The organism is Streptomyces sp. NPDC049040, from assembly GCF_043197715.1.
In the GTDB taxonomy this organism is placed as follows: Bacteria; Actinomycetota; Actinomycetes; order Streptomycetales; family Streptomycetaceae; genus Actinacidiphila.
Genome location: NZ_JBICTO010000009.1, coordinates 229460 through 287130 on the forward strand (window position 1 = coordinate 229460; position 57671 = coordinate 287130).

The window sequence follows — 57671 nt, forward strand, 5'->3', positions numbered from 1 at the left end:
CTCCATGAGCAGGCCGGCCGCCACGAGGAGGCCGCCGCCCTCTACGCCAGGGCCGACGACCCCGCGGCGGCGGCCCGCTGCCTGATCACCTGGAAGGGCGAGGACGCGGTCGAGGACCCCAGGCTGCACGGGTTCCTGCGTCAGGCGGGTGACATCTCGCAACTCGTCCGGCTGTGCCTCGGCGCGATCGAGCGCAGGGGACACGGCACCGCAGGGGTCGAGGCGCTGCGCACCCTGGTGGCCGGGGACGACGCGGCGATACCCGGGCCGCTGCGCGAGCGGGTGCGCGACGCGCTCGACGCCGTCGGCGCGGTCGGCCGCGGCGCGTTCGAGGAGCGGGTCGCGGCCTGGGTGGAGCGGGCGAAGGCCGACGTCGACCGCCGTTTCGCGCCTGCCTGGGGCCTGGACCTTGGCACCTCCACCTGCGTCGCCGCCGTCTACGACAGCGGCACCGGCCGCCCGGTGATCTGCCCGGACGGCGGGAAGCCGCAGTTCGCCTCGACGCTGACGGTGACCGACAAGGGGGAGGAGATCGTCGGGCTGACCGGGGACCAGATCCTCGCGCCCTGGGTGGTCGGCCACATCGGCGCGGCCAAGCGCCGGATGGGCGACGGCGTCGTCTTCAAGATCCGCGACCGCGGATACCGGCCCGAGGAGGTCGCCGCCCGGCTGATCCGGCACGCCAGGACCCTGGTGGAGAAGCTGCTGGCCGACCACGTGCGGGAACGCTTGGCGGAACTCGCCCGAGCCGAACTCGGCGACATCAGGGACGAGTGGCTGGAATGGGCAGCCGAGCGCCACGACCTCGCGGTGCCGCGGCCGGACGCCGTCCTCACCATCCCGGCGTACTTCCTCAACAACGCCAAGCACGCCACCCGCAGCGCCTGCGAGATCGCCGGGGTCACCCCGCTGCGCCTGATCCACGAGCCGACCGCCGCCTGCATGGCCGCGGCGCAGCAGCGGCACCTCGACGGGCAGATCGTCGTGGTGGACCTGGGCGCGGGCACCCTCGACGTCAGCGCTCTCGATGTCGACAACAACGTCTACGACGTCGAGCAGGTCCTCGGCGACAACCAGTACGGCGGCCAGGACTTCGACGCCCTCGTCGCCGACGAGCTCGCCCAGCGGCTGCGGGCCCGCGGCATCGACGTCCCCACCACGGGCCGGGCCAGGAAGCGGCTGGCGCTCGCGGCGGAGCACCTCAAGATCGCCCTGTCCTCCCAGGACGAGGCCGAGTACACCCTCAACGCCTTCCTCGACCGGCCCGAGGTCCGCCTCGAACTGACCAGGGACGACCTGGCAGGGCTGCTGGCCGGCTCGCTGCGCACCCTGCGGGAGGTCTGCAACCGGTTGAGGGCGGACATGTCCGTGCCGGCCCGTCACCTGGTCCTGGTCGGCGGCCCGATGCTGTCGCCGCTGGTCAGCGAGACCGTCGAGCGCGTCTTCGACCTGAGGCGCACCGTGCTTGCCGACCCGCGGGCAGCCGTGGCCTGCGGGGCGGCCCTCCAGGGGGCGGTGCTCACCGGGCGCCTCAAGGACAGCCTGCTGCTGGACGTCACGCCCTTCCCGCTGGGCATCGCGGTGCGCGAGGAGGGCGGCGGCAAGGGCTTCTCCGTACTCGTCGAGCGCAACACCAAGATCCCGACCAAGCGCTCCGACATGTTCACCACGGTCAGGGACAACCAGGCCGAGGTGGTCATCGAGGTCTACAACGGGCAGATCGACCCCCGGTCGAGAATCGGCGTCGTCCCGCTGACCGGCATCCCGCCGCTGGCCAAGGGGGAGCCGCAGATCGAGGTGACCTTCGAGTTCGACGCCAGCTGCCTGCTGACGGTCACCGCGCGGGACAAGGGGACGGGGAACAGCAAGTCGGTGGACTTCACCGACACCACGCTGCTCTCGCCGGGGGAGATCAGGTCCATGTCGAGGCGGCACACGGACCAGCGGGAGCTGGAGCGCATCCAGCGGGAACTGCGGGAGCTCGCCGAGGGGGCGGACGACGACTGCGAGCGGGTGTGCCGGGAGTTCAGGGAGCGGCTGGGCGCCCACCGCCCCTCGCGCGAACCGCCGGACGCGGCCACCCAGCGGCTGCTCGCGCAGATGTACGGCCCGGAGCCGGCCGAGCTGGAGAGCGAACTGCTGTCCCTGCGCGGCCCGCTGCGCGACCTGCTCACCACCGTGCGGGACTACCTCGCGCTGCCCGCCGCCGCCGACCGGATACCGGCGGGGCGGCACCTCGTGGAGCAGCTCGGCGAGCGGCTGGGGCGGATGCGGCGGGGCGTGGCCGCCATGGCCCGCTGGAACGATGTGCTGGCCTCGCTGGCGGCGGCGGACCGCGACCCGCTGTCGCGCTTCAGGTCGCTGCACGACGCGGGCGACCACGGCCGCGCGCTGAGCGCGCTCGAGGAGTTCGGCCGGCCGCTGTCCGACCCCGAGGACCTGCGGCGGCGGCTGCGCTGCCTGGCCGGAGTCGGTGACGTCGAGGGCTACCGGCGCTGCCTGCTGGAAGGCGCCGCCGCGCTGCGGGCCGTCGTCCGCGACCCGGGGCGGCCCGAGGCGTTCGCCGCGGCGGCGCGCTCCGCGCTCGTCCGGGTCGGCGACGGCGGGGGCGGCGGGTTCCTGATCTCCGAGCGGCATGTGCTGACCAGCAGGAGGTGGCTGGCGGCGGACCCCGCGGCGACGGCCGTGCGGACGGTGTACGGGGCGGCGACCGTGCGGCGGGCCTTCCTCCCTGACACCACCGCCGTCGACACCGCGGTGCTGCTGCTGGCGGAACCCGCGCGGGACCGGCCGCTGCGGCTGGGATTCCCCCGGCTCACGCACATCGGCGACCTCGTCGGGGCGGCCGCGCCCGACGGCGAGCTGCTTCCCGGCGTCATCGAGAAGTTCGAGGCCTTCCCCGAGCACGGCCTCCAGCTCTACCGCACCGACCTGCGGCTGCCCGCGTCGGCGGCCGGCGGCCCGCTGCTCAACGAACTCGGCGAGGTGATCGGCACCCTGGTGCCCGGCGGCGAGACGCAGGCCGCCTTCGCCGTCACCGCGGACTCGCTCGCCCCCCTCCTGGCGAGCGCCGGGTACGGGCTCACCGGCGCGGACGGCGCGGACGGCGCGGACGGCGCGGACGGCGCGGACGGCGGGGACGGCGCGGACGGCGCGGATGGCGCGGGCGACGAGGACGCGGCGGGCGGCGACGGCGGCTGAACCGGCGGCGGGGGCGCGGGCGGCGGGCCGGTGCGTTAGCGTCGGGGGATGTTCGCCGTATACGCCGCACGTATTGACGCACAGCAGCCGCTCAGCGGGTTGGAGCTGGGGGAGCGCCCCGAGCCGGACAAGCGCGAGGGGTGGAGCACCGTCACGGTCAAGGCCGCCTCGCTCAACCACCACGACCTGTGGTCGCTGCGCGGGGTCGGGCTCGGGCAGGAGAGCCTGCCGATGATCCTGGGCTGCGACGCCGCCGGGATCGACGAGGACGGCAACGAGGTGGTGCTGCACTCGGTGATCGGGCAGACCGGCCACGGTGTCGGCCCGAACGAGCGGCGGTCGCTGCTCACCGAGCGGTATCAGGGCACCCTGGCGGAGCGGGTCACCGTGCCGACCTGGAACATCCTGCCCAAGCCGGCCGAGCTGAGCTTCGAGGAGGCGGCCTGCCTGCCGACGGCGTGGCTGACCGCGTACCGGATGCTCTTCACCAACGCGGGCGTACGCCCCGGTGACGCGGTCCTGGTGCAGGGCGCGGGCGGCGGGGTCGCCACCGCCGCGATCGTGCTGGCCAAGGCCGCTGGCCTGCGGGTCTATGCCACCAGCCGGGACGCGGGCAAGCGGCAGCGGGCGCTGGAGCTGGGCGCGCACGGGGTGGTGGAGCCGGGCGGGCGGCTGCCCGAGCGGGTCGACGCCGTCATCGAGACGGTGGGCGCCGCCACCTGGTCGCACTCGGTCAAGTCGCTGCGCCCCGGCGGCACCCTGGTCATCTCCGGCGCCACGAGCGGGCCCAACCCGCCGGCCACCGAGCTCAACCGGATCTTCTTCCTCGAACTGCGGGTCGTCGGCTCGACGATGGGCACCAAGGACGAGCTGGAGGACCTGCTCGCCTTCTGCGCGGCCACCGGCGTGCGCCCGGTGATCGACACGGTCCTGCCGCTCGACCGGGCGCGCGAGGGCTTCGAACAGCTGGAGCGCGGCGAGGTGTTCGGCAAGATCGTGCTCACCGGCAACTGACGCCGCTCAGGGCCGCCCGCCGGTGTGCAGCGCGGCCGTGATGTGCGCGGCCGCGGCCGACAGATGGCGGCGCACCTCGCGCAACTGGCCGTCGTCCACGCCCAGATCGCGGGCGGCGTCACGGATGTCGTCGCGGAAGCGGTCGAGCAGCCGCTCCAGGTCGCGCATCGGGTCCGCGGAGGGCGGGGTGTCGTCCGCGGCCTCACCCGCGGCCGTCCCGTCCTCGGCCGATCCGGGCGGCGTGGCGCCCGCCTGCGGCGTCCAGGGCCCGCCCGCCGCCTTCGCGGAGCCCGCCCCTGAACCGGGCCGCTGCCCGCCGCCGCGGCCCATGCCGCCGCCGAACTGGCCCAGCTGCCGGGTCAGTTCCGCCAGGCCCTCGCGTACCGCGGCCTGCCAGTCGCCGCCGTGCGCGTGCGACTGGACCTGCTCCTGGACCTCCCGGACGATCTGCTGGACCTCGTCCCTGGCGCTGTCCATCGCGTCCCGGGCGGCCTTCGCCTGCCGGCGTGCGGTCCTGGCCTCCTCCTTGGCCCTGCGGCTCTCCTCCTTCGCGCGCTGGACCCGCTCCTTCCACTCCTGCCTGGGGTCGCCGAACGGCCTTCCGCCGTCGGCCGACTGCGACCGCGCCTGCTCGGCGGCGGCCCGCACCTCCCGGCGCAGGTCGCCGGCCGCGCCGCGGACGTCCTCGCGGATCTCGGCGGCCAGGGTGGACACCGACTCGCGGATCTCCGCTTCCAGCCCGGCGATCTCGTCGGCGCGGGAGGCGAGTTCTGCCCGGCCCTCGTCGGTCAGGGCGTAGATCTTGCGGCCGCCCTCGGTGGAGTGGGTGACCAGGCCCTCCTTCTCCAGCTTCGCCAGCCGCGGGTAGACGGTGCCGGCCGAGGGCGCGTAGAGCCCCTGGAAGCGCTCTTCGAGCAGCCGGATCACCTCGTAGCCGTGCCGCGGCGACTCGTCGAGGAGCTTGAGCAGATACAGCCGCAGCCTGCCGTGCGCGAAGACGGGTGCCATGTCAGATGTCCTTCCTGATGGAGGGCGCGTCCTCCATCGGCGGTCTGCGCAGCAGCGCGATCGCGCCGGAGACGGTGGTGGCCCTGAGCTTGGCGCCGCCGGAGCCGACCCGGCCGGTGATCCGCTTGGCGCCCCACTGGCCGGTCACCTGGAGCTCGTCGAAGGCGCAGGACACCCGGCCGCTGGTGGTGTTGGCGTCGACCTCGGCGTCGCCCGGCTCCGGGATGCGGATGGCGATCTCGCCGGACACGGTGGTCAGCCGGACCTGGGCGCTGCCCGAGGGGTCGAGGTCGAGCACCATGCTGCCGCTGACCGAGTCGGCCCTGACCTCGGAGCCGCTGCCCTCCACGACGGTCAGGTCACCGGAGACGGTGTTGACGCGCAGGTCGCCCGACACGGACTGGGCCTCGACGTTGCCCGCGACGGTGTTGGCCTTCACCGGGCCGGTCAGGCCGACGAGGGTGGTGTCGCCGTTCACGCCCTGGACGACGGTGGGGCCGCTGATCCCGGAGATCACCGCGCCGGCGCCGACCACCCCGACCTCGACGGAGGTGTGCTGGGGCACCGCGAGGGAGATCACCGCGCGCCGCCGCCAGCCCTGGCGGTCGTGCCACTTGAGCAGGCCCTTCCAGGTCAGGTCGTCGTAGGCCACGGTCAGCGTGGTGCCCTCCCGCTGCACCCGCAGCGGCGGGCCGTCGATCTCGGTGACCTCCATACGGGCCGGCCCCTCGTCGATCCCGACCACGTTGACCGCGCCCCCGACGATCCGGACGTGGAGGGTGTCTATGGCGTCCCCGAACTCGAACTTCCCGGGTTCCGCGACGGTCTGTTCCACGGTGGTCCTCCCTGAGCGCCGACTGAACGCGGTATATCGCGTCCTCCCTCCACACACGATATATCGCGTCAGCGGGAAGTCAAGTGAGTGACCGGGCGGACCGGCCGGGCGGGCGCTACTCCTCGTCGTCCAGACGGGCGAGCCAGGTCGCCAGGCGCTCGACCGGAATCTCGAACTCCGGGTTGAGATCGACGAATTCGCGGAGCCGGTCGGCGACCCATTCGAGCGTGACCTCCTCCTCGCCGCGCCGGTCGGCGAGCTCCTCGATGCCGCGGTCGGTGAAGTACAAGATCTGCTCCTCAAACAGGGGTGGGAGGGTCCCCGTACGGGGAAGAACAGCGAAGGACGGGGACAGACTGGACAAGGATAGGAGTTGCCAGAAGGGCCTCGCGCAGGCACCGGCAGGCACTAGCCTTTCGGGACGACCGGCCAGGGGGGGGTGTATGGGCGCGCCGACCGCTGCGACGGGTGTGGCACGCGGGATCGACGGCATGGGGGGAGCGGGGTGACACCGCGCAGTGATGAGCCCGAACCCTTCGACCCGGCAGAAACCCTCGTCCCGCTGGTCAGCGAGGCGACCGTCCGCATCCACGGCGCGAAGCCCGGTCACCCGCTCTTCGGCAGCGGCTTCTTCGTCGCGCCGAACTGGGTGCTGACCTGCGCCCACGTGGCGTGCACAAGCACGGAGGACGCGGAGCAGGCGGAGGAGGCGGCGGGTGTGGCGCAGCCGGCGGCGCGCGAGGTCACGGTCGGCTGGGGCGACCGCATGCTCGGCGCCGTCGTCGAGTGGGCCGAGCCGGCCGGCGGTGGCGGCGGCAGCTGGCCCGCCCCCGACCTCGCGCTGATCCGGCTGCTCGACCCGGTCGACCACCCCTGCGTGTGGCTGACCGAGCGCACCGCCAAGGCGTACACGACCAACCAGGTCGCCTTCTTCGGGTACACCCGCAGCGGCAGCACCGCGGAGTCGTACAACGGCAGGTGCACCATCAGCGGCCAGGTCGGCAGCACCGGCGTGCTCAAGCTCAGCAGCGAGGACGAGATGCCGCACGGCGTGTCCGGCGGCCCGGTCGTGGACCTGGTGCGCGGCGAGGTGATCGGCGTCGTCAAGGCCCGCAGGCAGGGCCAGGACGGCGGCCTCGCGGTCGGCATCCAGCAGCTGCGGCGACTGCCGGGCGCCGACCCGGCCGACCCCTCCTACGACCTCTACCACCGGGTGATGGCCGCGCACGACCTGCACCACGACGACCGGCACTCCTTCCTCAGCACCGACGTCTTCACCTGGATCGACGCGCACGGCGAGATCGACGCCTGCGCGGGCCGCGCCCTCACCCCCGGCCAGCGCACCCGGCTGCTCGGGCTGCTGGCCCAGCTGCCGCCGCCCGCCAGCACCCGCAGCCTCCTGGACATCGTCAGCGAGGTGCGCGGCGGCCCCGCGCAGGGCCTGCCGGTCGCCCCGCGCGCCTGGCGCGACGGCCTCGGCCTGCTCTACGACCTGCGGCGCGGCACCACGGAGCTGGAGGCGGTGCTGCGGTACGCCGTGCACGCCGCCACCGCCGAGCGGGTGAGCGGCACCGACGAGTCCGCGGAACGCGCGCTGTGGGGCTGGGCCCAGCAGACCGCGGGCGCCGCCGACACGCTCAGCAGGCTCTTCCGCCGCACCCTGGTCGACGAGCGCAAGGGCCGGCTGCGGGGCAGGGGCATCCCGGTCCTCGACCCGGCGCCCGCCGAACAGCGCGGTGCCGAGGCCCTGGTGGAGATCTTCCCGCGCGGCTGGGAGCTGGACCGCTACGACTGGCGGGTCAGCGCGGTGCCGGAGAGCGGCGAAGTGGAGTGCATCGAGGAGGAGTTCGGCGGGACCAGGCTGGAGGACATGGCAGCCAGGCTGCGTGATCCGCTGCGTGAGGCCTTCCGCCGCTGTGATGCCACCGGCCTGTCCGCCGTCGTCCAACTGGCCGTGCCCGGCGCCCTGGTGGGGATCTTCGCCGACGTCAGGCTGCTCGGCATCGACGCCGACCGGCCGGTGGTGATACGGCGTACGGACATGCCCGCGGAGGACCGGCCGGACGCCGACGAGCGCGCCGCCCGCTGGCGCGCCCTGCACGAGCAGTCGCCCCGCCCCGACATCCTGGACTGCGACGAGGGGGTGCCGAGCCCGCTGCCCGCGGAGAGCGAGCTGCGCGCCCGGCCGCGCGACACCCTCCCGGTGCTGTGCCGCAGCGCGGGCAACGCGCCCGAGGCCCTGCACCGCATCGTCCGCAGCGGCTACAGCATCGCCCTGTGGCGCCGCCAGCCGGTCCCCCAGGAGTCGGTGTGCGCCGACCTGCACCGCGGCATGGACCGCGCGGTGCGGAGCGCCAGGTCCGCGGGCCGGCTGCCGCGGATGCTCGCGGAGCTGCGCGCCGAGGTCGACGACGGGATGCCGGAGAAGTTCTGGTCCACAGGACTCATGCTCTTCTACCACGATCCGACCCGGCCGCTGCCCGGGACCGATGAGCCGCTGGAGGCACCGTGACGAGGGATGCGAGGTATCGAGGTGAGTGAGACCGAGATCGGCCAGTCGGGCGAATGGCTCATCTACCGCGGCACGGGGGAGCCCCACACCCGCATCGACGGCCTGCCGGAGCCCCCGCCCTGGCGGGACTTCGACGGCGGGCCGCTGGTCGCGCGCGGTCCTGGCCCCGACAGCTCGTCGGCCCGCAGGCTCGGCGCGTACCGGCACATGGCCGAGATGCACCGGCCGAGCCCCGAGGAGCTGGAGATGGTCAACGCCGCGCTCTACCTGCGCCGCCCGCTGCTGGTCACCGGCAGCCCCGGCACCGGCAAGAGCACCCTGGCACACGCCGTCGCGTACGAACTGGGACTCGGCCGGGTGCTGCACTGGCCCATCGTCAGCCGCAGCGTCCTGCAGGACGGGCTCTACCGCTACGACGCCATCGGCCGGCTCCAGGACACCCAGATCGCTGCGAACTCGCGTACCGCCGCGCCCGGCGGCATCGGCAGCTACATCAGGCTCGGCCCGCTCGGCACCGCGCTGCTGCCCACCGCCCAGCCCCGGGTGCTGCTGATCGACGAGCTGGACAAGAGCGACATCGACCTGCCCAACGACCTGCTGAACGTGATGGAGGAGGGCGAGTACTCCATCCCCGAGCTCGAACGCCTCGCGGAACGCGAGCCGGAGGTCGACGTCCTCACCGACGACGGCTCCCGAGTGGGCATCAGGGAGGGCAGGGTCCGCTGCCGCGCCTTCCCCTTCGTGATCCTCACCAGCAACGGCGAGCGGGACTTCCCCGCCCCGCTGCTGCGCCGCTGCATCCACCTGGAGCTGGACCGCCCCGACCACCAGCGGCTGTCCAACGTGGTGCGCGCCCACCTCGGCGACGAGGCGGCCACCGTCGGCGAGGACCTGGTGGCCCGCTTCCTCGACCGCTCGCGCAGCGAACTGCTCGCCACCGACCAGCTGCTGAACGCCATCTACCTCACCCACCACGCGGCGCCGCCCACCCGTTCCCGGCTCGCGGACATGCTCATCCAGCGGCTCGACCGGCCCAGGTGACGCGGCCGTGGACGCCGAGCCGAACCAGGCGGCCCCACCGCCTGTCCCACCGCCCGCCCCGCCGCCGACCGGGGGCAGCAGCGACTGGCCGGCGCCCGACCCGATGGCCGAGTTCGTCCGCAGGCTGAGCCGCGCAGGCCTCGAACCCGGCACCACCGAGGTGGCCGACGCGCTGTGGCTCGCGCGCTGGTCGGTACCGACCGCGCCGGAAGCCGTGCAGGCGGGCACGCCGCAGGGACCGGCCCCCGAGTCGGTCAAGGGCCCGGCCGGCGCACCGGGCGACCTGCCGCAGGTCCCCGGCGACGGCACCGACGGGGCCGGCAGCCGGCTGGTCCCGCCGGAGCAGGACGACGAGGGAAGGGTCGCCCTCTACCCCGGCACGGCGGAACCGGGCCAGGGCCACCCGGGCCGCACCGGTTTCATCGTGGCCATCCCCGAGGCCACCGCGCTGCCCGGCCTGCTCGAACTCCAGGCGGCGCTGCGGCCGCTCCAGCGCTACCGCAGCCCGGCCCGGCCGCGGCGCAGCATCCTCGACGAGGCCGCCACCGCCGAGCGGACCGCCAGGGCCGGCGGCCTGCTGCTGCCGGTCTTCCGCGCCGTCAACCGCGGCGACGCCACCATGCAGCTGCTGATGGACGCGTCGTCGTCGATGTACGTCTGGGAGCGGATGCTGCGCGAACTCGGCGGCGTCTTCGAATGCCTCGGCGCCTTCCGCGAGGTGCAGGTCCGCCATCTGCACGCCACCGCCGACGGTGTCCCCGCCGTCAGCAGCCACTTCGACCCCGACCCCTCCGCGCTGCGCTCCGCCGACCAGCTCGGCGATCCGACGGGACGCCGGATCACCCTGCTGGTCAGCGACTGCGCGGGACCGCTGTGGTCGTCGGGGCAGGCGCACCGGCTGCTGCACCGGCTCGCGGGCCACGGTCCCGTGGCCGTGCTCCAGCCGCTGCCCGCCCGGCTGTGGTCGCGCACCCGGCTGCCGGTCTCCTACGGGGTGCTGCACCGCGCCGACGGCCCGCAGCCCGCCGCGCCGCTGCGCTTCTCGGCAGGCGCCGGCGGATTCACCACACCGCCCGCGGGCGACGCGCTGCCGGTGCCCGTACTGCCGCCCACCACGCTGGCGCTGGGTGCCTGGGCGCGGCTGCTGGCGGGGACCGGGCCCGGAGAGGTGCCGGCCGCCGTCGGCTGGGTGCGCTCCGACCAGCCGGCGAGCGTGAGCCGCCCGCGCCGCGAGACCATGTCGCCCGCCGCACTCGTCGCCAGATTCCGCTCCGCCGCGTCGCCCGCCGCGGCCTCGCCCGCGGCCGCCCAGCTCGCGGTCTACCTCTCGGCCGCGCCGCTCTTCCTGCCCGTCATGCAACTCGTCCAGCGCACCATGCTGCCCGGCTCCGGCCCCGCGGAACTCGCCGAGGTGCTGCTCAGCGGACTGGTGGTGCGGGCCGAGGGCGACGACCACAGGTGGTACGAATTCGCCCCCGGCGTACGGGACATCCTGCTGCAGCCGCTGGGCCTGGACGAGGCCCTGCTGGTGCTCAAGCACTGCTCGGAATACGTCGAACACCGCTTCGGCAGGGGCGGCCCCAACTTCCCCGCCCTGGCCATCACCCAGCTCGCCGGCGGGCCGAGCGACCCCGCGGCCGACGCCGCGGTCGCCTCCGCCGTCCGGCACGCCGCCTGGGAGGAACGCACCGCGGGCGTCGGCGTCCACTCCCAGCAGCCCTTCGCCGAGGTCGCCGCCCGCGTCCTGGAGCGCTTCGTGCCGTTCGCCGGGAGCGCGGGCGCGGCCCGCGCCGGCGGCAGGACCGCGTCCGGCAGTGGCGGCGGCACCTCATCGGTCGTCCTGCGCGCCAGGGAACTCGTCGCCAGGTTCCGCGACGAGGGCATGGTGCAGAACCTGCTGGAAGCCGTGCAGATGCTGCGCCGCGCCGCCGCGGAGGAGTTCAGGCACAGCACCGACCCCGAGCTGTGGAGCGAACTCGCCGAGCAGCTCGTCCGGTTGTGGCGGCTGCGCGGCGGCCCCGGGCTGCTGCGCGAGGCGCAGGACGCCGCGGAGACCGCGGCCGCCCACCTCGGCTCGGTCAAGGCCCGCTCGGCCAGGGCCGCGGTGCTGCGTGCCTCCGCCGACGACAGGGCCGCCGCGGGCGACAACCGCGCCGCGCTGGAACTCCTGCGCCGCGCCGACCGCGAACTGACCGCGGTCTGCGCGGCACCTGAACTCGGCGCGGGCGAGGTGCTCGACGCCACCCTGGAACGCGTGCAGGTGCTGGAGGACCAGTGGGCCCTCAGCGGTGAGACCGCGCTGCTCGAGGAGACCGTCGGCATGCTGGAGGCGTTCGCCGACGCGTGGCCGCCGAACGCCGACCGCCCCAGCCAGCTCGCCCTCGCACACGGCCGCGCCCTGCTCCGGCTGGCCGGCGCCGCCGTGGACCGGGAGCGCAAGCAGGTCTACGCGCAGCAGGCCGCCGAGTCCTTCCGGGCCGGACTCGACGCGCTCCAGCGCGCGGACGCGCCCGCCGAGCAGCTCGTCGCCGCGATCCTCTCCCTGGTCGACGCCCTGCTGGCGGCAGGCGGCCGGCTGCCGGCCGCGCAGCAGTTCGTCGACCGCGCGCTCGGCGAGACCCGCGACCGGCTGCTGCGCGCCGCCATCCTCGCCAGGGCCGGCCGGATCAGGGTCGCCCGGCACGCCGAGGGCGGGCCCGCGGGCGAACTCGAAGCGGCCGCAGGGCGGTTCGCCGAGGCCTGCCGGCTCACCCCGCGCGACCGGCCCGAATACAGCAATCTCGTCGCGGAGTGGGGCGCCGCCCTGCTCGACAGGGCCGCACTCCCCGGCGGCGAGCTCTTCGTCAACCGGGCCGTCCTCGTCCTGCGCGACTGCCGGATGGAGACCCCCGCGGACGACCCCCGGCTGCCCGCCCGGCTGATGATGCTCGGCCGGGCACTCGTGCTGCGCTACGCCGCAGAAGGGGACCTGGTCGACCTGCGCGAGGCCGAGCACGTGCTGACCCGGGCCGTGCAGCCCGCGGAGCAGCCCGCCCAGGTCGCCAGGATCAACTTCGAACTGGGCGAGGTGCACCGGCTCGCCTACCGGCACACCCGCCGCTCGGAACGCCTCGACCACGCCGCCGAGGCCTTCCGGCGCGCCGCACAGGCGGCCGGCACCGCGGCCGCCGGCAGCCCTGACCGGGAACCCCTGGTGCGGCTCGCCGCACTCGCGCATCATCGGCGCGGCGAGGTCTACGAGCTCGCCCACCGCCCGCGCGCTGCCGCCAACGCCTACCGCGCCGCGCTCGCCGAGTGGCGCCAGCTCCCCGACGAGGGCGGCGACACCGGCCGCCGGACCGTCGAGAACCTTGCCGCGATCAACGAACACGGAGGTCCGTGATGACAGCAGAGCCGCCTGGCGGCGCGCAGGGCGCGGCGGCCGCGGAGGCCGCGGCAGCCGTGGCGGAGGAGGCCGCGCCCGACGTGCTGGGACTCGACCTCGAATCGCTGCGGACGATCGAGCACCCGGTGCTCGCGGCGCTGGTGACCGACCTGCGCCTGCGCCTGGCCGCGCCGGGCGGCGAGGCGCTGTGGGGCTTCGACAACTCGATGTAGCCCGGCGCTCGGCCCCGTCCCGTGGTCCCGGACGTGCGGCGGCAGCCGCGGTACTCCCCGCGGACTCCGTCCGGGGCGCCCCACCGCCTTGCGGTGTACCGCGCCTGCCGCCGCACCCTGGCCCACCAGGGGTCACGGGACAGCCCCGGGCGCCGGCGGCGCATGTGTGAGCGCCGGAGGGGATGGTTAAGGCCAAAACCCCGGGCCGGCGTTTGCGGTGGGCTGCCCGGCGGGAACAACCGCGGGAGCCGGCGGGCGGCCCTGAGCACGGGGGGAGGCGATGTGGCCCAGGAGCGGCGGCGATCCGCGCGGAGCGCAGAGCCGATACGGCAGTTCGTCCTCAAGGTGCACAGCCGGTGCAACCTCGCCTGCACCTACTGCTACCTCTACGCCGGCCAGGACGAGGGCTGGCGGGAGCGCCCGCGGGCGGTGGCCACCGAGGTGGCGGAGCGCACCGCGTACCGCATCGCCGAGCACGCCGCCGCACACCGGCTGCCCGAGGTCGCCGTCGTACTCCACGGCGGCGAACCGCTGCTGGTCGGCGCCGACCGGCTGGCCGCCGACGTCGAGCGGTTGCGGCGGACCGTGCCGTGCACCGTGCACGCCGCCGTGCAGACCAACGCCACCCTGCTCACCCGGGACCGCATCATCCGGCTGCGCGACGCGCGTATACGGGTCGGCGTCAGCCTCGACGGCGGCCGCCCCGGGCACAACGCGGCCCGGGTGGACCACGCGGGCCGCCCCTGCTGGCCCGCGGCCGCCGCAGGGCTGCGGCTGCTCGCGGAGACCGCGCCCGAGGCGTACGCCGGGGTGCTGTGCGTGGTGGACCTGCGGCACGACCCGGTCGACGTCTACGAGTCGCTGCTGGCCTTCGCACCGCCCGCCATCGACCTGCTGCTGCCGCACGGGAACTGGACGACGCCGCCGCCCGGGCTGCCCGCGCCGGCCGCGGACCCGGCGCCGTACGGCCGCTGGCTGACGGCCGTCTTCGACCGCTGGTGGCAGGCCGGCCGCCGGGAGACCCGGGTGCGGCTGTTCGAGGAGTGCGTCGCGCTGCTGCTCGGGGTGCCCGCCGCCACCGAACGGCTCGGGCTCCAGCCCTTCACCGCCGCCGTGGTCGAGACCGACGGCAGCATCGAGCAGGTCGACTCGCTGAAGTCCGCGTACGAAGGCGCCGCCGCGACCGGCCTCGACGTCTTCCGCAACACCTTCGACGAGGTGCTGGCCCACCCCGGCGTCGCCGCCCGCCAGGCGGGCCTCGCCGCGCTCGGCAGCGCCTGCCGGGCCTGCGCGCTGGTCGCCGTCTGCGGCGGCGGCCACTACGCCCACCGCTACCTGGCCGGCAGCGGCTTCCGCAACCGGTCCGTGTACTGCGCCGACCTGGCCCACCTGATCCGCCACATCGGCTCCCGGCTCGCCGCGGCGGCCGGCGCCGCGAGCGGCGGCCACGCACCCCGGGAGACAGCCAGGTGAACGTATCCGACGACATGCTCCGCGCCTTCGGCAGCACCGGCGGTGACGCCCGCGCCCTCGACCAGCTGGTGGCCCAGCAGCGCCGCCGGCGGCTGCTCACGCTGCGCGCGCTGCTTGACGCCGTCGCCGAGGCGCCGCCCGCCCTGCTGCCGCCCGCGGCCGCTGCCAGGGTGCTGGCGGACTGGCGGCTGCTGGCCGCGGCGGAGCGCGCCGACCCGGCCGCCGCGCACCGCGTCGTGCACTACCCGATGACCGGCGCGTGGGCGGAGCGCGCCCTGCGCGCCCTGACCGTGCAGGACCCGCCGCAGCCGCCCGCCGCCGCGCTGGCCCACCTCGGCGCCCTCGCGGCGGCCGCCGCGGCCCGCGCGGGGCTCCGCTTCACCGCCGATGTGCCGGTGCGCGGCGGTCTGCTGGTCCTGCCCACCCTCGGCTGCTGCGCGGTCGGCGCGGGCTGCTGCGCGGTCCGGGTCACGGGCGACGGCAGGCGGCTGTGGCTCCGGGTGCCGTCGGCCGGCGGCACCGCCGGGACACCGGTCGAGGTCAGGCCGGGACCGGACGGGATCTGGCGCTCCGCGGCGGCGGGCTGGCGGCCCGTCAGGGCGCTGTGGGCCGCCGATGGGCGGCCGGTGCTGCTCGACGACGTCGACCCGTACCGCGACGAGGAGCGCCGCTCCAACCCGTACGGGCTGACCGTGTCCGGCGCCCTCGATCCCGGCAGGCACGCCCGCTGGCGCACCGCCTGGCAGGACGCCGGGCCGTGGACGCAGCTCGGCGGTGCCGGGCGGGTCCAGGAGGCCGCCGCGCTGCTCGGCTGCCTGGTGCCGCTCGCCGGCTCGCCGACCGCGCACTGCAGCGCCACCAGGGGCGAGGCCTTCGGCGCCCTGCTGAGCAGCACACCGCGCAGCGGGCTCGAACTCGCCGCGACCCTGGTGCACGAGCTCCAGCACACCAAGCTGCTCGCGCTGTCCGCGCTGACCGTGCTGCACACCGCGGACGACAGCCCGCGCTACTGGGCGCCCTGGCGTCCCGACCCGCGGCCCTTCGACGGCCTCTTCCAGGGCGCCTACGCCCATCTGGCGCTGGCCGACTTCCATCTGCGGGTGGCGCTGAGCGGCGCGGTGCCCGCGGCCAGGGACGCCGCCTGGGCCGACCACTGCCGGTGCCGCCAGCAGGTCGAGGCCGCGCTGCCGCAGCTGCTGGGCTCCAGCCGCCTCACCGCGCAGGGCCGCACCCTGGTCACGGCGATGGCGGCGCATCACGCCCGGCTCAAGGACCACGCGCCGCCCGACGGCCATCTGGCACGGGCCACCGCCTACGTGGAGACCGCCCGTGTCATCTGGCGGCGCGGGCGTGCCTGATCAGGCGGGAAGTGCCCGCAGGCGGGCGTGACCGTACGTCAACGGGGGATCAATCAGTGTAGTTTCTGGCGCAGGCGACCTGTTGGTCCGTCAGGACACCGCACGCACATGAGGGAGACGGTCGTATGGCCGGAGGGCGCAGCACGGGGGCGGCAGTCGCACGCGGCCCCGTGACCATCAGCTTCGCGGGCTACAACAGGGCCTGGGCCTCCTGGATCGCCGACAGGCTGGAAAGACGCGGTGTGCAGGTCGCGCTCCAGCGCCTCGACATCACCCCGGAGAGCAGTATCGAGGACGCGCTCGGCGACCTGCTGCTCTTCGAGGGCCGGGTGCTGATCGTGCTGTCCGAATGGTATTTCCGGCTCGGCCCGCGCTCCCACGAGGAGTGGAACACCGCGCTGCGCCGGATCGTCCCGCCCAACAGCGAGCGCTTCGCCGCGGTCTCCGTCACCCCCGCCGCGCTGCCCAGCGCGGCCGCCGCCCTCGGCGCCGCCGACCTGTGGGGGCTCGGCGCCCCCGAGGCCGAGCGCAGGCTGCTCACCCGGCTCGGCATCGACGCCCGCGGTTCCGCGGGCGACCCGCGCGGCGGCGCCGACGGGCCCCGCTTCCCGCTGGAGCAGCCCGGCGTCTGGGGTTCGGTACCGCGGCGCAACACCCGCTTCACCGGCCGCGAGGAAGTGCTCGGGGAGATGCACCAGCACTTCCAGCAGGCGAACCCGGGGGCCGGGGTGGTCACCCTCTTCGGCCTGTCGGGCGTGGGCAAGACGCACATCGCCACCGAGTACGTCTACCGCTTCGGCCCCGAGTACGACGTGGTGTGGTGGGTCCGCGCCGCCGAGCGCGCCACCCTGCGCGAGAAGCTCGCGGGGCTCGCCCCGGCACTCGGCCTGGTCACCGGACGCGAGTACGGCGAGCGGCTGCGGGCGGTGCGTGACGCGCTGCGCCGCGGTGAGCCCTACGGGCGCTGGCTGGTCGTGCTGGACGGCGCCGACCAGCCCGACGACATCCACGACCTGGTGCCCAGCGGCCCCGGCCATGTACTGATCACCTCGCAGAACCGCGAGTGGGGCGAGCACAACAGCGCGCTGATCGAGGTCCCCGTCTACGACCGGGTGGAGTCCGTCGCCTTCGTCCGGCGCCGCGCCCCCCGCCTGGACGAGGCCGACGCCGACAAACTCGCCGAGGCACTGGGCGACCTGGCCCTGGCCCTCGACCAGAACGCCGGCGCGCTCAACGACTCCAACACCCCCGTCGACGAGTACATCGAACTGCTCAGGCACGGCGCCGACATCGAACCCGGCCTCAAGGTCGCCGCCGACTTCCAGATGACCTACTACACCGCCTTCTCGATACTGCTCAACCGGCTCCGCGAGGACAAACCGGAAGCCGTCGACCTGCTGCGGCTGTGCGTCTTCTTCGCCCCGGGGCCGATCCCGGTCCGGCTGCTGCGCGACCTGCCGATCCGCGAGGTGCCCGAGCAGCTCGGCGGCCTGATGGACGACCCGCTGCTGTGGAATTCGGCGATCAGCAAACTGGCCCAGTGGTCGGTCATCCAGTCCGACCCGCAGGAGACCACCGCGGAGGAGTCGGTCGGCTCCACCGAGGTCGTCCAGATGCACCGGCTGGTCTACCAGGCGGTCCGCGCCGACATGCGCGAGGAGGACCTGAACACCTACTCCCGGGTGGTCCGCAAGATCCTCGCCGCGGCCGACCCCGGCCGCCCGAGCGACACCCGGCTGTGGCCGCGCTACGCCGAGATCGTGCCGCATTTGGAGTCGTCAGGGGCGCTGGAGAGCACCAACCCGGAGATCCAGGGGATGGTGCTCAACTGCCTGCGCTACCTCTACCTGTCCGGCGAATACCAGACCGGCCTGCGGATCGCGGAGACCGCCACCGGGCAGTGGCCGCAACTGCTCGAAGCCGGGCACCCCCGGCTGTGGGACCTCGTCCACCACCAGGCCAACCTGATGCGCGCCACCGGCGACTACGCCGCCACCGAGGCCATCGACCGCGCCGCCTACGAGCAGCTGCTCGCCGACCGCGGCGACCGCGACCTGCTGGTCCTGCGCGCGGCCGGCAGCCTGGCCGCCGACCTGCGCAGCCTGGCCCGCTACGAGGAGGCTTTGAGCCTGTCGCAGCTGGTCCGCGAGGGCTACGCGGAACTCGTCGGCGCCCAGGACTCCCTCACGCTGAACGCGCAGAACAACATCGCCCTCACCTACCGGCTGCTCGGCCGCTACGAGGACGCGATGATGCTCGACCAGGACACCATGGAGGCCAGGCGCGAGGTGCTGCGCGACCGGCACAACTGGACCCTGTCGTCGGAGAACTCCTTCGCCCACGACCTGCGCCTGCTGGGCCGCTACGACCAGGCCACCTCGGTCCAGGAGCGCAACTGCGAGATCCACCGTACGGTCCTTGGCGCCGACAACCCGCAGACGCTGCGGGCCGAGCACAACCTCGCGCTGTGCTACTACCGCGGCGGCGACCGCCCGCGTGCGGCGAACCTGCTGGCCCGGCTGATGGAGCGCTGCGAGCGGGTGCTCGGCGACCTCGACCCGCTGACGGTGCGGGTCGCGGCGACCTTCTCCACCTTCGAACGCCAGCACGGCGACCTGGACAGGGCCCGCTTCCTCGGCGAGTTCGCTCTGCGTGAATACCGCGCGCAACTCGGCGATGACCACCCCTTCACCGCGGGCACGCTCGGCAACCACGGCCTGATCCTGCGGGCCGCGGGCGAGCGCCAGCAGTCGCAGATCGAGATCGAGAGCTCCCTGGTCGCCATGACCCGCGCGGTCGGCGCCGACCACCCCTGGACGCTCGGCTGCGCACTCAACGCCACCGGCGCCCGCAACTTCGCCGGCGACCCGGAGAGCGCGGCGGAGCTGAGCCGCAGCACCGCGGAGCGGGCCACCGGCACCCTCGGCAAGGACCACCCGCTGACCCTGTCCTGCCGGATCGCGCTGGCCACCGACCTGCGCAACCTGCGCAAGCGCCCGGAGGCCGACAAGATCGAGGAAGAGGCGCTGGCGGCACTGTCCGCCACCCTCGGCCCGCAGCACCCGCACACCGTCGCGGCCCGTTCCAGGACCCGCCCGTACTGGGACTTCGAGCCGTTCAGCTCCTGACCCGCCATCCGGCACCACACCTTTGGGGGAGACACCGACGTGGCGACAGTCCGACATCCCGCCGACCCGGCCGGCGGGACGAAGCTCCACACCCGGGCCCGCGCGGAACAGGCGCGGCCGCGGGTGACCTCCAGGCGGCATCCCGGTGGGGTGTCGTGACCGGCGGCGACACCACCAGGCCGCCCGGGACCGCGATCCTGCCCTACAGCCGGGTGGTCGGGCAGCACGCGCTCAAGATGGCGCTCGAACTCAACTTCGTCGCGCCCTCGGTCGGCGGCGTCCTGATAACCGGGGCGCCTGGCACCGCCAAGTCGACCGTGGTGCGCGCCTTCTCGCTGATGGCCCAGGGCCGGCTGCCGGTCACGCTGCCCATCAACACCACGGACGACCGGGTGCTCGGCGGCTGGGACGTGGGCGACCTGCTCGAAGGCCGCCCCACCCTCCGTCCCGGGCTGCTGGAGACCGCCGCCCAGGACGGGCTGCTCTACATCGACGAGGTCAACCTGCTCAACGACCACCTCGTCAACATCATCCTCGATGTCGCCTCGACCGGGGTCCTCTCGGTGCAGCGCGAGGGCATCGACACCGTGCGGCAGGTCAGCTTCGGCCTCGTCGGCACCATGAACCCTGAGGAGGGCGGGCTGCGGCCGCAACTCCTCGACCGCTTCGGCCTGATGGCGATCGCCGTGCCGCTCGACGCGGCGGAGCGGGAGGCGATGCTGCACGCCGTGCTGCGCTTCGACGAGGAGAGCTCCGGGCCGCGCGGCTCCGACTGGATGGCCGAAGGCCACCGGCAGGACCGGGAGTTGCGGCAGCGGCTGCTGGACGCCCGGGAGGCGCGCTACGAAGTCGAGGTGCCGGACCGGGTTTTGCAACTCGCCGTCGCCGTCGCCGGCGCGCTGCGGTCGGTCGGGCACCGCGGCGAGGTCGTGATGGTGCAGGCGGCCCGCGCGTGGGCCGCGCTCCAGGGCGACAGCTCGCTGACCGCCGCGCACCTGCGGGTCGTGGCGCCCTTCGCGCTGCGGCACCGCAAACCCGAGTCCGTGCAGGGCGGCCACGCCGAATGGTCGGCGGACGACGACGCGCTGCTCGACGACCTCCTGTCATGACGGCGGGCGAGGACCCCGGCGAACTGCGCCGGTTGTTACGGGCGTTCGGCTGCGCCAGGGCCGAGCCGCGGCTGAACGGCGTGCTGCTCTTCGATGTGCCGCAGGAGCAGACCGCCGCGGTCGTCGCGCTCTTCGCCGCGGCCTTCGGCACGCTCACCCCGACGGTCGTGCTCGGTGCGGCGACCCGGGAGGACGACCTGTGGTCCCACGTCCGGCTCACCCCCGCCCCCGGCGGCGGCATCGAGGTCACGACCCGGCACGGCGGCTTGGTCGAGGTCGATCCGCAGGCACCGCCCGCCACCGCCGTCGTCACCGACCTGGCCCGGCTGGGCCTGCCGGGGCTGCGGGCCGCCGTCTCGCTGATCGGGGCCGACGTGGCGGCTGTGCAGCGGCACGGGGTGGCCGCGCAGTGGCGGCCGAGGGCCCACTGGCTCGCCTTCTGCCGGACGCAGGACGCGGGCCGGGTCTCGCCGCACGTCCTCGACCGCTTCCCGCTCCGGCTGTCGCTGCCCGCCCTCGGGATCCCCGGCGAACCGGCCGCCGTCTGGGCGGCCTCGGCGGAACACGCCGCGCTCGCGCATCCCGCGGCGCCCGTGAGGGCCGGGGAGGACGCGGTACGGCGGGTGGTCGAGATCGGCGGCGACAGGGAGCGGCGGCTGATCGCGCTCGGGCGGATCGCCAGGGCGCTGGCGCGGCTGGACGGCACCGCGGTCGCCACGGCCGGCCATGTGGACGCCGCGGCCCGGCTGATCGGGCTGCCCGTGGAGCCCGCGCCGCCCGGCGCGCCCGCGGCCCCCGACGTGCCGGAGCTGCGGAGCGGACCGCCCGCGGCGGCGCAGCGGCCGGAACGCGGCGCCCCCGGCGGCACGGACGGCACCGCGGGCACGGGGCTCGCCGATCCCGGCGGCCTGGTCGAGCCCCTCGGGCCCCTCCCCGCTCCGGCCGCCGCCGGCCGTCCCGCCGATGCCCCGTACCCCGAGGACGAGGCGGAGCCGCTGCGTGAACCCGCACCCCTGCGCGGCGCCTGGCGGCGTACCGAGCACGCGGAGCGCGGCCCCGTGGTCGGGGTGCGGCGCGCCACCGACCTGCGGGACCTGGCCCTGGTGCCCACCCTCCTGGAGGCCGCCAAGAAGCGCCGGCTGCGCGGTGCGCTCACCGTCCGCCCCGAGGACATGCGCAGCCACGCACGGGCCGCGGAGCCCGACCGCATGCTGGTGCTGCTGCTCGACCACACCTGCCGCGGCGACGTGGATCTGCAACCCGTCCTCGCCCCCTACCTGCGCTGGGCCTACACCGGCCGGGCCGCGGCCGCGGTGATCGAGGTGGGCGGGGCGGGCGCGCCCGACGAGTTGCAGGCGCAGGCCTTCCTCGCCAGGAACGTCCTGGACCCCCGGCTGCCCGATGCACTCGACCGCCGTCCCGGCCGGGCCAGCCCGCTGGCCCACGGGCTGCTGCTGGCCTCCGACTTCATCAGGCGCGCCTTCCAGCAGCAGCCGACCGCCCTGGTCGAGGCGTGGTTCGTGGCGGTGACCGACGGCCGGGGCAACGTGCCGCTGCGCACCAGCCTCACCGGCCGCTTCGACGGCCCTGTCGGCCGCGCGGGCATCGACGACGCCCTCAGGACGGCCGCCGGGATCGGCGCCTTCGGCAGGGCGCGGCTGAACTCCGTGGTGGTCGACGCGGGCGCCGAGCCCTGCGCCGACCTGCCGTTCGCGCTCGCCGACGCCCTCGGCGGCGTCACGGTCGCCGGCCCCGTGGCGGCCGGGGACCGCCGGGAGGTGGCCCGTGCCCTTGGATGACGGCAAGCGGCGCTGGGGGGTCGGCTGGGTGGACGCCGGCGGCACCGTCGGCCAGCCCTTCGCGCGGCCGCGGTCCCCGCGGCCGATGGCGATGCCGCCGCCGCCCGAAGCCGTCGTGCCGGAGCCGGCGTCGCCGCCGGTGGAGCGGACCGCGCTGCGCAGCAGCCCCGCGGACCCGCACCGGCGGCTGCCGCACGGCATGGCGAAGCTGCTGGTGCAGCGTACGCGGGACAGTGAGGGCAACCTGGCGTACCTGCTGACCGGCTCGGCCGACGACGGTACGGCGGACGGGGACGCGGGGCTGCCCTACCACGCGGGTCCCGAGCTGCCGCCGACCAGGATCACCCTGGCCCGGGTCCGCAGCAACGGGGCCCTCCCCAGCGACTACTACCGGGCCGTGCTCGACTGGTCGCGGCGGCAGCGGCCGCTGGTGCGCTGGCTCAACGAGCTGCGCGCCCTGCACGGCGACGCCCTCCAGCTGGTGGTGTGGGACGACACCGACTTCGAGATCCCCTGGGAGCTGCTGAGCCTCGACGGCCTCGAAGGCGACAGCGAGGGGGAGCCGGACGGCGGCGCGGGCACCCCCGCCGCCCCCGCAGGGCCGCTGGGCGCGCTGGTCCCGGTCGCCCGCTGGACCACCATCAGGGAGCAGGCGGGCCCGCTGCTGGACGGCCCCGCCCAGTGCGCGGGCGATGTCGTCGGCTACTTCGACGCGCCCATGCGCTCCGACGCCGCGGCCTTCCAGCCCTTCGCCCACGAACCGCACGCCGACCCAGAGACCTTCCTGACCTCGCTCAACTCCTCCCCGCGCGGCGCCGACCGCAGCCTCGGCCTGGTCTACATGGGCTACTACGGCACCCACGGCAAGGGCCTGGAGGACCTGACCGCCGGAGTGCTGACCTGGTACGAGCTGAACGAGGTCGAGATGTCCGCGCTGGCCGGCGGCGGCACCGTGGTGTGCCTGAACGCCTGCCACTCAGGACGCCTGGTCCACAACCGCGACGGCGGCGAGGACGCACTGCGCGGCTTCTCCGAACTCTTCCTGCGCAACGGCGCCACCGCCTGCATCGCGACCCGCGGCGAGGTGCCCGACACCGTGGCGAGCGGCCTGCTCACCCACCTGGTGGCGCACGCGGGACGCACCCCGGAGCGGCCGCTCGCCCACATGCTGCGCGACTACCGGGCCAGGGCCGCCGCGGACCTCCCCGACCCGGTGCCGCGCCGGCTGGCGAGCGACGGGACCGTCGACCACGAGGGCCAGCGCCGTGTCCTGCGCTTCCTGCACCACTTCATGTACGTCTACTACGGCCATCCGCTGACCACCCTGCGGCTGTCCCCACGCGTCCCGGAGGGTGCCGCATGACCGCGGAGGGCGCCCGGCTGCGCATCGAACCGGTGGTGAGCCGGCCGCAGACCGCGCAGACCGGCCGGGTGTACCTGGTCACCGTCGACCTGCGGGGCGGCGGGGCGGGCAGCGAATGGCCGTACGAGGAGGAGGAGTTCACGTTCGGGATCGCCCTCGACGGGCACCCGTACCTCACCTGCGAGGCGCTCGGCCACCCGAGCGTGGTCCTGCACCGCTTCGGCGGCACCTACGGTCCGGCCCGCTTCGTGGTCACCGCAGGACCCGCCACCGGGTCCGCCGCCCTGCGGCTGACCGTCTCCAACGGGTGGGGCGTGCCGGTGCGCACCGCCCGGCTGCCGATCGAGGTGGTCGAAGGGGGGCCGCCCGACCCGCCGGACGGCGGACCCGGCACCGGGGTCACCGTCCCGATGCGGGCGCCCGGCCGGACGCGGGCCGCCGCGCCGCCGGAGCCGGCGCCCGCCGAGCAGGACCCGCGGTTCCACAGCCGTCTCACCATCAGCTTCGCGGGCCACAACAGGGCCTGGGCCTCCTGGATCGCCGGCAGGCTGGAGCCGCACGGCCTGCAGGTGGTGCTGCAGCGGTTCGACGTCAGCGCCGGGGGCAGTGCCGAGGACGCGCTCGGCGACCTGCTGCTGGCCGGGGGCCGGGTGCTGATCGTGCTGTCCGAGTGGTATTTCCGGCTCGGCCCGCGCTCCAACGAGGAGTGGAACACCGCGCTGCGCCGGGTCATCCCGACGGGCGGCGAGCGCTTCGCCGCGGTCTCGATCACCCCCGCCGCGCTGCCCAGCGCGGCCGCCGTCCTCCACGCCGCCGACCTGTGGGGCCTGGACGCGGCCGAGGCGGAGCGGCGGCTGCTCACCCGGCTCGGCATCGACCCCTCCCAGGCCCTGGCAGGCGCCGCCGACGGGCCGCGCTTCCCGCTGGACCAGCCGGACGTGTGGGGCGGCGTACCCGGCCGCAACACCCGCTTCACCGGCCGCGAGGGGCTGCTCGGGGAGGTGCACCAGCAGTTCCAGCAGGCGGAACCCGGGGCCGGGGTGGTCGCCCTGTGCGGCCTGTCGGGGGTGGGCAAGACGCACATCGCCACCGAGTACGTCCACCGCTTCGGATCCGAGTACGACGTGGTGTGGTGGGTGCGTGCCGCGGACCGCGGCACGCTGCGCGAGAAGCTGGCGGCGCTGGCCCCGGCGCTCGGCCTGGTCACCGGGCGCGAGTACGGCGAGCGGCTGCGGGCGGTGCGCGACGCGCTGCGCCGGGGCGTGCCCCACCGGCGCTGGCTGATCGTGCTGGACGGCGCGGACCAGCCGGACGACATCCACGACCTGGTGCCCAGCGGTCCTGGCCATGTACTGATCACCTCGCAGAACCGCGGCTGGGGGGAGTACAACAGCGCGCTGATCGAGGTCCCGCTCTACGACCGGGCGGAGTCCGTCGCCTTCGTCCGGCGCCGTGCCCCCCGCCTGGACGAGGCCGACGCCGACCGGCTGGCGGAGGCGCTGGGCGACCTGGCCCTGGCCCTCGACCAGAACGCCGGCGCGCTCCAGGACTCCGACACCCCCGTCGACGAGTACATCGAGCAGCTCAGGCACGGCGCCGACATCGAACCCGGCCTCAAGGTCGCCGCCGACTTCCAGATGACCTACTACACCGCCTTCTCGATACTGCTCAACCGGCTCCGCGAGGACAAACCGGAAGCCGTCGACCTGCTGCGGCTGTGCGCCTTCTTCGGCCCCGCGCCGGTGCCCGGCGCCTTCCTCCGCCAGGACCCCGCGGTCGCCGCGGGGATGTGGCCCGTCGCGATCGGCCGGCTGCTCCAGTGGTCGGTGGTGCAACTGGAGGAGGCCGGCGAGGGCGAGCGCCTGCACATCCACCCGCTGGTGCACCAGGCCACCCGCGCCTACGTCAGGCAGGAGGACCGCGCCGCCCTCGCGGCCCGGGTGCACAGGGCGCTGGTCGCGGTCGACCCGCGCGATCCCGACGACACCCTGCACTGGCCGGTCTACGCCGACATCGTGCCGCACCTGAACGCGCCAGGACTGCTGGAGAGCACGGACCCGCAGGTGCAGTCGCTGGCGCTCGACTGCCTGCGGTATCTGTATCTCGCCACCGAGTACACCGCGGGCCTCGAACTGTCGCGGCGCGTCCTGGCCGCCTGGCAGCGCGCCGACGACGACGGGAGCGGGCACCCCAGGATCTGGGACCTGGTGCACCACCACGGCAACCTGCTGCGTGCCACCGGCGACTACGTGGCCACCGAGGCGGCCGACCGGGCCGCCTGGTCACGGCTGCGGGACGACCGGGGGGCCGACCACCCCGACACGCTGCGCGCCGCCGCCGGGCTCGCCGCCGACCTGCGCGGGCTGGCCCGCTACGACGACGCCGAGGAGGTGTCCGCCGCCATAGCGGACGCCACACGGCAGGCCCACGGCCCCGACGACCCGCGCACCCTGATCGCCGACAACAACCACGCCGTGTCGCTGCGGCTGCTCGGCCGCTACGCGGAGGCCCTCGCCCTGGACGGCGCCACCCTCGGCGCCCGCAGGAAGCTGCACGGCCCCGTCCACCGCTGGACGCTGCTGTCCGAGGTCGCCTGCGTGGAGGACCTGCGGCTGCTGGGCCGGTACTCCGAGGCCCTGGCCCGGCAGCGGGACAGCTACGCCGTGCACCGCTCGGCGCTCGGCCCCGACCACCCGCGCACCCTCAGGGCCGGGCAGAACCTGGCGCTGTGCGAAGCGGCCACCGGCGATGCCGCCGCGGCAGGCGAGCTGCTCGCGGCCCTGCTGGAACGCGCCGAGCGGGTCCTGGACTCCACCCACCCCTTGACCGTCATCGGCTGCTCCCTCTACGCCTGCCACCAGCGCGAGCACGGCGACCTGGACACCGCCCGCGCGTTCGGCGAGCGCGTCCTGGCCCTCTACCGCGAACAGCTCGGCCCCGCCCACCCGTTCACAGCGGGCGCGCTCGGCAACCACGCGCTGGTGCTGCGCGCCGCGGGCGAGCACGCGGCCGGGGACGCGCACGCGGCGCAGGCGCTGGCCGTGATGACCGCGGCGGTCGGCCCCGACCACCCCTGGGCGCTGGCCTGCGCGCTGAACGCCGCGGACCCGGAGCGGCGCGGGGATTCCGGCGCGCTCACCGGCCGCGCCGCCGCGCTGCTGGGCCGCGACCACCCGCTGACCAGGGCCTGCGCGGAGGGCCGCAGCTGGGACTTCGAGCCGCCGACCATCTGAGGTCCTGTGCCGCCGAGGTCCGGGCGCCGTTCAGGTCCGGCGCCCGGCAGCGCGACGGCGGGTGGCCCGTACCGAACAGGTACGGGCCACCCGCCGTCGCGGAGTGCCTGGGCTTCAGACCCGGGTCAGATGTCGAAGACCTCGTTGATCAGTTCCTCCTGCTGGGCCTGGTGGCGCTTGGCCGAGCCGACCGCGGGGGAGGAGGAGGCCGGACGCGAGACCCGGCGGAGCCGGTCGGCGTTGTCGGGCGCCGCGCCGAGGAGCAGATCGAGGTGGTCGATCAGATTCAGCGCGATGAACGGCCAGGCGCCCTGGTTGGCGGGCTCGTCCTGCGCCCACACGAACTTCTGCGCCTTGGTGTACGGGGCGATGGCCGCCTGGATCTCCACACCGGGCAGCGGGTAGAGCCGCTCGATACGGATGAAGGCCACCTCGTTCGCCCCGCGCTTCTCCCGCTCGGCGACCAGGTCGTAGTAGACCTTGCCGGAGCAGAAGACGACCTTGCGGACCGCGTCCGCCTCCACCGACTCGTCGGCGATGACGGGCTGGAAGGCGCCCGAGGTGAAGTCCTCGGCCTTGGAGGCCGCGGCCTTGAGCCGGAGCATCGACTTCGGGGTGAAGACGATCAGCGGCTTGTGGTGCGGGTTGTGGACCTGCCAGCGCAGCAGGTGGAAGTAGTTCGCCGGGGTGGTCGGGACAGCCACCGTCATGTTGTTCTGCGCGCACAGCTGGAGGAAGCGCTCGATACGGGCCGAGGAGTGGTCCGGGCCCTGGCCCTCGTAGCCGTGCGGCAGCAGCAGCGTGACGCCGGAGGTCTGGCCCCACTTCTGCTCGGCCGAGGAGATGAACTCGTCGACGATGGTGGCCGCGCCGTTGACGAAGTCGCCGAACTGCGCCTCCCACATCACCAGCGCGTCCGGGCGGGCCAGCGAGTAGCCGTACTCGAAGCCCATGGCCGCGTACTCGCTGAGCAGCGAGTCGTAGACGTTGTAGCGGGCCTGGTCCTCCGACAGGTACAGCAGCGGGGTGTAGTCCTCGCCGGTCTCCCGGTCGATGAGCACCGCGTGCCGCTGGCCGAAGGTGCCGCGCCGGGAGTCCTGGCCTGCCAGCCGGACGGTGGTGCCCTCCAGCAGCAGCGAGCCGATGGCCAGCGTCTCGCCCATGCCCCAGTCGATCGTGCCGTCCTCGACCATCGCCGCGCGGCGCTGGAGCTGCGGCAGCAGCCGCGGGTGGACGGTGACGTTCTCGGGGATGTTGACCTGGGACGCGGCGATCCGCTTGACGACCTCGGCGGACACCGCGGTCGCCACCGCGACGGGGAATTCGGACTGCGAGCCGGTCTGCTCGTGCTCGGCCGGCGCGGCGGTCGCCTCGCGGACCTCGGTGAAGACCTTCTCCAGCTGGCCCTGGTAGTCCTGAAGGGCCTGCTCGGCCTCTTCCAGGGTGATGTCACCGCGGCCGATCAGCGACTCGGTGTAGAGCTTGCGCACCGAGCGCTTCTTGTCGATCAGGTCGTACATCAGCGGCTGGGTGAAGGCCGGGTTGTCCGACTCGTTGTGCCCGCGGCGGCGGTAGCAGATGAGGTCGATCACGACGTCCTTGTTGAACGCCTGCCGGTACTCGAAGGCCAGCCGGGCCACCCGGACCACGGCCTCCGGGTCGTCGCCGTTCACGTGGAAGATCGGCGCCTCGATCATCCGGGCCACGTCGGTCGCGTACATCGACGAGCGCGCGGACTCGGGGGCGGCGGTGAAGCCGACCTGGTTGTTGATCACCACGTGCACGGTGCCGCCGGTGCGGTAGCCGCGCAGCTGCGACATGTTCAGCGTCTCGGCGACGACGCCCTGGCCCGCGAAGGCCGCGTCGCCGTGCAGGGCGATCGGCAGGACGGTGAAGTCCGTGCCGGCCTTGTTGATGATGTCCTGCTTGGCCCGCGCGATGCCTTCGAGCACCGGGTCGACCGCCTCGAGGTGCGAGGGGTTCGCGGCAAGCGAGACGGTGATCTGCTCGCCGTCGAGGCCCGTGAAGGTGCCCTGCGCGCCCAGGTGGTACTTGACGTCGCCGGAGCCGTGCATCGACTTCGGGTCGAGGTTGCCCTCGAACTCGCGGAAGATCTGGGCGTACGACTTCCCGACGATGTTCGCCAGCACGTTGAGCCGGCCGCGGTGGGCCATGCCGATGACGGTCTCGTCCAGCCGCGACTCGGCGGCCGCGTCGATGACCGCGTCGAGCAGCGGGATGACGGACTCGCCGCCCTCGAGCGAGAAGCGCTTCTGGCCGACGTACTTGGTCTGCAGGAAGGTCTCGAAGGCCTCGGCCGCGTTCAGCCGGCGCAGGATGCGCAGCTGCTCCTCGCGCTCGGGCTTGGCGTGCGGGCGCTCGATGCGGTCCTGGATCCACTTGCGCTGCTTGGGGTCCTGGATGTGCATGAACTCCACGCCGACGGTGCGGCAGTAGGAGTCGCGCAGCACGCCGAGGATGTCGCGCAGCTTCATCAGCGACTTGCCGGCGAAACCGCCGACCGCGAACTCCCGCTCCAGGTCCCACAGGGTGAGCCCGTGCTCCAGCACGTCCAGGTCGGGGTGCTTGCGCTGGCGGTACTCCAGCGGGTCGGTGTCGGCCATGACGTGGCCGCGCACCCGGTAGGAGTGGATCAGCTCGAAGACCCGCGCGGCCTTGGTGACGTCGTCGTCGTGCGCGGTGTCGATGTCGGTACGCCACCGGACCGGCTCGTACGGGATGCGCAGCGCCGCGAAGATGTCGTCGAAGAAGTCGTTCTCGCCGAGCAGCAGCTGGTTCATGATCCGCAGGAACTCGCCCGAGGCGGCGCCCTGGATCACCCGGTGGTCGTAGGTGCTGGTCAGCGTCATGACCTTGGAGATGCCCAGCTTGTTCAGGGTGTCCTGCGAGGTGCCCTGGAACTCGGCCGGGTAGTCCATCGAGCCGACGCCGAGGATCATGCTCTGGCCGGGCATCAGCCGCGGCACCGAGTGGACGGTGCCCAGCCCGCCCGGGTTGGTCAGCGAGGCCGTGACGCCCTGGAAGTCGTCCATGGTGAGCTTGCCGGACCTGGCCCTGCGGACGATGTCCTCGTAGGCCTGCCAGAACTCGAAGAAGTTCAGCGTCTCGGCCTTCTTGATGGCCGCGACGACCAGCTGGCGGTCGCCGTTGGGCTTCACCAGGTCGATGGCCAGGCCCAGGTTGACGTGGTCGGGCTTGACCAGCGTCGGCTTGCCGTCCTTCAGCGCGAAGGAGTGGTTCATCGGCGGCATCGCCTTGAGCGCCTGCACCATGGCGTAGCCGATGAGGTGCGTGAAGGAGACCTTCCCGCCGCGGGCGCGCTTGAGGTGGTTGTTGATGACGATGCGGTTGTCGAACAGCAGCTTCACCGGGATGGCGCGCACCGAGGTGGCCGTCGGCAGTTCGAGCGACGCGTTCATGTTCTTCGCCACGGCGGCGGCGGGGCCGCGCAGCGTCACGAACTCGGTCTCGGCGGCCGGTGCCGGCGCCTGGGCCGCCTTGGCGGCGGGCGCCGCAGGTGCCGGTGCAGGCGCGGGAGCCGCGGGCGCGGCGGGGGCCGGTGCCGGGGGAGCCGGGGCGGCGGCGGCCGGCGGCGCGGGTGCGGGGGCCGGGGCCGCGGGCGGCGCCGGGATGGTGGCCGCGGGCGCGAGCTGCGCGGGCTGGCCGGAATTCACCGGTGCGGAGGTGGCGCGTGCCGCGGCACCCGATGCCCCGCCCTGGCCCGCGGGAGCCGCCGTGGCGGCGGAGCCGTCAGGCTTGTAGTCGGCGAAGAAGTCCCACCAGGCTCGGTCTACCGAGTTCGGATCCTGGAGGTACTGCTGGTAGATCTCATCGACCAGCCACTCGTTGGGGCCGAAGCCCGCGGCGGGGCCTTCGCCCTGCGCTTCGTGGTCGGTCGTGACACTTGAGCTATTGGGGGACTGTGGCGACACGGCGGTAACCGCCCTCTTCCGCTTCACAAGATGGTGGACAGCGGGAATTAAGGCTACGCCTACCCGAGCCTCCGCCGCAGGCCCGGGGCCCAGTCGTCGCGCAAGTCACACCCGAAGCCTGGTTTCGGCGCTGTTCCTGGCGGGAAATTGGTCCCTCTTGAGGGTTGTCCGGCCGGAAGTCGCCGTCAGGCCGTCGTCACGCGTACGTGAACTGCCAGCACTGCGCGTCAAGCTGTCACCGCGACGGCACCCGGAAGGGTGACGTGGATCCGGCAGCCCCGAGGAGATTCGGCCACTTCTATCCGTCCGCCGTGCAGATCCACCGCCCAGCGGGCGATCGCGAGGCCGAGACCCGTACCGCCGTCGCCGCCCGGATGGGAGCCGCGGTGGAAGCGCTCGAAGACCCGGACGCGGTCGGCCTCCGGGATGCCGGGGCCCTCGTCGACCACGTCGAGCTCCAGGCTGCCGGGCGTCGCGCCGCCGCGGGCCCGCACCGTCACCCTGCCGCCCGGCGGGCTGTGCTTGACGGCGTTGTCGACCAGATTGGCCACCACCTGGTGCAGCCGCTCGCCGTCGGCGTAGGCCGTCAGCGTCAGCGGTGACACGTCCAGGTGCAGCGGGACGTCGGCCCGCGCCCGGGAGCGCGACCCGCTGCCTCCGGTGCCCATACCCAGGCTCGCCGTCTTCAGCACCGCCGACAGATACGGCCACACCTCGAACCGCTTGGCGTCGAGCCGCGTCGCCCCGCTGTCCAGCCGCGACAGGTCGAGGAGCTGGCTGACCAGCTTGCCGAGCCGCTCGGTCTGCTGGAGCGCCAGGCGCATCGTCTCCGGGTCGGCGGCCGACACCCCGTCCACCACGTTCTCCAGCACCGCCCGCAGCGCCGCGATCGGGGTGCGCAGCTCGTGCGAGACATTCGCCACCAGCTCCTTGCGGTGCCGGTCGGCGGCGGCCAGGTCGGCGGCCATCCGGTTGAAGGTCTCGGCCAGCTCGCCGACCTCGTCCCTGCGCACCCGGGTCACCCGGCGGCTGTAGTCGCCACCGGCCATGGCCCGGGCGATCGCCGTCATCTCCCGCAGCGGCGACGTCAGGCCGTTCGCCACGATCTGGGTGATCAGCAGCGACGCGATGGCCGAGAAGATGGTGATCACCCGCAGCTCGGTCGCCGAGTGGATCGCCAGGATCACCAGGCCCGTGGTGATCAGCACCGACACCAGCACCAGCGCCTGCAGCGCGGCCTTGATCGACCGGTACGGATCCCACGGCCGCAGCGCCGCCCACACCCACCGCCACCAGCGCCTCACCGGCCCACGCTCCCGCTCACTTCGACGGCATCTCCAGCGCGTATCCGACACCGTGCACGGTGCGGATGCGGTCCGCGCCGATCTTCCTGCGCAGCGCCTTCACATGGCTGTCCACGGTCCTGGTGCCCGACGCGTCGGCCCAGTCCCACACCTCGGCCAGCAGCTGCTCGCGGGAGAGCACCGCACGCGGCTGCTGCGCCAGGCACACCAGCAGCTCGAACTCGGTCGGCGTCAGATGCACGTCGGCGCCGCCGACCCTGACCCGCCGCTGGGCGTGGTCGATCTCCAGGTCGCCCAGGTGGATCGAGGCGCCGCGCGGGCTGTGCGCGGCCGTCGCGGCCCGCTCGACCCTGCGCAGCAGCACGTGCACCCGGGCGGCCAGCTCCCGCATCGAGAACGGCTTGGTCATGTAGTCGTCGGCGCCGACGCCGAGCCCGACCAGCATGTCGGTCTCGTCGTCCCTCGCGGTCAGCATCAGCACCGGCACCGGCCGGTCCGCCTGCACCCTGCGGCACACTTCGAGGCCGTCGTAGCCGGGCAGCATCACGTCGAGGACCAGCAGGTCGGGCTGCCACGAGTGCGCGGCCTCCACGGCGGCCGGGCCGTCGCCCGCGGTCCGCACCTGGAAGCCCTCGGCCTGCAGCCGCGCCGCGATGGCCTGCGTTATGGTCTGGTCGTCCTCGACCACCAGAACCCGGCGCTGCGCGCCCGTCGTCTGCGTGCCGTCCAATTCCGCCCCACAAAATCGTTCTGGAATACCCGGCAGAGTACGGGGCGGGCCGCTGCCGTGACCATCACGCCTTACGACGCCCGGTGTGCCAGGTGCACGACATCCGGCACCCCGCGGATCACCGGGATCTCAAGGGTGTGCACCCGTTCGAACCCCGCGGACCGCAGCGCCGCCTCGAATGCGGCCGACGGCTGCGCCGACCACACTGCGAGGACGCCGCCCGGCGTGAGCCGGTTCCGGCAGGCGTCGAGGCCGCTGGGACTGTAGAGACTGCCGTTGTTCTCGGTGACTGTCCAGTCCGGGCCGTTGTCGATGTCGAGGCACAGCGCGTCGAACGGCTCGCCGGCAGCGCGCAGGTGGACCGTCAGGTCCGCCTCCACGAGGGCCACCCTCGGGTCGTCGAGGGCGCCTCCCGAGAACTGCCGCAGGGGCCCCGTGCGGTGCCACTCCATGACGGCAGGCTCCCGCTCCACCACCTCGATCCGCCCCCAGCGCGGCTCTGCCGCCGCCCGGGCCAGCGAGAACCCGACGCCGAGGCCGCCCAGCAGGACCCGGGGGTGCTGCCTGCCGTCGTCCAGCGCGTCGAGCGCGGCGTCGACGAGGAGCCTCTCCGAGCGGCCGTCGGAGGTGTCCATGAGGAAGCAGCCGTTGGCGATGATCTCGTAGTCGGGGCCGCGGCGCCGCAGCGCGATCTCACCGGCCGGCCCGCTGCGCCGGTCCACCACGACCGGCGCCACTTCTCCTGCGAACATCCCGCCACCCTAAATGCTGTCCCTGGTGCGGTGGCCGTGAACCTCCCCGGTCACAGCCCTCAAGAACCGGCCGGGCGGGGGGTCTTCGGGCCGTGGACCTCCTGGTAGGTGGCGGCGAGCCAGGGGCCCAGGTCGAACAGCAGGAGTCCGAGGGCCGCCGGGTCGGCGGTGGGCGTGCGGGCCCAGCCGGCCGCCCGCCGCATCAGGTCGCCGCGGGAGGGGTGGTAGGCCGCGAAGACCTCGGCCTGCAGGGCGAGGTCGCTGGTCCAGCCACCCCACCGGGGCATCACCAGGGTGAAGCCGGTCCTGACGATCCGCCGGGCCGCACCCCGGCACAGCGCGGCGCGCTCACCCTCGCCCGGCGCGGCGGCGAACCGCTCCCGCCAGCCGGCCAGGGCCGCCCCGATGTCCCCGTTGGTCTCCCTGGCCAGCAGCGCGTCCGGCTGGTAGCGGGGCAGCGCGGCCGCCAGGTCCTCGCCGAGCAGCGGGGTGCACAGGCAGGCGACGAAGAACCCCAGGTCGTGGCGCTCCAGCTCGCTGAGCAGCGTGTCGGCGTCGAAGAGCAGCATCCCGACGCCGTCGATGACCGCGAAGTCCGCGTCGAGGCCGCCCTCGATCCGGTCGGCGGCCGCGCGGTCCGCCGCGGACGGCGGCTCCCGCAGGACGACCACCAGGTCCAGGTCGGAGCGCCCCGCGCGTGCGGTGCCGCGCGGGATGCTGCCGTAGACGTACGCGCTGTGCAGCCGCCCGGCGGGGAAGGCCGCGCGGATCCGGTCCCGCGCGTCGTCCAGCAGCCGTGCGTAGGCGGCGGGCACCTTCGACAGCGCGCCCTCGCGGGCGATGGTGCCGTCCGGTTCGAGTCCCGGCCTCACGGCGTGTCCGCCGGCGTCCAGATGTAGGGGGTCGTCGTGGTGATGGCGCGGAAGCCGAGCCGCCGCAGGATGGGCGCGCTGTCGTCGGAGGCGTCGACCTGGAGGTAGCGCACCCCGCGGTCGGCGGCCAGGCGGGCGCGGGCGGCGACCAGGGCGTGGTAGATGCCGCGGCCGCGGTGCGCGGCGAGGGTGGAGCCGCCCCACAGGCCGGCGAACTGCGTGCCCGGGCGGTGGACCAGCCAGGCGGCGGAGACGATCTCGCCGCCGGACTCGGCGACGAGGACGGCGATCTGGTCGGGCGCCGCCTCGATCCGGCCGGCCAGGTCGGCGCCGAGCCAGTGCATGTCCGTGCCCCACACCTCGGTGAGCATCGCGCCCACCCCGCGCAGGTCCTCCGCCGCCGCGGTCTGCCGGATGGTGACGCCGTCCGCGAGCGCGCGCCCCGCGGCCGGCTCGGCCAGCTCGTCCGCGCGGCCGACCAGCACCGTCTCACGGTCCTCCGCGACGAAACCGGCCGCGCGCAGCCGCTGCGGCAGCTCGGCCGGCAGGTCGTGGCCGCGGATCTTCCACTCGACGGCCTCGCCGCGGGCGGCGAAGTACTCCCGCTGCCGGATGATCAGCGCGTCCAGCTCGGCCCCGCGCAGCCCGACGTCCCGCGGCGCGCTGACGAACCCGCGGAACTGCCCGACGATCCGCACCAGCGGCCCGTCCTCTTCGTACCGGGTGCCGGCGGCCCGCACCGGCGGGACTCCGCGCAGCTGGGTGTCGTACGCGGCGAGCAGGCTCGTGTCGTCGTCTGTCACGGTCACGACGTTACGTGCGGCGGCAAGCGGTTTTCCCGGCGCCCGTCCGGGTGAACGGGCCGTGCCGGCTGATCGCTCAGAGCGAACAGCCCGCCGGGAACACCAGCGGGCCCCACTGCATTGAGCCTGGTGTACTCAACTTGTTTGCACGAGGAGCGATCATGCCGATTGAGTCCATCCCCACCAATCCGCTGACCCTGCCTGTCCTCCCGCTGGACGGGGAGGTCGTGCTGCCCGGCATGGTCGTGCCGCTCGACCTCTCCGACTCCGAGGTCCGCGCCGCCGTGGAGGCCGCGCAGGCCGCGCACCCGGCCGGCAGCGGCGGGAAGCCGCGGGTGCTGCTGGTGCCGCGGGTCGACGGCAAGTACGCCGCCGTCGGCACCCTGGGCACGGTGGAGCAGGTCGGACGGCTGTCCGACGGCGACCCCGGCGCCGTGATCAAGGGCCGTACCCGGGTCAGGATCGGCGCGGGCACCACGGGCCCCGGCGCCGCGCTGTGGGTCGAGGGCACCGTCATAGAGGAGCCGGTACCCGCCGAGTCGCCCGGCACGGTGGCCGAGCTGATGAAGGAGTACAAGGCGCTGGCCACCAGCTGGCTGCGCAAGCGCGGCGCCTGGCAGGTCGTGGACCGGGTGCAGCAGATCGACGACGTCGGCCAGTTGGCCGACAACTCCGGTTACAGCCCCTACCTGACCGCCGAGCAGCGCGTCGAGCTGCTGGAGACCGTCGATCCGGTGGCCCGCCTGAAGCTGGCCACCCAGTGGCTGCGCGACCACCTCGCCGAGCAGGACGTGGCCGAGACGATCCGCAAGGACGTCCAGGAGGGCATGGAGAAGCAGCAGCGCGAATTCCTGCTGCGCCAGCAGCTGGAGGCGGTCCGCAAGGAGCTGTCCGAGCTGAACGGCGACCCCGAGGACGAGGCCGACGACTATCGCGCCCGTGTGGAGTCCGCCGACCTGCCCGAGACGGTGCGCGAGGCGGCGCTGAAGGAGGTCGAGAAGCTGGAGCGGTCCTCCGACGCCTCACCCGAGGGCAGCTGGATCCGCACCTGGCTCGACACCGTCCTCGAACTGCCCTGGAGCACCACCACCGAGGACACCTACGACGTGGCGGGCGCCCGTGCGGTGCTGGACGCCGACCACGCCGGCCTCGACGACGTCAAGGAGCGCATCACCGAATACCTGGCGGTGCGCAAGCGCCGGGCCGACCGCGGCCTGGGCGTCGTCGGCGGCCGCCGCGGCGGCGCGGTGCTGGCACTGGTCGGTCCGCCCGGGGTCGGCAAGACCTCGCTGGGCGAGTCGGTCGCGCGGGCGATGGGCCGCAAGTTCGTCCGGGTCGCGCTGGGCGGTGTGCGGGACGAGGCCGAGATCCGCGGCCACCGCAGGACCTACGTCGGCGCGCTGCCCGGCCGGATCGTGCGGGCCATCAAGGAGGCCGGGTCCATGAACCCGGTCGTGCTGCTCGACGAGATCGACAAGGTCGGCTCGGACTACCGCGGCGACCCGGCCGCGGCCCTGCTCGAGGTCCTGGACCCGGCGCAGAACCACACCTTCCGCGACCACTACCTGGAAGTCGAGCTGGACCTGTCCGACGTGGTCTTCCTGGCCACCGCGAACGTCATGGAGGCCATCCCCGAGCCGCTGCTCGACCGGATGGAGCTGGTCAGGCTGGACGGCTACACCGAGGACGAGAAGGTCGTCATCGCGCGCGACCACCTGCTGCCGCGCCAGCTGGAGCGGGCGGGCCTGGACGCGGAAGAGGTGACGCTTGACGAGGGCGCGCTGCGCCGGCTGGCCGGCGAGTACACCCGGGAGGCCGGGGTCAGGGCACTGGAGCGCACGGTCGCCCGCATCCTGCGGAAGATCGCCGCGCGGCACGAGCTGGGCGACCAGAAGCTGCCCTTCGCCGTCGGGCCCGACGACCTGCGCAAGCTGATCGGCCGGCCGCACCACGTGCCGGAGTCCGCACAGGACCCGGAGGAGCGGCGGACGGCGGTGCCGGGGGTGGCCACCGGCCTCGCGGTGACCGGCGCCGGCGGTGACGTCCTCTACATCGAGGCGTCGCTCGCCGACCCGGAGACCGGCGGGTCGGGACTGCAGCTCACCGGCCAGCTGGGCGACGTGATGAAGGAGTCCGCGCAGATCGCGCTGTCCTTCCTGCGCTCGCGCGGCGCCGAGCTTGAGCTGCCGGTCGGCGACCTGAAGGAGCGGGGTGTGCACATCCACGTGCCGGCGGGCGCGGTGCCCAAGGACGGGCCGAGCGCCGGTGTCACGATGACGACCGCGCTGGCGTCGCTGCTGTCCGGGCGGCGGGTGCGCACCGACGTGGCGATGACCGGCGAGGTCTCGCTGACCGGCCGCGTGCTGCCGATCGGCGGGGTCAAGCAGAAGCTGCTGGCCGCGCACCGGGCCGGGATCACCACCGTGGTGATCCCCAGGCGGAACGAACCGGACCTGGACGACGTCCCCGCCGAGATCCTGGACGCCCTCGACGTCCACCCGGTCAGCGACGTCCGGCAGGTGCTGGCACTGGCCCTGGACACGGCGGAGGCCGAGGTCCCGGAGGTGCGGGTGGCCGCCTGACGGCACCGCACCGCACCGCCACGGCGGCAGGCGGCCCCTTCCCCCGCACCCGGGGGAAGGGGCCGCCTTCTCGTACGACCGCGGTCCGGCGGATCAGCCGTTGGCGTACGCCTTGACGCGGTCGAGGGCACCGTTGAAGCGGTCCTGGTCACCGGGGAAGGTGCCGGAGTCGGCCCACTGCCAGAAGGTGTGGTAGCCCCAGCCGGCCGGCAGGGTGCCGACCGCGCTGGCGTATCGGGCGACCCAGAGCGCGTTGTTGGCGCTGAACGCGCTGCTGTTGCCGGTGCAGGTGGTCCACCAGCTGGTGGAGGTGTAGATCGTCGGGTAGCGCCCGGTCTTGGCGTGGTATTCGTTCGAGAAGGACGTGATCCAGCTCACCATCGAGCTGGCGGACTTCCCGTAGCAGGTGGCGCCGTAGGGGTTGTACTCCATGTCGAGCGCGCCGGGCAGCGTCTTGCCGTCCTTGGACCAGCCGCCGCCGTGTGCGACGAAGTAGTCGGCCTGTGCCGCGCCGGTCGACACGTCGGGCAGGGCGAAGTGGTAGGAGCCGCGGATCATGCCGACGTTGTAGGAGCCGTTGTACTGCTGGGTGAAGTTGGGATTCGTGTACGAGGTGCCCTCGGTCGCCTTGACATACGCGAACTTCGCGCCGTTCGACCAGGCACCGGCCCAGTTGACGTTGCCCTGGTAACTGGAGACGTCCATGCCCGCCGTCTGGGTGACCATCGGGGTGACGACCTTGGAGTCCCCGGGGGCGCTGGCGCCCTCGTGGATCTTGATCTGGGAGCCCAGCCAGTCGAGGTCGGGGTGGGTCATGTGACCGGAATTCGCCGCATGGGCCGTGCCGGGTGCGGCGAGCGCCATCGCGAGCATCGTGACGAGTGAACCGGCCAGCAGCGAGAGCCTGGTCCGGACCGAGCCGTTGCCGTGCACGACGGAGAAGACTCCGTGGGACATGCGTGCCTCCAGGTGGGGGACTCGGCATGACCTTGGGATGGTCATGACAGTGTGAAGGTACGGTGGGCGCTACGCGCGTGGAAAGAGGATCCTGTTACCGCCGTTGGTCTACTCCTGCGAAATACTTGACGTGCTGCGGAAACCACCGTGTGTGAAGACAACTTTCAGGCGTTGAAAGCGGGAATGCTGTGACCGACGCGCGCAATGCGGCAGATGCGACGGGAGCGGACCCCTCGGCGGACGCGCTGGAGCGGGAGCTGACGGTGCTTTTCCGCCGGGCCAGGGCGGCCTCGGGCGAGCTCGCCAGGGCGGTGCACCCGGACCTCGAACCGGCGGCGTACGGACTGCTGGTCCGGCTCCAGGAAGCCGAGCCGGAAAGGGCCACCGACCTCGCGTCCTACTTCGGGGTCGGCAAGGCGACGATGAGCCGCCAGCTGCGGGCACTTGAGGCCCTCGGCCTGGTCACCCGGGAGCCCGATCCCGGCGACGGGCGGGCCTTCCTGATGCGACTCACCCCCAACGGCCGGGACCGCTTCGACCGGGTCCGCGGGGCGCGCCGCGCGGCCTACCGCCGGCAGCTCGCGGCATGGGAACGCAGCGACGTCGCCGACCTCGCCCGGCTGCTCCACGACCTGAACGAATCCACCGCGGAAATCCTCTGAACCGGCTGCCCCCACCCGGGTGAACACCCCCCGCCGGGTGCCCGGAACCGGGCCCGTGTCCCCCGCAGGGGGCGCCCAGGGGCGCGGCACGCCCGGGGGCCGCCCTCAGAGGACGATCAGGACGGCCGTCGCGTCGTCGAACGGCTTGCCCCGCGGCACGGCCACACCGTCCGGGTCGGCGAGCTCCCGCTCGCGCACCCGGGCGAGCAGCGCCTCGGGCCCCGCCTTGCGCAGCACCGCGTACGCCGAGGCCCAGTCGTCGGAGCCGAAGACCTCCACGCCGCGCGCCGCCCCGTCGCTGAGCGCGGCGAACCCCCGCAGGGACGCGAGCGGCGCGCGGCCGGTGACGGCGTGGCGGGCCACCGCCGGATCGGCGGCGGCGGTGAAGAAGCCCCCCGGCAGGTTCCGCAGCGGCGCCACGCGGTGCCCCGCGGCCCGCAGCCGGTCGATCCGGTCGTCGAGCACCGCCGTCACGGAACCGTCCGCCGCCTCGACCAGCAGGACGGAATCGGACAGCACGAGGTGCTCCATGTCGTCCGCCCCCCACCGCACCGCCACCACGGTGGCTTGCGGCGTCAGCGGGTGAGAAAGGTCACAGGTGTCCCTGTGGGCGTCCGCTGTCCCGCCGATCGCGGCCGACAGACAGTCGGTAAGTGTGATGTCCGGCCGCGAAACGGACAGTTCGAGCAGGGCCCCGCCGAGCCGCGCGGTGAACCACGGGACGGAGTGGACGCAGCCCCCGTTGTCCGGTGGCGGGGTGACCCCGTCCAGCAGGACCAGCGCCCCGCCGTGTCCACCGGCGGGCAGCGCCACTGCCATGAAGTCCTCGTTGGGCGCACCGGGCACACCAGGGGCCGTCGCCGTCTCCACACGCATGGCCTCAGTCTGCAACAGGCCCTGCCCGCACCGGTGAAGGCGTTCGAACCGTTCGACCGGTCGGTCGGCCCGCCCGCTGTGGGCGGGCATCCTGCCAAAGCAGGCCCGGCGGCGCCAGTACGCCTCCGGCGCGGCGTGAAGGTGTCCGCTCTACTCGGCTTGTCCGGTGTGTCGCCAGTGCGATTCACTCGTTCGAGTGTCCGGAGGAGGGAGGCATGGCCCCCTCCTGGCGGGACTGCAAGGGTTCTGTCAGCCCCTGCATATTCCTGGGGAACCCCCGCCGGCGATACGTGATTGCGAGCCCGAAGTGCGTGAACGACGTCAACCGCGCGAGCGTCGGGTCAGACAGCGCATGCTCGCCGCCCTCCTGGTCTGCACCGCCGCGGTCCTGGCGGCGGCCGCACCCGGTGTGGCACTCGGCGTCGGCGACCTGACGGCCGCCCAGGACCGGGCCTCCGCCGCGGCGTCGGCCACCCGCACCACCGTCCTGGCGCACGACCTGGCCGACGAGCGGGACGACGTGGCCGCGCTGGTCGAGGCCGGGGCCGGGGCCGGTGCGAAGCCGCCCGCGCTGCCCGCCGCCGACGGCACGCGTACCGACCGGCAGCTGCGGGACGTGCTCGCGTCGGACCCGCCCGCCGCCCTGCGCACGGCGCTCGCTGCGCTGCCCGGCATCCGCAGGACCGCACTGGCCGCGCGGGCCGACCGGCAGGGCGTGCAGGCGGTCGTGACCGCCTATCAGCCGCTGATCGACGCGCTCGGCCGGGCGGGGGAGGGGCCGGGCACCGACCCGCTCACCCGGGCCGTCGGCGCGGCCGCGGTGCAGCGCGGCCTGCTGGTGGGCGCGCTAACCCAGGGCGGCACGCAACCGTTGCTGGTGGCCGCCGCGCAGGCGGCCAGGCTCCAGGAGCGCGCGGCGCTCGCCGACTTCCGCGCCACCGCCCCCGCCGACCTGCGCGACCGCTACGACAAGACGGTGACCGGCGCCGACATCGCGCAGGCCGACCGGGACACCACAGAACTGCTCGACGCACCGGAACTGACCAAGACCGACCGCAAGTTGGGCGCCGAGCCGGTGAAGTCGGCGCTCACCGCCCGGATCGGCCTGCTCCGCAGCGTCGAGTCGTCCGCCGCGGCCGACCGCTCGGCGGCCGCCACCGCGCACCGCGACCACACCGTCACCATCCTCGAACTGCGGTGTGCGCTGGCCGCGTTGTGCCTGCTGCTGCTCGCCGGTGTGCTGGTCGCGCTCTTCCGCAGCCTCACCCGCCCGCTGGCGGCCCTGCACCGCTGGTCGCGCTCCGACGCGGAAAGCGGCCAGGGTGTCGAGGTGATCGGCCAGGACGAGTACTCCGCCGTCGCCCGCCGCGCCAACGCGCTGACCCACGAGGCGCAGGCCCTGCGCGCCCGCGCCGCCGAGCTGGGCAGCGAACTGACCACGCAGCGCGGTGCCACCCAGGGCACCAGGGGCGCGCTGGCCGGCGCCGTCGCGGAGAAGGACGCCCTGCGGCACGCCCACGACCGCCTGGCCGGCCAGATCGCCGAGCTGGAGCGGGAGTTGAGCGCGTCCACGGCCCGCAACGCCGCCCACATGACCCATGTCGGCCTCAGCCTGCGGACCCTGGGCCTGGTCGAGCGGCAACTCGCCCTGATCGAGGGTATGGAGGAGCAGGAGCAGGACCCCGACCGGCTGGCGACGCTCTTCCAGCTGGACCACCTCGCCACCCGGATGCGCCGCAACAGCGAGAATCTGCTGGTCCTCGGCGGCACCGAGCACAGCCACGGGGCCACCGCGCGGCCGGTGCCGCTGATCGACGTGGTGCGCGGCGCGATCTCCGAGATCGAGCGCTACGAACGCGTGCGCATCCAGGTGCTGCCCGGGGTCAGGGTCGCCGGCCGGGCCGCGGACGACATCGCCCACCTGCTCGCGGAACTCCTCGACAATGCCACCGGCTTCTCCGAGCCGACCACCGAGGTCCTGCTGTCCGGGCAGCTGCTGGAGACCGGCGAGGTGGCGCTCGCGGTGGAGGACATCGGCATAGGAGTCCCCGCCGAGCGGCTCGACGAGCTGAACGCGCTGCTCTGCGACCCCGATCCCGCGCCGCCAGGCGCGGTCGCAGGCATGGGCCTGTACGTGGCGTCGCGACTGGCCCGCAGGCACGGCGTCCGGGTGCGGCTGCACCCGCTGCCGTCCGGCGGCACCCAGGCCGTGGTGCTGCTGCCCGGCCTGCTGGTGCCTCCGGCCGGGCCCGATGAACCGCCCGTGACCCCGCTGGACGTCACCGCCTTCACCGGCGGCGACCCGCGCAGGTACGCCGCGGTGGCCGCGGCCGTCCACCTGCCGGCGCAGGCACCGCCCCCCGAAGAGCCGCACGCCTACGCGCCGCCTCCCGACGAGCCGCAGAGCCCGCCGCCCGCGCCACAGGACCCGGCCGCAGGGCAGCCTTTCGCCCCCGCGCCCTCGCTGCTGCCGACTCCCGTGCCCGCCACGGCAGTCGGCCGCATCCCGGCGCAGGCGACCGAGCCGGTGCCCGGCCGCGACCCCGCGCCGCCCGCCGAGCCCATATCCGCACCCGGGAGCGGCGGCCTCACCGGGCGTGGGCTGCCGCAGCGGGTGCCCAGGGGCGCGGCGGCGGCCGCCAGGCCCGCCGCCCCGGCCCCGCTGCCCCCGGTCGACGCGGCCGAACTGCGGCGCCGGCTCGAAGGGTTGCAACGCGGCCTGCAAGCGGGCCGCGCCGACGCCGTACGCGAACGTGACGAGCAGTCCGCAGGGTCGCGTGGACCCGCAGATCCGGCAGGAAACGTTGAGGAGGCGACCCGTTGAACGCGGTCGGCACGAAGACCGGGGCACTCAGCCACGAGGCCCGCAGTTTCCAGTGGCTGCTGCACAAGTTCATCGAGGAGGTGCCCGGAGTCCACTCGGTCGCCGTGGTCTCCTCCGACGGCCTGCTGCTGCTCGGTTCCGAACCTGACGAGGCCCCGACGGGCCGGACCGGGCAGAATACGGTGGAGGCGCCCGCGCACCCGGGTCTCGCCGGCCAGAGCCGGATGGACCTCGCCGCGGTCGTGTCGGGTCTGGCCTCGCTCACCGTGGGCGCGGCGCGGCTGATGGACGGCGGACGGGTCAGGCAGACCACCGTCGCCATGACGGACGGAGTGCTCGTGGTGATGTCGATCAGCGACGGCTCGCTGCTCGGCGTGCACGCCGCCGCCGACTGCGACATGAGCGTCGTCGCCTACCACATGGCCATGTTCGTCGGCCGTGCCGGACACGTACTGACCCCCGCACTCCGCAGCGAGTTGCGCCAGGCCACCGGGAGCCCCAGCTGATGTCCTCGATGTCCGCACTGCCCCGCCGCGGGGTGTCCCCGCACCGGGGAACCGACCGCAGGACGGGCCGGGTCCGCCCGTACTCCCTGACCGGCGGTCGTACGCGGTTCGGCCATGTGCTCCTGGTCGAGACCTTCGTCGCCACCGTCGAGGGCCCGGACGAGCAGCACGCCCCCGCCAGGGGCGGCTGGGCGGAACGGGTCCTGCCCGAACGGCGGGCGATCGTGGAGCTGTGCAGGAGAATGCGGTCGGTGGCCGAGATCTCCGCGCTGCTCAGGATGCCGCTCGGCGTGGTGAGGGTGCTGGTCAGCGATCTCGCCGACCAGGGAAGAATTCGTGTATACGGCACCGGACACGGGTCCGGCAGCCCCGACCGCGCGCTGCTCGAAAGGGTGCTCAGTGGACTACGCAGGCTCTGACCGGCCGGACGGCCTGCAGGACTGGCAGAACGAGCGCGAACGGGCGCCCGTCTCCACCAAGATCGTGGTGGCCGGCGGCTTCGGTGTGGGCAAGACCACCTTCGTGGGCTCGGTGTCCGAGATCACCCCGCTGACCACCGAGGCGGTGATGACCCAGGCCAGCGAGGCACTCGACGACCTGGCCGCCACCCCGGACAAGGTCACCACCACGGTGGCGATGGACTTCGGCCGGATCACCCTGGAGAAGGACCTCGTCCTCTACGTCTTCGGCACCCCCGGGCAGCAGCGCTTCTGGTTCATGTGGGACGACCTGGTACGCGGTGCGATAGGGGCGATCGTGCTCGCCGACACCCGCAGGCTCGCGGACTGCTTCCCCGCGCTCGACTACTTCGAGGGCACCGGCCTGCCCTACACGGTCGCGGTCAACCAGTTCGAGGGCACCGCCGCGTACACCGGCGACGACGTGCGCGAGGCGCTCGCGGTGCCGTCGCACATCCCGGTGCACATCATCGACGCGAGGAAACGGTCCTCCGTGGTCGACGCACTCCTCGCGCTGGTCACCCACGCCCTGGCCGAACAGCCCTTCTAGCGCGCGGCCACCGCACCAGCCGGCGCCGGCCGTCCGGCCCGGCACATCCCAGCCCGACCGATCCGATCCGAAGCGGGGCGCCGTGCGCAAGATACTCATCGTCGGGGCCGGACAGGCCGGCCTCCAACTGGCCCTGGGCCTGCAGGCACGCGGCTACGACGTCACGGTCGTGTCCAACCGCACCGCGGACGAGATACGCGGCGGCCGGGTCACCTCCACGCAGTGCATGTTCGGTGCCGCGCTCGCCCACGAGCGGGCGGAGGGCCTGGACTTCTGGGCCGGTCAGGCGCCGCGGATAACCGGCCTGGGCATATCCGTCGCCGCGCCGCCCGCGACCGCCGCCGCCGCGGCGGCCCCCACGGGCCCCGACACCCCCGCCGCGCCGCCCGCGACCGCCGCCGAGACCGCGAGGGCCGTCGACTGGCTCGGCCGCCTCGCCGCCCCCGCGGAGTCCGTGGACCAGCGGGTGAAGATGGCCGGCTGGATGGAGACCTTCGCGGAACGCGGCGGCAAGGTCGTCGTGCACGCGGCCACCGCCGCCGACCTCGACTACTTCGCGCTCGCCTACGACCTGGTCCTGGTCGCCGCGGGCAAGGGCGAGACCGTCTCGATGTTCCGCCCCGACGCGGCCCGCTCGCCCTACGACGCCCGGCAGCGGGTGCTTGCCGTCGCCTACGTCAACGGCCTCGGGCCGCGCCCCGAGCACCCCGATGTGCAGGCCGTCCGCTGCAACCTGGTGCCGGGCGTCGGCGAACTCATCATCATCCCGGCCCTGACCACCACGGGCCCCTGCGACATCCTGTTCTGGGAGGGAGTGCCCGGCGGACCCGTCGACGTCTTCGGGCCCGTCACCGACCCCACGGAACACCTGAGGCTGACCCTCGACCTGATGCGCCGCTTCACCCCGTGGGAGTACGAGCGCGCGTCCGCCGTCGAGTTGACCGACGCGGGCGGCACCCTGGTGGGCGGCCTCACCCCGACCGTGCGCGAGCCGGTCGGCGAACTCCCCGCGGGCGGGCTGGTGCTGGGCGCCGCCGACGTGGTGGTCGCCAACGACCCGCTCACCGGCCAGGGTTCCAACAACGCGGCCAAGTGCGCGGCCGCGTACCTTGCGAGCATCGTCGAGCACGGCGAACAGCCCTTCGACCGCCGGTGGATGCAGGCCGCCTTCGACCGCTTCTGGTCGGACGCCGGGCCGTCCACCCGCTGGACCAACGCGATGCTGGCCCCGCAGCCGGACCACGTGCGCGGCCTGCTCGCCGCCGCCGAGGACCGGCAGCAGATCGCCGACCGCATCGCGGGCGGCTTCGACACCCCGGCCGACTTCGACCCGTGGTTCTTCGACCGGGAGCCTGCCGAGGCCTATCTGGCGTCCTTCGCGGGACGCTGATGAGGGGCCGTCAGCCCAGCGGCTCGGGCGCGTCCGGCTGCCCCGGGATCGGGCGCGGCCGGTAGTCCGCGAGCGGCTGGGCGCCCAGGTCGGGGCGGACCGCGCCCAGGATCGGGTTGGCGGCGATCGGCGAGACCTTGACCACGGCACCGGTGTGCGGGGCCTGGATGACCAGGCCGTCGCCGATGTAGAGGGCCACGTGGGTGGCGCCGGGGAAGTAGACCACCAGGTCGCCCGGCCGCAGCAGGTTCAGCGGCACCCTGGGCAGTCGCGCCCACTGCTCCTCCGCGGTGCGCGGGACGCTCACCCCGGCGTGCGACCAGGCCTGCGAGGTCAGGCCCGAGCAGTCGAAGGAGCCCGGCCCCTGTGCGCCCCACACGTAGGGCTTGCCGAGCTGCTGGAAGGCGTAGCCGATCGCCCGGTCGCCGGAGCCGGAGGGTGCCCGCAGCGCGGCGTCGGGGCCGAGCGCCTTGGAGTCCAGGAATTCCTGCTGGGCCTTGTCCGCACCCTGCTTCTCCAGTGCCTGGAGGTCGCTGATCTGCACCCCGCTGAGGCCGGCGAGCAGCGCCTCGACCTGCCGCAGGTGCGTCTCGACCTGGGTCTTCTGCGCGGCCTGCTTGTTCTGCGCGACCTGGGCGGCGTCCAGTGCGCGCTGGGCCTGCGCGTTGAGCGCCGCGAGCCGGCTCTCGCCCGCGGTCAGCCCGGCCACGATGTCCTGCTGGTGGCCGACGGCCCGCTGGGCGATGTGCAGCAGCCCGAAGAAGTTCTGCGGGGTCTCGCCGTCCAGCATCGACAGGTAGGGCGACATGCCCCCGGTGCGGTAGAGCTGGCGGGCCATCAGCCCGACCTGGTCGCGCCCCGCGACGACCTGCGCCCGCTGGGCGGCGAGCTGCGCGTCCAGCGCCTCGGCCTTGGTGCGCTGCTGGTCGGCGGTCTCCTTGGCCTTGTTGTACGACTCGGTGGCCGCCTCGGTCTGCCGGTAGAGGGTCTGAAGCTGCGTCAGCAGGTCGGAAAGCGACGCCGGGTCCGCGGTGGCGGACGGCGCCGGGACGCCGGGCGGGGCGGTGGCGGCCGGGTCCGCGGCGGGGTCGCCGGGGTGGGCGGGTGCGGTGGCGGACGGCGAGGGGACCGGTGGCTGGTCCGGCTGCGCCGCGGCCCGCTGGGCTGCGGGCAGCGCCAGTGCGGCGGAGGCGAGCAGCGCCCCGCATACGACGGCGGCGCGAAGCCAGGGCCTGGTCGTACGAGCCACCCGCATCCCCTTTGTCCCTCCACGTGACGAGCCCTCAGGATCGTGTCATGGGTTGTCGTATCTTCGACAGCCGGAGTAGGCGATTCCGCCCAATCGGGTCACTCCGACGAGTGATCGTCTCCTCCCGCACTCGGGCCATTCCCTCCTCGTTCACCGCCACACCGGTGCATCCATGACTTTTTCCCGCCCGGCGCCCGAGCTGTCCCGCTGCCCCCGAGGATGCGGGAAGGCCGGCAGAAAAGGGCGTACGGCCCGGTCACCGCCCTCGGGACCGAGCCGTACGCGTCTGCGGGGTGCCACCCGGTGGTCAGCCGAAGTAGCCGTGGAAGTTGTCGGAGAACTCCCAGTTGCCGAAGCGGTCCCAGTTCACCGACCAGGTCATCAGGCCACGCAGTCCCGGCCAGCTGCCGTGGGTGCTGTAGCCGCCGCAGTTGGTCTTCCTGGTCAGGCAGTCGAGTGCCTGGTCGACGGCGGCCGGGGTGGTGTAGCCGTTGCCCGCGGTGGTCGTGGCGGGCAGGCCGATGGCCACCTGGGAGGGGGCGAGGGCCGGGAACATGTTGGCGGTGTTGCCCGCCACCGGGAAGCCGGTGAGCAGCATGTCGGTCATCGCGATGTGGAAGTCCGCGCCGCCCATGGTGTGGTACTGGTTGTCCAGGCCCATGATCGGCCCGGAGTTGTAGTCCTGGACGTGCAGCAGTGTCAGGTCGCCGCGCATGGCGTAGATCACCGGCAGGTAGGCGCCGGCCCGCGGGTCCTGGCCGCCGAAGGGGCCGGAGCCGTAGAACTGGTAGCCGAGCTGCACGAAGAAGGTCTCGGGCGCCATGGTCAGCACGAAGCCGCTGCCGTAGCGGGCCTTGAGGGTCTTCAGCGCCGAGATCAGGTTGACGATCACCGGGGTGGTCGGGTTCCTGAAGTCGGTGTCGCCGGTGTTCAGCGACAGCGAGTGGCCCTCGAAGTCGATGTCGATGCCGTTCAGGCCCCAGGTGTCGATGATGCCGCTCACCGAGGAGACGAAGGCGTCGCGGGCGGCGGCGGTGGTCAGCTGCACCTCGCCGTTGGCGCCGCCGATCGACAGCAGCACCTTCTTGCCCTTGGCCTGCTTCGCCTTGATCGCGGCCTTGAAGTCGGCGTCCGACTCGACCGAGGGGCACTCGGCGACCGGGCAGCGGGTGAAGTGGATGCTGCCCGAGGTCGGCGAGCTGGTCTCGCCGAAGGCCAGGTCGATGACGTCCCAGCTGTCGGGTACGTCCGCGAGGCGGGTGTAGCCGGAGCCGTTGGCGAAGGTCTCGTGCAGGTAGCCCACCAGCGCGTGCGTGGGCAGGCCGCCGGACGGCGGCGTCGTCGGGGGAGTGGTCGGCGGTGTCGTGGGGGGAGTGGTCGGCGGCTTGGTGGTCGGCGTCGTCGGCGGGGTCGTCGGGGGCGTGGTGGTGCCGCCGCCGGGGCCCTGGAGCGAGATGTCGTCGGCCAGGTACGCGGGTTGTCCGTACCAGCCGTGTACGAAGACGGTCGCGCTGGTCTGGCTCGCGCCGGTGGTGAAGGAGACGCTGAGCGGGGCGTAGCCGCTGCCGGTGCCCGGCGTCCAGGTGCTGGTGTCGCCGTCCACGCCGATGTAGACGTAACTGCCCTTGACCTGCGCGGCCAGCGTGTAGGCGGTGTTGGGGGCGACGCTCACGGTCTGCTTGCACTGGCCGGTGGCGGAGCCGGAGGGCACGCCCTGGAGAGCGTAGGTCCCGCTGTGCGCCTGGCCGGTGACGGCGGACGATCCCGCGTCGCAGGTCCAGCCGGACAGGTTTCCGGTCTCGAAGCCGCCGTTGGCCAGGAACTCCCCGGCGCTCGCGGTCGGCGCGAGGGCGACCAGGCCGCCGACGGCCAGGGCGCCGGCGAGGGCGGCGGAGGCGGCGGCGAGCGATCTTCTCCGGCTCGGCATGGCGGAAGCTCCTTCGGTGGGGGGCGCTCACCGCGCAGCAAACAGGTTTAGACCAATCGTGTCAATGGTCCGGACCAAAGTCCGCCCGCTGCGTCCCCCCGCGCGTCAGCTCCGCTTCGACCAGGGCCACTTGAGGCCCGCGGGCGGCTTGCCGTCCGGCGCGTACACGAACACCCACGGGGTGCGGTGCCTGCCCCGCTCCCCGTGCTCCCGGTGGTAGACGTAGGTCGTCTCCCCGGCCGGGACCTCATACGACTTGGGCGGCTGGCCGGTCATCCCGACGATCACCTCGATGGTCCTGCCGTCGAGCGGCCCGCCCACGAACTCGCATTCCTCGTGCCTCACCGGGCCACTTTCGCACGTCGCACGGACCGATCCGCGATCAGGCGTCCGCCACCGGAGGGGGGCCGTACTCTGGGGCCATGAGCAGCGGTGCGGCGCCGGCGTATCGCCGGATGAGTGTGGAGGAGCGCCGCGCGCAGCTGTTGGGATCGGCGGTGGACCTCTTCGGGCACCGCAGGCCCGAGGACGTCTCGATCGACGACGTGGCCGCAGCCGCCGGCGTGTCGCGCCCGCTGGTCTACCGCTACTTCCCCGGCGGGAAGCAGCAGCTGTACGAGGCCGCGGTGCACGGAGCGGCCGAGGAGCTGATCGGCCGGTTCGCGGTGCCGTCCGAGGGGCCGCCCACCAGCCGGCTGGCCGCCGCCCTCGACCGCTACCTCGCCTACGTCGACGAGCACGCGCCCGCGTACGGCGCCCTGCTCGGCGGCGGCGGCGTGGCCGAGACCAGCCGCACCGGCGCGATCGTGGACGGAGTGCGCCGCCGCGCGGGCGAGCAGGTGCTGCGCCACCTGGGGGTGACGGACCCCGGCCCGCGGCTGGCGATGATGGTGCGGTCCTGGATCGCCTCGGTGGAGGCGGTCTCGCTGATCTGGATCGACGAGGGCCGCCGGCCGCCGGTTCGCGAGCTGCGCGACTGGCTGGTCGACCACTTCGTCGGGCTGCTGCTGGTGACGGCGACCACCGACGCCGAGACGGCGGAGGCCGCCGCCCGCGCCCTGCCGCAGGAGACCGGCGACAGTCCGGCGGGCCTGCTGCTCGCCAGGCTGGCCCCGCTCGGATCCGCGGCGGCGCATCTGTTCGGCCCGCCACCGGGCTGACCGGCCGTCGGGTGCGGTCCGCCGGTCGGTGCGGCGGGGCCGGCCGGTTCAGGCGACCAGGCCCGAGGTCCGCCACAGGCGCCGGCTCTGCCCCTTGATCAGCCCGATCTCGTCGAAGAAGTCCATCAGGCGCTTCGCCGACTGGAGCATCACGTCCTGCCGGTGCGGGCTGGTCAGCGCCAGGTGGGCGGCGTAGCCGGGGTCGAGCCCGACCGAGGCGTAGACCTGCGGGCTGATCAGCGAGCGGGCGATCACCCGGGCCGCCTGCGCGGAGGTCAGCCGGGTGAACTCGATCTCCCAGCGCGGCGCGGTGGCCATCTGCCGGCGCAGCTCCTCGCGGGCGTAGCGGATGTGCCGGGCCTCCTCCACCACGTGGATGCGGGTGACGCCGCGGACCAGGGTCTGCACCCGGTCGTCGGGGAAGGTCAGCCGCTGCATCCAGTCCAGGATCTCCTCGGCCAGCAGCGTCCCGGTGAAGGAACCCGGGGTGGTGGAAACCGACTTGAGCACCCGGCCGAGCCGCATGTCGAGCCGGCTCGGGCGGTAGGCGGGCGTCCCCATCTTGGTGACCGCGCGGGCGAACATCTTGGAGTGCCGGCACTCGTCGGCTATCTCGGTGAGCGCGTAGCGGACATGGCCGCTGGTCGGGTCGAGGTCGTAGGTGTGCCGCAGCAGCAGCTGCATCAGGATCGTCTCGAACCAGACGCCGATCGAGCACAGCGACGCGGCCTCGTGCCGGCTCAGCTCGATGCGCTGCTCCTGCGACATGTGCCGCCACAGCGGGGTGTCGTAGAGCGAGACCAGCTCGGGCGGCCAGAACCAGCGGCCCTCCTCGAAGGGCGCGTCCCAGTCCAGCTCGGTGTCGGGGTCGAAGGAGTGTTTCGCGGACGCCGCGAGGAGGCGCTCCGCGGTCTTCTCGCGGTCGGTCAGTGTGGCGTCCATGCCGAACGGGCCTCCGGTGCACGAGGGTTACCTGCGGTACGGGTCTTATGAGACTCTGTGTCAACAAGGCCGTCAAGACCCCGCGCAGGAAAGGGGTCGGCATCGCAGTGATCGAGCCGAAGGGCGCCGGCGCCGAAGCGCCCTGAGGCGAGTGAACGGATCAGAGGGAGCCGCCCCATGCCGACGGAAGGCCGCTACACGCAACCGCCCACCGAGTGGATCTGGCAGGTGCCCGCACAGGGCGCGGCCCGCTTCTCCTGGGAGTACGACGACGGCCGCGACCGGCTGCTCGCGCTCTACCAGAAGGGCAAGGACAAGCAGTGGGACGCGGTCCGCCGGATCGACTGGGATCTGGAGGTCGACCCCTACGACCCGCTGGGCACCCCCGACGAGGCCATGTCGCTCCACGGCACCCGGCACTGGGACGCGATGTCCGAGAAGGACCGCGGCCTGCTCAGGCAGCACTACACCTCCTGGCAGTTCAGCCAGTTCCTGCACGGCGAGCAGGGGGCGATGGTCTGCGCGGCCAGGATCGTGGAGTCCGTGCCCGACCTGGACGCGAAGTTCTACTCCGCCACCCAGACCATGGACGAGGCCCGGCACGCCGAGATCTACGGCCGCTTCCTGCACGAGAAGATCGGCATGCTCTACCCGATCGACGACAACCTCCAGGCGCTGCTCGGCGACACCCTGCGCGACTCGCGCTGGGACATGCCCTACCTGGGGATGCAGGTGCTGATCGAGGGCCTGGCACTGGCCGCCTTCGGCATGATCCGCGACACCACCGACAAGCCGCTGCCCCGGCAGATCCTGGCCTACGTCATGCAGGACGAGGCCCGGCACGTGGCCTTCGGGCGGATGGCGCTGCGCGACTACTACCGGCAGCTGAGCGACGCGGAACTGCGCGAGCGCGAGGAGTTCGTGATCGAGGGCTGCTACCTCATGCGGGACCGGCTGCGCGGCGTCGAGGTGCTGGAGAACTTCGGCATCCCCAGCGCGGAGGCGGCCGAGCTGACCGAGCGGTCGGAATTCCTCCGCCTGTTCAGGAAGCTGCTCTTCTCCCGGATCGTGCCCTGCGTCAAGGACATCGGGCTGTGGGGGCCGCGGCTCCAGAAGGCGTACGTCGACCTGGGCGTCTTCGACCTCGGCGACTCCAATCTGGACCTGCTGATGACGCAGGACGAGGAGATCGCCGAGCGGCTGGACGCCGAGCGCTTCGCCGCGGAGGAGGAGGCGAGGGTGGCGGAGGTGGCCGAGACCATCACCCGGGGGGCGGACGGGCCGACGTAGGATCGTACGCTTGTCCGATGACGGACACCGGACCGATACCGCGGCGCGCCGCCCGCCAGGCCAAGGCGCGCCGGCGGCGCCGGAGAAACGCGGGCGTCGGCCTGTCCGTGCTCCTCGTCGCGGCCGCCGCCACCGGCTGGGCGGTCTACGGCCGCGGCGGCAGCCCCGCCGACGCCGCGGGCGGCCCGGTGGCCACCGCGGGCGGCACGCACACCGCGGCCGCGAAACCCGCGGCCCGGCCGACCGCGACAGAACCCGCGGGCACCGTGACCCTCGCCTTCGCCGGGGACGTCCACTTCACCGAGCGCACCGCGAACCGGCTCGGCGTCGACCCGGCCCTCGGGCCGATGTCCACCGCCCTGACCGCCGCCGACTTCGCCATGGTCAACCTGGAAAGCGCGATCACCACCCGCGGCACCCCGCAGCCGAAGAAGTACCACTTCCGCACCACCCCCGACGCGCTCGGCGCCCTCCAGCGCTCCGGCATCGACGCGGTGACCATGGCCAACAACCACGCCGTGGACTACGGCGCCCAGGGCCTCACCGACAGCCTCGCCGCCCAGCACGACTCGCCGATCCCGGTGCTCGGCATCGGCGCCGACGAGGCCGCCGCATACCGGCCGTACGTCACCACGATCAACGGCGTACGCCTCGCGGTGGTCGCCGCCAGCCAGGTGCAGGACTACACGAACCAGAAGTTCAGGGCAGGACCCGGCAGCCCCGGCATCGCCTCCGCTCTCGACCGGCCGCGGCTGCTGCAGGCGGTGCGGGCCGCCAAGCGGCAGGCCGACGTGGTGGTGGTCTACCTGCACTGGGGCACCGAGGGGCAGAGCTGCCCTGGACCCGAGCAGAAGTCGATCGCCGCCGACCTGTCGGCGGCCGGCGCGACCGCGGTCGTCGGCACCCACGCCCATCTGATGCTCGGCTCCGGCATGCTCGGACCGACCTATGTCGCCTACGGCTTCGGCAACTTCCTCTGGTACGGCTCCTCGCCCTACCCGCACTCCGACCAGACCGGTGTGACGACCCTCACCGTCACCCGCGGCAAGGTCGCCAAGGCCGTCTTCACGCCCGCCCTCGTCGACGGCAAGGGAGTACCGCAGCCCCAGCAGGGCGCCGCCGCACGGCAGATCACCGACCGGTACGCGCAACTGCGCGGTTGTACCGGGCTGGCGACCGCTCCGCACTGATACGTCCTGATCCTGTAACGACCCCCAGGTGCCGGCGGGGCGGCGGAACCGTACTGTGGGCGACCGCATCTATCCGTGCGCAGGCCGCGCAGGACGCGGATCTGCGAGACCGGGACGGGCGACGAAGTGGGCGGGCGGTTACACATCATGACGGGTCGGCGGATATCCCTGGAGCGACTGGCGCCAGCACGACTCAAGAGCGCACCGCAGGCGGCGGTGATAGGCGTGGCGGTGGCGGTCGTACTGATAGCGGCCCTCGTGTCGGCGATGCTGGCGCCCGGCGGCGGGGGCGGCGACGCCGCGGCCGCCACCGCAGGCGACCCCAAGGGCGGCGGGAGCACCCACCAGGCCCCGGCGACCCACACCCCCGGCGCCTCGCACGCCGCGGGCACCACCGCACCGCCCACCGTGGCCGCGGTGCCCGACTCCATCCAGCACCAGGCGGAGGCCGCCGGCAGGGCCGTCAACATCACCATCGACGACGGCCCGGACCCGCAGTGGACGCCGCAGGTCCTCGCGGTGCTCAAGCAGCACCACGTGCACGCGACCTTCTGCATGATCGGCCCGCAGGCCAAGGCCCACCCGGACCTGGTCCGCAGGGTGGTGGCCGAGGGCCACCGGCTGTGCGACCACACCGTCACCCACGACGAGTCGATGGACCACAAGCCCTTCGCGTACCAGCAGAAGGAGATCATGGACGCCTTCGCCATGATCGAGGACGCCTCCGGCGGCGCCCCCGTGCAGTACTACCGGGCACCCGGCGGCGCCTTCACCCCGGCCAGCCGCGCGCTCGCCGCGCAGCACGGGATGCGGCCGCTCGGCTGGAACATCGACACCAAGGACTTCACCCGTCCCGGTGTCGGGACCATCGTGGCCACCCTCAAGAGCGAGATCCACAACGGCCCGACGATCCTCTTCCACGACGGCGGCGGCGAGCGCAGCCAGACCGTGGCCGCCCTCGACAGGTCGCTGACCTGGCTGGCCCACCAGGGCTACGCGTTCAGCTTCCCCAAGGTGAACTGACCGGTCCATCCGCTCAGCCCGGTCCACCCGCTCAGCCGCCGTACGGCCGCTGCGGCGCCGCCAGCACCGACCGCATCACCGCCCGCGCGATCGGGGCCGCGTTGCCGCCGCCCGAGATGTCGGCCCTGGCCGCCTCCGCGTCCTCCACGACCACCGCCACCGCCACCGCCGCCCGGTTCGCGCCGGGCGGTTTGGCGTAGCTGATGAACCACGCGTAAGGCGTGCCCTTGTTGCCCACCCCGTGCTGCGCGGTGCCGGTCTTGCCGCCGACCACCGCACCCGGGATCGCGGCGTTCCTGCCGGTGCCGTCGGCGACCACCGCCTCCATCAGCTGCTGGAGCTGCTCCGCGGTCCGCACGCTCATCGCCCGGTGCAGCCGGGTGGGACCGGTCCTGGCCACCAGCGCCCCGCCGTGGTTGGTGACCCGGTCCACCAGGTAGGGCGTCATCAGCTCGCCGCTGTTGCCCACCGCGGCGGCCACCATCGCCATCTGCAGCGGGGTCGCGGTGGTGTCGAACTGCCCGATCGAGGACAGCGCCACCTGGTCGGGGCTCATCGCCGTGTCGAAGTTGCTCTTCGCCACCCCCGTCGGGATCCGCAGCGCCGTGTCGTTGAACCCGAGCGCCTCCGCCTGCCTGACCATCGCGGCCAGGCCCACGTCCGCGCCCAGCTTCGCGAAGACCGTGTTGCAGGAGACCCGGAAGGCGTCGTAGACGCTCGCGTCGGCGCAGCCGGGACCCTCGTTGGTCAGCGTCACCGTGGTCCCCGGCAGCCGGTAGGGGTCGGGTGAACGGGTCGGCGCCAGCAGGTCGGTGACCGTGCCGCTCTGCAGCGCCGCCGCCGCGGTGACCACCTTGAAGGTCGAACCCGGCGGATACGTCTGCCGGATCGCCCGGTCCAGCATCGGCTGCGCCGGGTCGTCGTTCAGCCGCTGCCACTGCGCCATGACGGCGGGACCCGTGCCCGACAGCAGTGCCGGGTCGTAGGACGGCGACGAGACCAGCGCCAGGACCCGGCCGGTCGACGGGTCCACCGCGGCGACCGCGCCGCGCCGGCCGGCCAGCCCGTCGTAGGCAGCCTTCTGGGCCGCCGCGGAGATCGTGGTGTGGACGTCGCCGGGGCGCTGCCTGTTGCGGGTGATCTCGTTCCACAGCGGAACCGCCGCCAGCCGGGAGCTGGTGCCGGACAGCAGCCCGTCCTCGGTGCCCTCCAGCAGCGAGGTGCCGTAGGTCTGCGACGCGAACCCGGTCACCGGGGCGTACAGCGGCCCGTCGCGGTACGTACGGGCGTACGCCAGCTGCCCGCCGGTGGCCTGCGACCCGGTGACCTTCGCGGCGCCGACCAGGATGCCGCCGCGCGGGTGCTGGTAGCGGGCGATGGCGATCCGCCGGTTGGCCGGGTCGGCGGTGTACGAGCCGGAGTCGACGACCATCACCCGGACCGCGTTGACCACCAGCGCCAGCAGCAGCACCAGGCCCAGGAGGGCGCAGCGGCGGATGCAGCGGGTCACGGGGCGTCCTCCGGGGGTTCCGGCGCCGGGCGGCGCGCGCTGTCGCTGACCCGGATCAGCAGGGCCACGATGATCCAGTTGGTCACCACCGAGGAGCCGCCCTGGGCCAGGAAGGGCATCGCCATCCCGGTCAGCGGGATCAGGTCGGTCACCCCTCCGGTGATCACGAACACCTGGAGCGCCAGGATCGTCGCCAGGCCCACCGCGAGCAGCCGCCCGAAGGGGTCGCGCAGGCAGAGCCCGGCCCGCGTCCCGCGCGCCACCAGCAGCGCGTAGAGGGCCAGCAGGGCGCACAGCCCGGCAAGGCCCAGCTCCTCGCCGGCGGTGGCCAGGATGAAGTCGGACTTGGTGGCGAAGCCGATCAGCTCCGGATGCCCCTGGCCGAGGCCGGTGCCCAGGACGGCGCCGTTGCCGAAGGCGAAGAGCGACTGCGCCAGCTGGCTCGGGCCGAGGCCTGCCGCGATGCTGGCGAAGGGGTGCAGCCAGTCCTCGACCCTGCCGTGCACGTGCGGTTCGAGCGAGCCCACCGCGACCGCGCCCGCCGCGCTGAGCAGCAGCCCCACCGCGACCCAGCCGGTCCTGCCGGTCGCCACGTAGAGCATCACCACGAACAGGCCGAAGAACAGCAGCGAGGTCCCCAGGTCCCGTTCCAGCACCAGCAGGCCCACGCTCAGCAGCCAGATCGCCAGCACGGGCCCGAGCACCCGCCCGGTCGGCAGCTGGAGCCTGCGCAGCCCGAAGACCTGCCGCCCGGTGTAGGCCAGCGCCGCCCGGTTCGCCGACAGGTAGGCGGCGAAGAACACCGCGAGCAGCACCTTCGCGAACTCGCCCGGCTGGATGGAGAACCCGGCGAACCTGATCCAGATCTTGGCCCCGTTGACCGCGGGGAAGAAGATCGGCGCCGCCATCAGCGCCAGCGCCCCCGTCACCCCGACGTAGGAGTAGCGTGCCAGCACCCGGTGGTCGTCGAGCGCCAGCACCACCAGCACGAAGAGAGTGATCCCCAGCGTCGACCACACCAGCTGCGTCGGCGCCGCCCGCGGCCCGAGCGAGGTCTCCAGGTCCAGCCGGTAGATCAGCACCAGGCCGAAGCCGTTGAGCAGCACCGCGATCGGCAGCAGCAGCGGATCGGCGTACGGGGCCCTGGCCCTGACCGCCAGGTGCGCCAGCACCGCGAGCAGGGCCAGCCCGGCACCGTAGCCGGCCGCGTCACCCGGCACCGCGCCCCGGGTGGCGAGGCCGACCTCCGCGTAGCCGTACACCGACACCAGGACCGCAGCCACGGTCAGCGACAGCTCCACCCCGCGGCGGCTGGACCGGGGCGGCGCCGCCGGGCGGGCCGCGGCGGGGGGAGCCGGTGGCGGCGGAGCGTCGGCCGACGTTGCGCTCATGGGCTGCAACCTAGCAAGGCGAGGCCGACATGTCCGTCATGTCGCCCTCGGGTCGGCGGTGCCGGTCCCCGCGGGGAGCTGCCGGACCCCGCGCGTAGT

General features: G+C 73.8%; 41 protein-coding genes (1 of these 41 cut by a window edge). 24 read left to right on the forward strand and 17 right to left on the reverse strand.

The window, feature by feature from the left end:
* Positions 1-3201: the 3' portion of an Hsp70 family protein gene (locus ACGFMP_RS23580; protein ID WP_393674917.1), read on the forward strand. 1356 nt of this gene lie to the left of the window's left edge; 3201 of the gene's 4557 nt are visible here — the last part of the coding sequence; its start codon lies beyond the left edge, outside the window; the stop codon is at positions 3199-3201.
* Positions 3202-3249: 48 nt separating this feature from the next.
* The gene (locus tag ACGFMP_RS23585) at positions 3250-4215 is read left to right on the forward strand and encodes a zinc-binding dehydrogenase (RefSeq protein WP_393674918.1); all 966 of its coding nucleotides are present in this window, start codon (positions 3250-3252) and stop codon (positions 4213-4215) included.
* A gap of 6 nt (positions 4216-4221) precedes the next feature.
* Here ACGFMP_RS23585 and ACGFMP_RS23590 read toward each other — a convergent pair whose 3' ends face one another.
* The 3 genes from ACGFMP_RS23590 to ACGFMP_RS23600 all read right to left on the reverse strand — a co-directional run bounded on the left by ACGFMP_RS23590 (position 4222) and on the right by ACGFMP_RS23600 (position 6347).
* Positions 4222-5223 (reverse strand): helix-turn-helix transcriptional regulator, encoded by a 1002-nt coding sequence (locus ACGFMP_RS23590; protein WP_393674919.1) that lies wholly within the window; start codon positions 5221-5223, stop codon positions 4222-4224.
* Between the two features lies 1 nt (position 5224).
* Positions 5225-6058 carry a DUF4097 domain-containing protein gene (locus tag ACGFMP_RS23595; protein ID WP_393674921.1) on the reverse strand — a complete coding sequence of 278 codons (834 nt, stop codon included), beginning with the start codon at positions 6056-6058 and terminating at the stop codon, positions 5225-5227.
* Between the two features lie 115 nt (positions 6059-6173).
* Positions 6174-6347, reverse strand: coding sequence for a DUF6104 family protein (locus tag ACGFMP_RS23600; protein WP_393674922.1), 174 nt, complete (start codon positions 6345-6347; stop codon positions 6174-6176).
* 216 nt (positions 6348-6563) lie between these two features.
* On the opposite strand from ACGFMP_RS23600, the gene ACGFMP_RS23605 reads away from it, so the two are divergent.
* The 11 genes from ACGFMP_RS23605 (at position 6564) to fxsT (ACGFMP_RS23655) (ending at position 26671) form a co-directional block, all read left to right on the forward strand.
* Positions 6564-8570 (forward strand): trypsin-like peptidase domain-containing protein, encoded by a 2007-nt coding sequence (locus ACGFMP_RS23605; RefSeq protein WP_393674923.1) that lies wholly within the window; start codon positions 6564-6566, stop codon positions 8568-8570.
* Between the two features lie 36 nt (positions 8571-8606).
* The gene (locus ACGFMP_RS23610) at positions 8607-9611 is read left to right on the forward strand and encodes an AAA family ATPase (RefSeq protein ID WP_393674994.1); all 1005 of its coding nucleotides are present in this window, start codon (positions 8607-8609) and stop codon (positions 9609-9611) included.
* 7 nt (positions 9612-9618) lie between these two features.
* Positions 9619-12993, forward strand: coding sequence for an SAV_2336 N-terminal domain-related protein (locus tag ACGFMP_RS23615; protein WP_393674925.1), 3375 nt, complete (start codon positions 9619-9621; stop codon positions 12991-12993).
* Positions 12993-13208, forward strand: a complete 216-nt coding sequence (gene fxsA, locus ACGFMP_RS23620; RefSeq protein WP_393674927.1) for an FxSxx-COOH cyclophane-containing RiPP peptide — start codon at positions 12993-12995, stop codon at positions 13206-13208. Before ACGFMP_RS23615 ends, fxsA begins: the two co-directional genes overlap by 1 nt.
* 282 nt (positions 13209-13490) lie before the next feature.
* On the forward strand, positions 13491-14681 hold the full coding sequence (locus tag ACGFMP_RS23625; RefSeq protein WP_393674929.1) for an FxsB family cyclophane-forming radical SAM/SPASM peptide maturase: 1191 nt from the start codon (positions 13491-13493) through the stop codon (positions 14679-14681).
* Complete coding sequence (locus ACGFMP_RS23630; RefSeq protein WP_393674930.1) at positions 14678-16039, forward strand: aKG-HExxH-type peptide beta-hydroxylase; 1362 nt, start codon at positions 14678-14680, stop codon at positions 16037-16039. The genes ACGFMP_RS23625 and ACGFMP_RS23630 overlap by 4 nt, the downstream gene beginning before the upstream one ends.
* Before the next feature lie 125 nt (positions 16040-16164).
* A complete protein-coding gene (gene fxsT, locus ACGFMP_RS23635; RefSeq protein ID WP_393674931.1) occupies positions 16165-19167 on the forward strand; it encodes an FxSxx-COOH system tetratricopeptide repeat protein in 3003 nt (1000 codons plus the stop codon).
* A 155-nt stretch (positions 19168-19322) separates the two neighbouring features.
* A complete protein-coding gene (locus ACGFMP_RS23640) occupies positions 19323-20276 on the forward strand; it encodes an AAA family ATPase (RefSeq protein ID WP_393674932.1) in 954 nt (317 codons plus the stop codon).
* The gene (locus ACGFMP_RS23645; protein ID WP_393674933.1) at positions 20273-22075 is read left to right on the forward strand and encodes a magnesium chelatase; all 1803 of its coding nucleotides are present in this window, start codon (positions 20273-20275) and stop codon (positions 22073-22075) included. Before ACGFMP_RS23640 ends, ACGFMP_RS23645 begins: the two co-directional genes overlap by 4 nt.
* Positions 22062-23438 (forward strand): CHAT domain-containing protein, encoded by a 1377-nt coding sequence (locus ACGFMP_RS23650; RefSeq protein ID WP_393674934.1) that lies wholly within the window; start codon positions 22062-22064, stop codon positions 23436-23438. Before ACGFMP_RS23645 ends, ACGFMP_RS23650 begins: the two co-directional genes overlap by 14 nt.
* Entirely contained in the window at positions 23435-26671 is a 3237-nt protein-coding gene (gene fxsT, locus ACGFMP_RS23655) for an FxSxx-COOH system tetratricopeptide repeat protein (RefSeq protein WP_393674935.1), read from the forward strand. Before ACGFMP_RS23650 ends, fxsT (ACGFMP_RS23655) begins: the two co-directional genes overlap by 4 nt.
* A 125-nt stretch (positions 26672-26796) precedes the next feature.
* Here the strand turns inward: fxsT (ACGFMP_RS23655) and ACGFMP_RS23660 are convergent, their stop codons facing one another.
* The 6 genes from ACGFMP_RS23660 to ACGFMP_RS23685 all read right to left on the reverse strand — a co-directional run bounded on the left by ACGFMP_RS23660 (position 26797) and on the right by ACGFMP_RS23685 (position 35085).
* Positions 26797-30624, reverse strand: coding sequence for a multifunctional oxoglutarate decarboxylase/oxoglutarate dehydrogenase thiamine pyrophosphate-binding subunit/dihydrolipoyllysine-residue succinyltransferase subunit (locus ACGFMP_RS23660; RefSeq protein ID WP_393674936.1), 3828 nt, complete (start codon positions 30622-30624; stop codon positions 26797-26799).
* A gap of 227 nt (positions 30625-30851) precedes the next feature.
* On the reverse strand, positions 30852-31928 hold the full coding sequence (locus ACGFMP_RS23665) for an ATP-binding protein (protein WP_393674937.1): 1077 nt from the start codon (positions 31926-31928) through the stop codon (positions 30852-30854).
* Positions 31929-31944: 16 nt separating this feature from the next.
* The gene (locus ACGFMP_RS23670) at positions 31945-32658 is read right to left on the reverse strand and encodes a response regulator transcription factor (protein ID WP_393674938.1); all 714 of its coding nucleotides are present in this window, start codon (positions 32656-32658) and stop codon (positions 31945-31947) included.
* A gap of 71 nt (positions 32659-32729) precedes the next feature.
* On the reverse strand, positions 32730-33410 hold the full coding sequence (locus ACGFMP_RS23675; protein ID WP_393674939.1) for a spermidine synthase: 681 nt from the start codon (positions 33408-33410) through the stop codon (positions 32730-32732).
* 59 nt (positions 33411-33469) lie between these two features.
* A complete protein-coding gene (locus ACGFMP_RS23680) occupies positions 33470-34282 on the reverse strand; it encodes a nucleotidyltransferase domain-containing protein (protein WP_393674940.1) in 813 nt (270 codons plus the stop codon).
* Positions 34279-35085 (reverse strand): GNAT family N-acetyltransferase, encoded by an 807-nt coding sequence (locus ACGFMP_RS23685; protein ID WP_393674941.1) that lies wholly within the window; start codon positions 35083-35085, stop codon positions 34279-34281. Before ACGFMP_RS23685 ends, ACGFMP_RS23680 begins: the two co-directional genes overlap by 4 nt.
* Before the next feature lie 161 nt (positions 35086-35246).
* Between ACGFMP_RS23685 and lon the strand changes: the two genes are divergently transcribed.
* Entirely contained in the window at positions 35247-37667 is a 2421-nt protein-coding gene (gene lon, locus ACGFMP_RS23690) for an endopeptidase La (RefSeq protein WP_393674942.1), read from the forward strand.
* 93 nt (positions 37668-37760) lie between these two features.
* On the opposite strand, the gene ACGFMP_RS23695 is transcribed toward lon, so the two are convergent.
* Positions 37761-38624: a lysozyme gene (locus ACGFMP_RS23695; RefSeq protein WP_393674943.1), complete on the reverse strand. Its 864-nt coding sequence runs from the start codon at positions 38622-38624 to the stop codon at positions 37761-37763.
* Positions 38625-38812: 188 nt separating this feature from the next.
* On the opposite strand from ACGFMP_RS23695, the gene ACGFMP_RS23700 reads away from it, so the two are divergent.
* Positions 38813-39286 (forward strand): MarR family winged helix-turn-helix transcriptional regulator, encoded by a 474-nt coding sequence (locus ACGFMP_RS23700; RefSeq protein WP_393674944.1) that lies wholly within the window; start codon positions 38813-38815, stop codon positions 39284-39286.
* Positions 39287-39391: 105 nt separating this feature from the next.
* Here ACGFMP_RS23700 and ACGFMP_RS23705 read toward each other — a convergent pair whose 3' ends face one another.
* Positions 39392-40162 carry a hypothetical protein gene (locus ACGFMP_RS23705; RefSeq protein WP_393674945.1) on the reverse strand — a complete coding sequence of 257 codons (771 nt, stop codon included), beginning with the start codon at positions 40160-40162 and terminating at the stop codon, positions 39392-39394.
* Between the two features lie 352 nt (positions 40163-40514).
* Between ACGFMP_RS23705 and ACGFMP_RS23710 the strand changes: the two genes are divergently transcribed.
* The 5 genes from ACGFMP_RS23710 (at position 40515) to ACGFMP_RS23730 (ending at position 45890) form a co-directional block, all read left to right on the forward strand.
* The gene (locus ACGFMP_RS23710) at positions 40515-42986 is read left to right on the forward strand and encodes a nitrate- and nitrite sensing domain-containing protein (protein ID WP_393674946.1); all 2472 of its coding nucleotides are present in this window, start codon (positions 40515-40517) and stop codon (positions 42984-42986) included.
* The gene (locus ACGFMP_RS23715; protein ID WP_393674947.1) at positions 42983-43492 is read left to right on the forward strand and encodes a roadblock/LC7 domain-containing protein; all 510 of its coding nucleotides are present in this window, start codon (positions 42983-42985) and stop codon (positions 43490-43492) included. Before ACGFMP_RS23710 ends, ACGFMP_RS23715 begins: the two co-directional genes overlap by 4 nt.
* Positions 43492-43911, forward strand: a complete 420-nt coding sequence (locus ACGFMP_RS23720; protein ID WP_393674948.1) for a DUF742 domain-containing protein — start codon at positions 43492-43494, stop codon at positions 43909-43911. The genes ACGFMP_RS23715 and ACGFMP_RS23720 overlap by 1 nt, the downstream gene beginning before the upstream one ends.
* On the forward strand, positions 43892-44500 hold the full coding sequence (locus tag ACGFMP_RS23725) for an ATP/GTP-binding protein (RefSeq protein WP_393674949.1): 609 nt from the start codon (positions 43892-43894) through the stop codon (positions 44498-44500). The genes ACGFMP_RS23720 and ACGFMP_RS23725 overlap by 20 nt, the downstream gene beginning before the upstream one ends.
* 82 nt (positions 44501-44582) lie before the next feature.
* Positions 44583-45890: a styrene monooxygenase/indole monooxygenase family protein gene (locus tag ACGFMP_RS23730; RefSeq protein WP_393674950.1), complete on the forward strand. Its 1308-nt coding sequence runs from the start codon at positions 44583-44585 to the stop codon at positions 45888-45890.
* Positions 45891-45900: 10 nt separating this feature from the next.
* Here ACGFMP_RS23730 and ACGFMP_RS23735 read toward each other — a convergent pair whose 3' ends face one another.
* The 3 genes from ACGFMP_RS23735 to ACGFMP_RS23745 form a co-directional block, all read right to left on the reverse strand.
* Positions 45901-47145 carry an NlpC/P60 family protein gene (locus ACGFMP_RS23735; protein WP_393674951.1) on the reverse strand — a complete coding sequence of 415 codons (1245 nt, stop codon included), beginning with the start codon at positions 47143-47145 and terminating at the stop codon, positions 45901-45903.
* A gap of 301 nt (positions 47146-47446) precedes the next feature.
* A complete protein-coding gene (locus tag ACGFMP_RS23740; RefSeq protein WP_393674952.1) occupies positions 47447-49066 on the reverse strand; it encodes a chitinase in 1620 nt (539 codons plus the stop codon).
* A 105-nt stretch (positions 49067-49171) separates the two neighbouring features.
* Complete coding sequence (locus tag ACGFMP_RS23745) at positions 49172-49411, reverse strand: hypothetical protein (protein WP_393674953.1); 240 nt, start codon at positions 49409-49411, stop codon at positions 49172-49174.
* A 77-nt stretch (positions 49412-49488) separates the two neighbouring features.
* Between ACGFMP_RS23745 and ACGFMP_RS23750 the strand changes: the two genes are divergently transcribed.
* Positions 49489-50226, forward strand: coding sequence for a TetR/AcrR family transcriptional regulator (locus tag ACGFMP_RS23750; protein ID WP_393674954.1), 738 nt, complete (start codon positions 49489-49491; stop codon positions 50224-50226).
* 48 nt (positions 50227-50274) lie between these two features.
* Here the strand turns inward: ACGFMP_RS23750 and ACGFMP_RS23755 are convergent, their stop codons facing one another.
* Positions 50275-51168, reverse strand: a complete 894-nt coding sequence (locus ACGFMP_RS23755) for a diiron oxygenase (protein ID WP_393674955.1) — start codon at positions 51166-51168, stop codon at positions 50275-50277.
* 177 nt (positions 51169-51345) lie between these two features.
* On the opposite strand from ACGFMP_RS23755, the gene ACGFMP_RS23760 reads away from it, so the two are divergent.
* From ACGFMP_RS23760 to ACGFMP_RS23770, 3 genes are all read left to right on the forward strand, one after another.
* Positions 51346-52458 (forward strand): ferritin-like domain-containing protein, encoded by a 1113-nt coding sequence (locus ACGFMP_RS23760; protein WP_393674956.1) that lies wholly within the window; start codon positions 51346-51348, stop codon positions 52456-52458.
* Between the two features lie 17 nt (positions 52459-52475).
* Positions 52476-53648 carry a CapA family protein gene (locus tag ACGFMP_RS23765; RefSeq protein WP_393674957.1) on the forward strand — a complete coding sequence of 391 codons (1173 nt, stop codon included), beginning with the start codon at positions 52476-52478 and terminating at the stop codon, positions 53646-53648.
* 267 nt (positions 53649-53915) lie between these two features.
* Positions 53916-54671, forward strand: a complete 756-nt coding sequence (locus tag ACGFMP_RS23770; protein ID WP_393674995.1) for a polysaccharide deacetylase family protein — start codon at positions 53916-53918, stop codon at positions 54669-54671.
* A gap of 31 nt (positions 54672-54702) precedes the next feature.
* Here the strand turns inward: ACGFMP_RS23770 and ACGFMP_RS23775 are convergent, their stop codons facing one another.
* Positions 54703-56181 (reverse strand): penicillin-binding transpeptidase domain-containing protein, encoded by a 1479-nt coding sequence (locus ACGFMP_RS23775; protein WP_393674958.1) that lies wholly within the window; start codon positions 56179-56181, stop codon positions 54703-54705.
* Positions 56178-57572 (reverse strand): FtsW/RodA/SpoVE family cell cycle protein, encoded by a 1395-nt coding sequence (locus tag ACGFMP_RS23780; protein WP_393674959.1) that lies wholly within the window; start codon positions 57570-57572, stop codon positions 56178-56180. Before ACGFMP_RS23780 ends, ACGFMP_RS23775 begins: the two co-directional genes overlap by 4 nt.
* Positions 57573-57671 lie beyond the last annotated feature (99 nt).

Bases quoted from the DNA above. Each gene is read 5' to 3' on its own strand.
- ACGFMP_RS23720 (WP_393674948.1), top strand. From the start codon at position 43,492: ATGTCCTCGATGTCCGCACTGCCCCGCCGCGGGGTGTCCCCGCACCGG.
- ACGFMP_RS23780 (WP_393674959.1), bottom strand. From the start codon at position 57,572: ATGAGCGCAACGTCGGCCGACGCTCCGCCGCCACCGGCTCCCCCCGCC.
- ACGFMP_RS23750 (WP_393674954.1), top strand. From the start codon at position 49,489: ATGAGCAGCGGTGCGGCGCCGGCGTATCGCCGGATGAGTGTGGAGGAG.
- ACGFMP_RS23765 (WP_393674957.1), top strand. From the start codon at position 52,476: ATGACGGACACCGGACCGATACCGCGGCGCGCCGCCCGCCAGGCCAAG.
- ACGFMP_RS23755 (WP_393674955.1), bottom strand. From the start codon at position 51,168: ATGGACGCCACACTGACCGACCGCGAGAAGACCGCGGAGCGCCTCCTC.
- ACGFMP_RS23760 (WP_393674956.1), top strand. From the start codon at position 51,346: ATGCCGACGGAAGGCCGCTACACGCAACCGCCCACCGAGTGGATCTGG.
- fxsA (WP_393674927.1), top strand. From the start codon at position 12,993: ATGACAGCAGAGCCGCCTGGCGGCGCGCAGGGCGCGGCGGCCGCGGAG.
- ACGFMP_RS23740 (WP_393674952.1), bottom strand. From the start codon at position 49,066: ATGCCGAGCCGGAGAAGATCGCTCGCCGCCGCCTCCGCCGCCCTCGCC.
- ACGFMP_RS23735 (WP_393674951.1), bottom strand. From the start codon at position 47,145: ATGCGGGTGGCTCGTACGACCAGGCCCTGGCTTCGCGCCGCCGTCGTA.
- ACGFMP_RS23590 (WP_393674919.1), bottom strand. From the start codon at position 5,223: ATGGCACCCGTCTTCGCGCACGGCAGGCTGCGGCTGTATCTGCTCAAG.
- fxsT (WP_393674935.1), top strand. From the start codon at position 23,435: ATGACCGCGGAGGGCGCCCGGCTGCGCATCGAACCGGTGGTGAGCCGG.
- ACGFMP_RS23645 (WP_393674933.1), top strand. From the start codon at position 20,273: ATGACGGCGGGCGAGGACCCCGGCGAACTGCGCCGGTTGTTACGGGCG.
- ACGFMP_RS23705 (WP_393674945.1), bottom strand. From the start codon at position 40,162: ATGCGTGTGGAGACGGCGACGGCCCCTGGTGTGCCCGGTGCGCCCAAC.
- ACGFMP_RS23710 (WP_393674946.1), top strand. From the start codon at position 40,515: ATGCTCGCCGCCCTCCTGGTCTGCACCGCCGCGGTCCTGGCGGCGGCC.
- ACGFMP_RS23585 (WP_393674918.1), top strand. From the start codon at position 3,250: ATGTTCGCCGTATACGCCGCACGTATTGACGCACAGCAGCCGCTCAGC.
- lon (WP_393674942.1), top strand. From the start codon at position 35,247: ATGCCGATTGAGTCCATCCCCACCAATCCGCTGACCCTGCCTGTCCTC.
- ACGFMP_RS23695 (WP_393674943.1), bottom strand. From the start codon at position 38,624: ATGTCCCACGGAGTCTTCTCCGTCGTGCACGGCAACGGCTCGGTCCGG.
- fxsT (WP_393674931.1), top strand. From the start codon at position 16,165: ATGGCCGGAGGGCGCAGCACGGGGGCGGCAGTCGCACGCGGCCCCGTG.
- ACGFMP_RS23770 (WP_393674995.1), top strand. From the start codon at position 53,916: ATGCTGGCGCCCGGCGGCGGGGGCGGCGACGCCGCGGCCGCCACCGCA.
- ACGFMP_RS23675 (WP_393674939.1), bottom strand. From the start codon at position 33,410: ATGTTCGCAGGAGAAGTGGCGCCGGTCGTGGTGGACCGGCGCAGCGGG.